General features: G+C 60.0%; 49 protein-coding genes and 2 pseudogenes. 20 read left to right on the top strand and 31 right to left on the bottom strand.

Annotation, left to right across the window (positions count from 1 at the left end; translation table 11 throughout):
• Positions 1 to 192: 192 nt before the first annotated feature.
• Genes NKH71_RS30125 through NKH71_RS30115 form a run of 3 tightly spaced genes read right to left on the bottom strand, consistent with a single transcriptional unit; the run spans position 193 to position 1,435 of the window.
• Positions 193 to 423, bottom strand: a complete 231-nt coding sequence (locus NKH71_RS30125) for a hypothetical protein (protein WP_352496463.1) — start codon at positions 421 to 423, stop codon at positions 193 to 195.
• A gap of 24 nt (positions 424 to 447) precedes the next feature.
• A complete protein-coding gene (locus NKH71_RS30120) occupies positions 448 to 1,014 on the bottom strand; it encodes a type II toxin-antitoxin system VapC family toxin (protein ID WP_352496462.1) in 567 nt (188 codons plus the stop codon).
• Between the two features lies 1 nt (position 1,015).
• Positions 1,016 to 1,435: a hypothetical protein gene (locus NKH71_RS30115; protein WP_352717629.1), complete on the bottom strand. Its 420-nt coding sequence runs from the start codon at positions 1,433 to 1,435 to the stop codon at positions 1,016 to 1,018.
• A 79-nt stretch (positions 1,436 to 1,514) separates the two neighbouring features.
• On the opposite strand from NKH71_RS30115, the gene NKH71_RS30110 reads away from it, so the two are divergent.
• The 10 genes from NKH71_RS30110 to NKH71_RS30065 all read left to right on the top strand — a co-directional run bounded on the left by NKH71_RS30110 (position 1,515) and on the right by NKH71_RS30065 (position 13,202).
• Positions 1,515 to 1,757: an N-acetyltransferase gene (locus NKH71_RS30110; protein ID WP_352717631.1), complete on the top strand. Its 243-nt coding sequence runs from the start codon at positions 1,515 to 1,517 to the stop codon at positions 1,755 to 1,757.
• 428 nt (positions 1,758 to 2,185) lie between these two features.
• Positions 2,186 to 3,232, top strand: coding sequence for an NAD(P)-dependent alcohol dehydrogenase (locus NKH71_RS30105; protein WP_352496459.1), 1,047 nt, complete (start codon positions 2,186 to 2,188; stop codon positions 3,230 to 3,232).
• A gap of 352 nt (positions 3,233 to 3,584) precedes the next feature.
• The gene (locus NKH71_RS30100) at positions 3,585 to 4,496 is read left to right on the top strand and encodes a carbohydrate ABC transporter permease (protein WP_352496458.1); all 912 of its coding nucleotides are present in this window, start codon (positions 3,585 to 3,587) and stop codon (positions 4,494 to 4,496) included.
• Positions 4,496 to 5,395: a carbohydrate ABC transporter permease gene (locus NKH71_RS30095; protein ID WP_352496457.1), complete on the top strand. Its 900-nt coding sequence runs from the start codon at positions 4,496 to 4,498 to the stop codon at positions 5,393 to 5,395. The genes NKH71_RS30100 and NKH71_RS30095 overlap by 1 nt, the downstream gene beginning before the upstream one ends.
• Before the next feature lie 47 nt (positions 5,396 to 5,442).
• Positions 5,443 to 6,972 (top strand): ABC transporter substrate-binding protein, encoded by a 1,530-nt coding sequence (locus NKH71_RS30090; RefSeq protein WP_352496456.1) that lies wholly within the window; start codon positions 5,443 to 5,445, stop codon positions 6,970 to 6,972.
• Positions 6,973 to 7,037: 65 nt separating this feature from the next.
• Positions 7,038 to 8,567 (top strand): xylulokinase, encoded by a 1,530-nt coding sequence (locus tag NKH71_RS30085; RefSeq protein ID WP_352516122.1) that lies wholly within the window; start codon positions 7,038 to 7,040, stop codon positions 8,565 to 8,567.
• Positions 8,560 to 9,885, top strand: coding sequence for an iron-containing alcohol dehydrogenase (locus NKH71_RS30080; protein ID WP_352496454.1), 1,326 nt, complete (start codon positions 8,560 to 8,562; stop codon positions 9,883 to 9,885). The genes NKH71_RS30085 and NKH71_RS30080 overlap by 8 nt, the downstream gene beginning before the upstream one ends.
• 80 nt (positions 9,886 to 9,965) lie before the next feature.
• On the top strand, positions 9,966 to 11,048 hold the full coding sequence (locus NKH71_RS30075) for an ABC transporter ATP-binding protein (RefSeq protein WP_352496453.1): 1,083 nt from the start codon (positions 9,966 to 9,968) through the stop codon (positions 11,046 to 11,048).
• Entirely contained in the window at positions 11,049 to 12,104 is a 1,056-nt protein-coding gene (locus NKH71_RS30070; protein WP_352496452.1) for an NAD(P)H-dependent glycerol-3-phosphate dehydrogenase, read from the top strand.
• 183 nt (positions 12,105 to 12,287) lie between these two features.
• Entirely contained in the window at positions 12,288 to 13,202 is a 915-nt protein-coding gene (locus NKH71_RS30065) for a sugar-binding transcriptional regulator (protein WP_352895798.1), read from the top strand.
• Between the two features lie 52 nt (positions 13,203 to 13,254).
• Here the strand turns inward: NKH71_RS30065 and NKH71_RS30060 are convergent, their stop codons facing one another.
• The 5 genes from NKH71_RS30060 to NKH71_RS30040 form a co-directional block, all read right to left on the bottom strand.
• A complete protein-coding gene (locus NKH71_RS30060; protein WP_352484286.1) occupies positions 13,255 to 13,986 on the bottom strand; it encodes an ATP-binding cassette domain-containing protein in 732 nt (243 codons plus the stop codon).
• Positions 13,987 to 13,988: 2 nt separating this feature from the next.
• Positions 13,989 to 14,969, bottom strand: coding sequence for an ABC transporter permease (locus NKH71_RS30055; protein WP_031194994.1), 981 nt, complete (start codon positions 14,967 to 14,969; stop codon positions 13,989 to 13,991).
• Positions 14,970 to 15,173: 204 nt separating this feature from the next.
• Positions 15,174 to 16,157: a sugar ABC transporter substrate-binding protein gene (locus NKH71_RS30050; protein WP_352496451.1), complete on the bottom strand. Its 984-nt coding sequence runs from the start codon at positions 16,155 to 16,157 to the stop codon at positions 15,174 to 15,176.
• Positions 16,158 to 16,196: 39 nt separating this feature from the next.
• Positions 16,197 to 17,402: a mandelate racemase/muconate lactonizing enzyme family protein gene (locus NKH71_RS30045; protein WP_352895794.1), complete on the bottom strand. Its 1,206-nt coding sequence runs from the start codon at positions 17,400 to 17,402 to the stop codon at positions 16,197 to 16,199.
• A 15-nt stretch (positions 17,403 to 17,417) separates the two neighbouring features.
• A complete protein-coding gene (locus NKH71_RS30040) occupies positions 17,418 to 18,137 on the bottom strand; it encodes a FadR/GntR family transcriptional regulator (RefSeq protein WP_352484283.1) in 720 nt (239 codons plus the stop codon).
• Between the two features lie 350 nt (positions 18,138 to 18,487).
• Here NKH71_RS30040 and NKH71_RS30035 point away from each other — a divergent pair, with 350 nt between their 5' ends.
• The gene (locus NKH71_RS30035) at positions 18,488 to 19,477 is read left to right on the top strand and encodes a Tim44 domain-containing protein (protein ID WP_352496464.1); all 990 of its coding nucleotides are present in this window, start codon (positions 18,488 to 18,490) and stop codon (positions 19,475 to 19,477) included.
• 277 nt (positions 19,478 to 19,754) lie between these two features.
• On the opposite strand, the gene NKH71_RS30030 is transcribed toward NKH71_RS30035, so the two are convergent.
• From NKH71_RS30030 to NKH71_RS30010, 5 genes and pseudogenes are all read right to left on the bottom strand, one after another.
• Positions 19,755 to 20,870, bottom strand: a complete 1,116-nt coding sequence (locus tag NKH71_RS30030) for a Fic family protein (RefSeq protein WP_352496449.1) — start codon at positions 20,868 to 20,870, stop codon at positions 19,755 to 19,757.
• A gap of 128 nt (positions 20,871 to 20,998) precedes the next feature.
• A complete protein-coding gene (locus NKH71_RS33550; protein WP_502900434.1) occupies positions 20,999 to 21,427 on the bottom strand; it encodes a MarR family winged helix-turn-helix transcriptional regulator in 429 nt (142 codons plus the stop codon).
• Between the two features lie 2 nt (positions 21,428 to 21,429).
• The gene (locus NKH71_RS30020) at positions 21,430 to 23,517 is read right to left on the bottom strand and encodes an AAA family ATPase (RefSeq protein ID WP_352895791.1); all 2,088 of its coding nucleotides are present in this window, start codon (positions 23,515 to 23,517) and stop codon (positions 21,430 to 21,432) included.
• A complete protein-coding gene (locus NKH71_RS30015) occupies positions 23,514 to 24,653 on the bottom strand; it encodes a metallophosphoesterase family protein (RefSeq protein ID WP_352496447.1) in 1,140 nt (379 codons plus the stop codon). Before NKH71_RS30015 ends, NKH71_RS30020 begins: the two co-directional genes overlap by 4 nt.
• Positions 24,654 to 24,820: 167 nt before the next feature.
• Positions 24,821 to 25,071 (bottom strand): annotated as a pseudogene (locus tag NKH71_RS30010) (BrnA antitoxin family protein).
• 100 nt (positions 25,072 to 25,171) lie between these two features.
• Between NKH71_RS30010 and NKH71_RS30005 the strand changes: the two are divergent.
• Positions 25,172 to 26,361 (top strand): annotated as a pseudogene (locus NKH71_RS30005) (IS3 family transposase).
• A 463-nt stretch (positions 26,362 to 26,824) separates the two neighbouring features.
• On the opposite strand, the gene NKH71_RS30000 reads toward NKH71_RS30005, so the two are convergent.
• Positions 26,825 to 27,037 carry a cold-shock protein gene (locus tag NKH71_RS30000; RefSeq protein WP_031194806.1) on the bottom strand — a complete coding sequence of 71 codons (213 nt, stop codon included), beginning with the start codon at positions 27,035 to 27,037 and terminating at the stop codon, positions 26,825 to 26,827.
• Positions 27,038 to 27,557: 520 nt separating this feature from the next.
• Between NKH71_RS30000 and NKH71_RS29995 the strand changes: the two genes are divergently transcribed.
• Positions 27,558 to 28,430, top strand: a complete 873-nt coding sequence (locus NKH71_RS29995; RefSeq protein ID WP_352895789.1) for a ferritin-like domain-containing protein — start codon at positions 27,558 to 27,560, stop codon at positions 28,428 to 28,430.
• Positions 28,431 to 28,772: 342 nt separating this feature from the next.
• On the opposite strand, the gene NKH71_RS29990 is transcribed toward NKH71_RS29995, so the two are convergent.
• The 6 genes from NKH71_RS29990 to NKH71_RS29965 form a co-directional block, all read right to left on the bottom strand.
• Positions 28,773 to 30,404: an ABC transporter ATP-binding protein gene (locus NKH71_RS29990; protein WP_352496498.1), complete on the bottom strand. Its 1,632-nt coding sequence runs from the start codon at positions 30,402 to 30,404 to the stop codon at positions 28,773 to 28,775.
• A complete protein-coding gene (locus tag NKH71_RS29985; protein WP_502896978.1) occupies positions 30,394 to 31,260 on the bottom strand; it encodes an ABC transporter permease in 867 nt (288 codons plus the stop codon). Before NKH71_RS29985 ends, NKH71_RS29990 begins: the two co-directional genes overlap by 11 nt.
• 14 nt (positions 31,261 to 31,274) lie before the next feature.
• Entirely contained in the window at positions 31,275 to 32,321 is a 1,047-nt protein-coding gene (locus NKH71_RS29980) for an ABC transporter permease (RefSeq protein ID WP_352496497.1), read from the bottom strand.
• Positions 32,322 to 32,421: 100 nt separating this feature from the next.
• The gene (locus tag NKH71_RS29975; protein WP_352496496.1) at positions 32,422 to 34,029 is read right to left on the bottom strand and encodes an ABC transporter substrate-binding protein; all 1,608 of its coding nucleotides are present in this window, start codon (positions 34,027 to 34,029) and stop codon (positions 32,422 to 32,424) included.
• 99 nt (positions 34,030 to 34,128) lie between these two features.
• A complete protein-coding gene (locus NKH71_RS29970; protein WP_292653661.1) occupies positions 34,129 to 34,482 on the bottom strand; it encodes a Rieske (2Fe-2S) protein in 354 nt (117 codons plus the stop codon).
• Positions 34,483 to 34,493: 11 nt separating this feature from the next.
• Complete coding sequence (locus NKH71_RS29965) at positions 34,494 to 35,576, bottom strand: amidohydrolase family protein (RefSeq protein WP_352496495.1); 1,083 nt, start codon at positions 35,574 to 35,576, stop codon at positions 34,494 to 34,496.
• 134 nt (positions 35,577 to 35,710) lie between these two features.
• Here NKH71_RS29965 and NKH71_RS29960 point away from each other — a divergent pair, with 134 nt between their 5' ends.
• Both NKH71_RS29960 and NKH71_RS29955 read left to right on the top strand, forming a co-directional pair.
• Complete coding sequence (locus tag NKH71_RS29960; RefSeq protein ID WP_352496494.1) at positions 35,711 to 36,568, top strand: LysR family transcriptional regulator; 858 nt, start codon at positions 35,711 to 35,713, stop codon at positions 36,566 to 36,568.
• Between the two features lie 88 nt (positions 36,569 to 36,656).
• Positions 36,657 to 37,736, top strand: coding sequence for an FAD-binding oxidoreductase (locus NKH71_RS29955; protein ID WP_352496493.1), 1,080 nt, complete (start codon positions 36,657 to 36,659; stop codon positions 37,734 to 37,736).
• Positions 37,737 to 37,968: 232 nt separating this feature from the next.
• Here NKH71_RS29955 and NKH71_RS29950 read toward each other — a convergent pair whose 3' ends face one another.
• Complete coding sequence (locus NKH71_RS29950) at positions 37,969 to 39,126, bottom strand: S1 family serine peptidase (protein WP_352496492.1); 1,158 nt, start codon at positions 39,124 to 39,126, stop codon at positions 37,969 to 37,971.
• A 55-nt stretch (positions 39,127 to 39,181) separates the two neighbouring features.
• Here NKH71_RS29950 and NKH71_RS29945 point away from each other — a divergent pair, with 55 nt between their 5' ends.
• On the top strand, positions 39,182 to 39,328 hold the full coding sequence (locus tag NKH71_RS29945; protein ID WP_352496491.1) for a hypothetical protein: 147 nt from the start codon (positions 39,182 to 39,184) through the stop codon (positions 39,326 to 39,328).
• A gap of 64 nt (positions 39,329 to 39,392) precedes the next feature.
• Here NKH71_RS29945 and NKH71_RS29940 read toward each other — a convergent pair whose 3' ends face one another.
• Positions 39,393 to 39,686, bottom strand: coding sequence for a hypothetical protein (locus NKH71_RS29940; RefSeq protein ID WP_352496490.1), 294 nt, complete (start codon positions 39,684 to 39,686; stop codon positions 39,393 to 39,395).
• An 81-nt stretch (positions 39,687 to 39,767) separates the two neighbouring features.
• On the opposite strand from NKH71_RS29940, the gene NKH71_RS29935 reads away from it, so the two are divergent.
• Positions 39,768 to 39,950 (top strand): hypothetical protein, encoded by a 183-nt coding sequence (locus NKH71_RS29935; protein WP_352496489.1) that lies wholly within the window; start codon positions 39,768 to 39,770, stop codon positions 39,948 to 39,950.
• 9 nt (positions 39,951 to 39,959) lie between these two features.
• The gene (locus tag NKH71_RS29930) at positions 39,960 to 40,202 is read left to right on the top strand and encodes a hypothetical protein (protein WP_352496488.1); all 243 of its coding nucleotides are present in this window, start codon (positions 39,960 to 39,962) and stop codon (positions 40,200 to 40,202) included.
• 156 nt (positions 40,203 to 40,358) lie between these two features.
• On the opposite strand, the gene NKH71_RS29925 is transcribed toward NKH71_RS29930, so the two are convergent.
• From NKH71_RS29925 to NKH71_RS29915, 3 genes are all read right to left on the bottom strand, one after another.
• Positions 40,359 to 40,997 (bottom strand): glutathione S-transferase family protein, encoded by a 639-nt coding sequence (locus NKH71_RS29925; protein ID WP_352496487.1) that lies wholly within the window; start codon positions 40,995 to 40,997, stop codon positions 40,359 to 40,361.
• Between the two features lie 539 nt (positions 40,998 to 41,536).
• Entirely contained in the window at positions 41,537 to 42,430 is an 894-nt protein-coding gene (locus NKH71_RS29920; RefSeq protein WP_352496486.1) for an ATP-dependent DNA ligase, read from the bottom strand.
• A gap of 61 nt (positions 42,431 to 42,491) precedes the next feature.
• Positions 42,492 to 42,737, bottom strand: a complete 246-nt coding sequence (locus tag NKH71_RS29915; protein ID WP_352496485.1) for a KTSC domain-containing protein — start codon at positions 42,735 to 42,737, stop codon at positions 42,492 to 42,494.
• A 147-nt stretch (positions 42,738 to 42,884) separates the two neighbouring features.
• Between NKH71_RS29915 and NKH71_RS29910 the strand changes: the two genes are divergently transcribed.
• Positions 42,885 to 43,697, top strand: coding sequence for a thermonuclease family protein (locus NKH71_RS29910; RefSeq protein WP_352590882.1), 813 nt, complete (start codon positions 42,885 to 42,887; stop codon positions 43,695 to 43,697).
• A 24-nt stretch (positions 43,698 to 43,721) separates the two neighbouring features.
• On the opposite strand, the gene NKH71_RS29905 is transcribed toward NKH71_RS29910, so the two are convergent.
• Positions 43,722 to 44,297: a PIN domain-containing protein gene (locus NKH71_RS29905; protein ID WP_502900433.1), complete on the bottom strand. Its 576-nt coding sequence runs from the start codon at positions 44,295 to 44,297 to the stop codon at positions 43,722 to 43,724.
• Complete coding sequence (locus NKH71_RS29900) at positions 44,293 to 44,739, bottom strand: helix-turn-helix domain-containing protein (RefSeq protein WP_352496483.1); 447 nt, start codon at positions 44,737 to 44,739, stop codon at positions 44,293 to 44,295. The genes NKH71_RS29905 and NKH71_RS29900 overlap by 5 nt, the downstream gene beginning before the upstream one ends.
• A 554-nt stretch (positions 44,740 to 45,293) precedes the next feature.
• Here NKH71_RS29900 and NKH71_RS29895 point away from each other — a divergent pair.
• Positions 45,294 to 45,524, top strand: a complete 231-nt coding sequence (locus NKH71_RS29895) for a helix-turn-helix domain-containing protein (protein ID WP_095521422.1) — start codon at positions 45,294 to 45,296, stop codon at positions 45,522 to 45,524.
• Positions 45,525 to 46,423: 899 nt separating this feature from the next.
• Here NKH71_RS29895 and NKH71_RS29890 read toward each other — a convergent pair.
• The 4 genes from NKH71_RS29890 to NKH71_RS29875 form a co-directional block, all read right to left on the bottom strand.
• Entirely contained in the window at positions 46,424 to 47,248 is an 825-nt protein-coding gene (locus NKH71_RS29890; protein WP_352895781.1) for a 3-methyl-2-oxobutanoate hydroxymethyltransferase, read from the bottom strand.
• A 109-nt stretch (positions 47,249 to 47,357) separates the two neighbouring features.
• Complete coding sequence (locus NKH71_RS29885) at positions 47,358 to 48,137, bottom strand: TIM barrel protein (RefSeq protein ID WP_352895778.1); 780 nt, start codon at positions 48,135 to 48,137, stop codon at positions 47,358 to 47,360.
• A 6-nt stretch (positions 48,138 to 48,143) separates the two neighbouring features.
• Positions 48,144 to 48,452 carry a MocE family 2Fe-2S type ferredoxin gene (locus tag NKH71_RS29880; protein WP_192180180.1) on the bottom strand — a complete coding sequence of 103 codons (309 nt, stop codon included), beginning with the start codon at positions 48,450 to 48,452 and terminating at the stop codon, positions 48,144 to 48,146.
• An 11-nt stretch (positions 48,453 to 48,463) separates the two neighbouring features.
• Entirely contained in the window at positions 48,464 to 49,423 is a 960-nt protein-coding gene (locus NKH71_RS29875) for a sugar phosphate isomerase/epimerase family protein (RefSeq protein WP_352895807.1), read from the bottom strand.
• Between the last annotated feature and the right edge of the window lie 56 nt (positions 49,424 to 49,479).

The following is a 49,479-nucleotide window of genomic DNA, read 5'->3' as shown; positions in this document are numbered from 1 at the left end:
GCTAAACACGGGGGCTGCGCGGCGGACACGCCGACGTCACAGCTACTGCCACGCCATTTTTGCAGAACTTGACGCACACAACTAAATCTTCCTTGCGGCGCTTCGCTTGGCATAGATGCCGACGCCCAGAAATTTTCGCCACGATACCTCAGCCCGCCGATCGCGGTCTATGAGCATCAAGCAGAGGTCCCCCTATTCCCAGCCTATTCCCAGGGAGTAAACCGTGGCGACGCGCAGATCGCCGGCGGCCTCGGCAGCATGATGGATGCGTCGATGTCGGGCCACGTCGGCAATGTCGACAATCGCGAGCGCGATGGTGAGTGTCTTTGCTTCAGCACGCCGCGAATGACCGGACGGTAGACCCCAGATCAGGAACCGATTGATAGGGTTCTTGTGCTCCGGGACGCTAAGCAGAGCTTGCAAATGATGGTGTCCCGGGCGTGACGATCAGGCTTGCCGGTAAAACAGCGCCCGTCCGGTCGGAATTAGCTGAAGAAGATAATCGAAGTCGCTGATGTTCGCTGTGAGTACCGTGAACCCTAGCTTCTGCGCCTGCAGGAACAAGACACAATCCTGAAGCGCGCGGAGGCGAGCATCTTTCTGGTAGCCCTGAAGGCGGCACATGATGCCGGACAGCAGCGCAGCTTTTCCAAGCACGTCCGTATCCGGTGCGAAGACACGATGCGGGTGCATGCCGCGAACGGTAGCGCCAATCTGTTTGATTGCAGTCTTTGTACCGGGATGCTTGGGGTCCAGCACGCCGACGGTGTGCATGAGTTTCTGGATGGCAACTGTCGAATGATTACTCAGTCTGAGATCGAGCAGATCGGCGACAACATCCGGGGCGTGGCTCTGCAAACCATCAATGTAGACACAGGTATCGAGCATCAGCTCTTGCCCCGCCTCGGCAGTATCACCGAGGAACGGAAGGTCGTCGTCCTTGCGGCGAGACAGCCTTTCCTGAGGATCGAATCGTGCCCAGCGGACAGAACTGGCAAAATCAAAGTCAGTCAACTCAGAACCCGAGCTTAAGCGTCGGATCGACGGTGCCTCTCGTCTTTCTGAACGTCTGTCCGAAATTGTCGTCGAGGGCGACATTGGCGAGGGCGAATTCGATCAAGTCGGTGTCAGTCTTGATCCCGGTCTGCTTCTTGGCTTTTTCGATCAGCGCCGGACTGATACGACCACCGATCCGCGTGCTCTTCTCACCCAGCAGACCAGAACGTTCCGCCGCCTTCATGACGGCCTCAACACGGGTTCTGCTGACCGCGACAGACTTGCCGGTCTTTGTTGCCCGACCAGTCTTCGGAAGTGGCTCGCCGGCCTTCCTCGTCATTTCGATTATACCGGCCATACCGGCGCGCTTCTGAATGGCAAATCTCCCTTGCCGTTCCGCGCCACCACCCGTGTGTTTCTTCCTCGCTGCCTTCGCCATGACGCAGCCTCCAATGTCTGACATTTCACGATTTCGTCCAACATAACATGATTGAGACAATTTTCAAGGAGCCACCGAAATGCGGCGACGGCTGGGGGTCTCGGAAGCCCGGCAGGGCGAACGCCTGGATGCGATGCTTCTCGCCGACGCCGTGCGGCGCGCCTATGCGAGCGCGGCCACAGTCGGTTCCTCGATGCTGGTGGTGGATACCATCAGCGAGCGCGCCGCTGCCTTCTATGAGGGAAACGGCTTCGTGCGGCTGCCGGACTCCCTCCGGCTGGTCCTACCGATGCACGCAATCCAGCAACTGGTGGAGCCATGATCGACGCAGCACCTACATCGCCTAACGTCAGGCGCTCTGTCGCTCGGGCGGCCAAAGCCGGGCAACAATGTCGCAAAATCGCGTCACCGCATCCCTTGTTGCGCCGCTTCGCCAAAACAGAACCGAAAAATAGGCGACTTTTGTGTGCACCGAGCGTGCACGTAGCGCTCTAAACACTGGCTTCCTGTCCTGTTGCCAACCCATCACTGGATACCTCAGAGCACGCTGGATGATCCAAACGCTAATTCCGCGGCGTCATGGTCGGCCTTCAAAGCCCTTGGCCGGGAAGTTGGTACGCATAGTCGGAATCAAGCAACACCCTTCCGAACTGGATTTTGAAGCCGCGGATAAGCGGCTATGATGAGCGTGCCGAATGCAAGTAAGGTTCGAGGAGGCTCGAACAATCGGCATTAGAGGAGATTACGTCGATGACGAACGTTCGCGCCCTTGTCCTTGAACGCCAGCACGAACTCAAGCTGCGTGACATCGATCTGCCACAGACCGTGGGCCCGTGCGAAGTTCGCATCAAGATCCATACGGTGGGCGTCTGCGGCTCTGACGTGCATTACTACACGCATGGCCGCATCGGCCCGTTCGTGGTCGAAGCGCCGATGGTCTTGGGCCACGAAGCCGCCGGCACCGTCGTCGAAACAGGGGAAGGCGTCGAGCATCTGAAGGTCGGCGACCGCGTCTGCATGGAGCCGGGTATCCCCGATCCCAATTCGCGGGCGAGCCGGCTCGGCCTCTACAACATCGATCCGGCGGTCAGGTTCTGGGCAACGCCGCCGATCCACGGCGTCCTGACGCCCTATGTCGTCCACCCCGCCAACTACACTTTCAAACTGCCCGATAATGTTAGTTTCGCCGAAGGCGCCATGGTGGAGCCTTTCGCTGTCGGAATGCAGGCGGCTGCCAAAGCGAAGATCGCGCCGGGTGACACCGCGGTGGTGATTGGCGCCGGGCCGATCGGCACGATGGTGGCGATCGCTGCCCTCGCCGGCGGCTGCGCCCGCGCCATTGTTGCAGATCTCGCCCAACCCAAGCTCGACATCGCCTGCGGCTATCAAGGTGTGATCCCGGTCAACATCCGCGACAAGAGCCTGGCGGCGGAGGTAAAGCGCCAGACCGATGGCTGGGGCGCCGACGTCGTCTTTGAATGCTCGGGCTCGTCCAAGGCATGGGAGACCCTGCTCGATCTGTCGCGGCCCGGTGGCGCGGTGGTGGTGGTCGGCCTGCCGGTGGCGCCGATCGCATTCGATGTCGCCACCGCCTCGACCAAGGAAGTCCGCATCGAGACTGTGTTCCGCTATGCCCACCAATATGAGCGGGCAATTGCCCTGATGGGGTCGGGCCGGGTCGACCTAAAGCCACTCATTTCGGCGACCTTCCCCTTCGAAGACTCCATCACCGCCTTCGACCGCGCAGTCGAAGCTCGGCCGGCGGACGTAAAGCTTCAGATCCGATTGCCGGAATAAGGCGAGTTCCAACGAAGCCCGGGCGGTCCTCCCGATCTCCTGGACGCGTTCCGTAGCTTCTTGGGCCGCCAAGTTGGCGGCGACCCTGGCGCTTTTGATGCTGGTACACGGCATTGCCAGCGGCGTTGCCTCCAAAAAGAGCTCATATCAGGCGATGACGGCGTCCCGTGGGACCGGCGTGGGACCGCGAGCCATCCCTTGAGCACTGATGGAACCGACACTTGACAAATCGGCGGCCGTCCGACACGTTCTTAACAAAAGGCACAACAAACTTACAAAAGTTCAAGTTGGCACAATCTGGCCGATAGGGAGAAGGGCCGATGCGTCTCTGTGACCGAACGGAGATTTGCGCGTGAGCACGGTGACCGTGACCCACGAAACGCCCAGATGGGCCCTGCCCCGGTTCATGACGGCCGAGCATCCTTTCCCCTGGCTCGCGCCGATCACGGTGATGCTTCTCGTTTTCGGCATCTATCCCCTCGCCTATTCGGTCTGGCTGTCGTTTCACAAACGCAATGTCGTCTCCCGGCAGCTCGACTTCGCCGGGCTCCACCAATGGACGCGCGCCTTCTCGGATGCGCGTATGTGGCATTCGCTGGAAACGACGCTGATCTATACCTTCGTCGCGCTTGCGGTTCAGCTTGCGCTCGGCATCCTCATCGCGCTTCTGCTTGACACCGACCGCAAAGGCTACGGGGTGCTGCGGGCGCTGATGACATTGCCGCTGGTCGTGCCGCCTGCCGTGACCGGAATGATGTTCCTGCTGATGCAGGACGGGTCTTTCGGCGTCCTGTCGTTCTACCTCTATGCCCTCGACCTGATCTCGCCGGCACAGCCGATCCTGACGCAGCCGGGAACCGCATTGGCGGCGATCCTGCTGGCAGACATATGGCAATGGACGCCGTTCATGGTGCTCATCATCCTGGCAGGGCTCAGGGCGCTGCCGAAGGAACCTTTCGAAGCCGCGGCGATCGACGGCGCCAGCGGCATCCAGACGTTCTTGCGGCTCACATTGCCGATGCTGCGCAAGGTGATAGCGGTCGCGGTGCTGATCCGCGGCGTCGATCTCTTTCGCATCTACGACTACGTCTACATCATAACCGCCGGCGGGCCTGGCACGGCCACCGAGACGCTTTCATTCTACGCTGGCCGTATCTATTTCACCGGAGACTTTCCCTACGCCGCGACCCTGTCGCTGATCGTGCTCGTCGTCTTGATCGTCGTGTCGAACCTGTTCGTCAGGCTGTTCAAGGTGAGGTTCTGATGGAACCGTCGCGCGCCCAAACCATCGCCCGTGACGTGCTCGCCGTCCTTGTGGTGGCGATCTTCATGTTCCCGATCGCGTGGTGGGCGCTGTCGTCCATCAAACCCTATTCGGCGATCTTCGACCGCAGCGGACCGGTCTACGTCGATTTCACGCCGACGCCGGACAATTACCGTGTGACGTTGCTTGGCGTTTCGCGCGTCGACATCGGCATGGAACAGGGCGGCGAGGCGGCCGGGGTGATCAAGGGTGGCGCCAGCTCCTACGATTCCCGCCAGTCGTTGCTCGACAGCGCCATCATAGCCGTTGGATCGACGGCGCTGACGCTGCTGCTGGCCACTCTGGCCGCCTATTGCCTGTCACGAATGCAGTTCAGTGGACAGCAGTCCTTCCTGTTCTGGATTCTCTCGCAGCGCTTCATGCCGCCAATCGCGATCGTCATTCCGATCGTTTTCATGTTCCGGGATCTCGGCTTGCGCGATACCTATACGGGGCTCATCCTTGTTCACAGTTTGATCAACCTGCCGCTGGCGGTTTTGCTTTTGAAGTCGTTCTTCGACGATGTTCCGCGCGAGGTTGATGAAGCGGCGCTGATTGACGGCGCGACGCGCTGGCAGACGTTCCGACGCGTGGTCCTTCCCATGGTCAAGGGCGGCATCGCTGCGACGGCCGTGCTGTGTTTCATCTTTTCGTGGACCGAGTTCCTGCTCTCACTGTTCCTGACAACGTCGATCCGCACTGTGCCGGTGAAGATCTCGACCTTTGTCACCTCGACCGCGACCGAGTGGGGCTACATCACAGCGCTCGGCACGTCCGCGATCATACCCAGCTTCATCTTTATCCTGCTGGTTCAACGGCATCTGGTCCGCGGCCTCACCCTCGGATCTCTGAAGGAGTGAGGCGCAGACGAGAACAACGACGACAAAACCGCAACGGAGGAACGATCATGAGCTTCAGTGAACACGACAAGAAGACATTCGTCACCGATACCTGCAATGACTTTACGGCGCGCCGAATAACCAAACGCGACTTCATGAGGAAGATGGCGCTCGCTGGTGTCGGCTTTTCTGCCTTCGGATCGGCTATGCTAGGTGGTGGCCGCACCAATCGGGGGATGCTGGGCCTCGGGGTTGAAGAAGCCCGCGCCCAGGACGCCGATATGCTGAAGTGGCTGGCCGACGTCGGCAAACCATACGCCGGCACCAAAATCCGCTACACTTCGGAAGCGACGCCGCCAACGATCGTGGCCAACCAGCTTGTCGCGGGTGAATTCACCAAGGCAACCGGCATTGAGGTGGAAGTCGAGATCGTGCCGCTGGAGCAGGTTCTCGCCAAGGCCACGCAAGACGTGCAGGGCCAGCTTGGCACCTACGACGTCTACTATCTCGACCAGTCCTGGATGGCGACATTTGCACAGGATGTCGTCGATCCGCGCGAGTATTATGACCAGAACAAAGAACTGGCGATGCCCAACTTCGACTGGGACGATTTCTCCAAGCCGCTGGTCGACGGCATCGCCATGTACAACGGCAAACAGTGCGGAATTCCATTCGATATTCCGATCTTCATCCTGATGTACCGCAAGGATCTTTTCGACAAACACAATATTGCGCTGCCGACAGATCTCGACGCCTACCTCAAGGCCGTGCAGGCGCTCACAGAGGCAGAAAAAAGCAACGGCATCTTCGGCACAGCGTGCCAGGCGAAGTCCGGCCACTATTCGCTGGAATGCGACTGGACCTTCGCATTGTGGGGCCATGGCGGTTCGATCTTCAACAAGGACAAGAAGTTTGTCGGCAATGACGAGCGCGGCGTGGCCGGACTGCAATTCTATCAGGAGCTGGTCAAAAACTCGCCGCCCTCGGCGACGACTTGGACCTGGGACGGTCAGGGACAGGCGTTGACACAGGGTCAGGCCGCCATGGCAATCACCTGGGGCGAGGATTTCCCCGGCTTCGACGCCAACGATTCCAAGGTCAAAGGCCTGTTCGAGGCCCTGCCCGCGCCCAAGGAGGTTCCTGGCCGCCGCGCCGTCGCCGATTGCGGCTTCAACGAAATCCCGGCCGTCGGCCACCAAGGTGGCTCGACGATCTCGCTGTCGCAATATTCCAAGAACAAGGAAGCAGCATGGCTGTTCATGCAGTGGGTCTGCTCGAAGGATGTGATGGCGCGGGTATCGACGCTCGGCGGCGGCGCCTCGCCGATGCGCAATTCCTCTTTTACAGATCCTCGGGTCAAGGCGAAGGCTGTTGTCGGGCCCGGAACGACACGCCATTTCGAGGCGATCAAATACACTATCGACAACCAGATGGGATCGGAGCCGGACATGCCGATCTGGGCGGATCTGTCGAACAACGACATCCCGGTTGAACTCGGCAAATTGCTTACGGGCCAAGACTATGGCGGCGACGCCAAGGCATGCCTGGATGCCATTGCCGGCATTGTCGACGGCAAAGTCAAGGATGCCGGTCTTTAGCGGGTAGTCGGTGATTTGGGCGAAGGCGGCTTCGACCGCCCTCGCCCTTTGGCAATGTGGCGGCAATGGTTCCGGATCTCGTCATCGGCATCGATTCCTCGACCTCGGCAACCAAGGCGATCGCCTGGGACCGCAATGGTCTGGCCGTGGCTGAAGGTCGTGCGCCGCTTGCAATGTCGAACCCGCGTTCGGGCTATTTCGAGCAGGATCCGGCCGAATGGTGGGCCTCGACGGTCACGGCGCTTCGTTCTGTCGCGGCAACAGTTTCGCCCGCACGCATTGCCGCCCTTGCGATTGCCAACCAACGCGAGAGCTTCGGCCTTTTCGACGAGGAGGGCCAGGCGGTCGGGCCCGCGACCCTCTGGCTCGATGAGCGCGCCCGTGGGAAAGCACGCCGCTTCGGCGAGAGCTTCGGCGCAGCACGTGTCCACGCAATATCCGGCAAGCCGCTGGACGTCATTCCTTGCCTTTACCGCATGATCTGGTTTCGCGAGGAACAACCCGAGATTTTTGCCCGCGTGGAGCGAATGGCCGAAGTCCACGGCTATCTGGTGTTTCGCTTGAGCGGCCGGTGGGTGACGTCCACCGCATCCGCCGACCCGATGGGTATACTCGATATGCAAGCTATGGACTGGTCGAACGAAATACTCGCCGCAGCGGGCATCGCCCGGCGCATGATGCCGGACCTGGCGAGGCCCGGCACCGTTCTGGGCCAACTGACTTCGGAAGCGGCCATTTCGACCGGCCTGCGCGAGGGCACGCCGATCGTCGCCGGCGGCGGCGACGGTCAATGCGCCGGAACGGGCGCTGGTGTGTTGCAGCCGCGATGCGCTTACATCAACCTCGGCACGGCGGTCGTCTCCGGCAGCTTCGGCACGGACTACGTCCACGACCAGGCCTTCCGCACCGAGACGGCGGTCGCCGATGACGGCTATATCTATGAGACGTGCCTTCGCGCCGGCACTTTTCTCGTCGACTGGATGGCGCGCGAAATGCTTGGCGTCGATCTGCATGGCGCAAGCGATGCTCTGGAGGCGCTCGAGGCCGAAGCCGCTGCGAGCCCGATCGGCGCAGGCGGCATAATGCTCCTGCCCTACTGGCAGGGCGTCATGGACCCGCACTGGGATAGCGCGGCCCGTGGTGTGATTGCCGGGCTATCCGGCTCCAGCCGCCGCGGCGACATCTATCGCGCCGTGCTGGAAGGCATAGCGCTGCATCAGGCCGCGACAAGTCAGCGGGCCGCTGCGGCTGCCGCCCAGACCATCGACCAGTTCATAGCCATCGGTGGAGGAGCGAAGTCCGACCTGTGGATGCAAATTCTGGCGGATGCACTCGATCGTCCCATAAAGCGTTCGACGACGGTGGAAGCCTCCTCGCTTGGCGCGGCGATGGCGGCGGCAAAGGGCGTGGGCTGGTTTTCCACCATCGCCGAAGCGTCCTTGGCAATGGCCAGCGAGCCGGCCAAAACCTTCGAACCGGACACGAGACGGGCCGAGCTCTACGCCGAACTTCTTGCGATCCATGCCGATCTTTGGCCAACGCTTTCAGCCTGGAACCAGCGCCTCGCGGCCTTCATGGAGGCCGATCATGGCTGAAACGACCAACTGGAACGCGTTGATCGAGGACGTTGTCGCGGAACGCTGGAAAGATCCTGAGACAGGCGAGGCTGCCGTCCTGCCGTTCCAGACGATCGAATTGCTGGAGACGACGGAGGGCCGCGAGGCGGATCTCGTTGCGCCCCTGGCGCTCGGCCGTCGCATCGCTGTTGTGTCCGATGTCAACACCGTCGATGTGATGGGCCGGCGCGTCGCGAAGGCGCTGCGCGCCATCGCCGACATCAGTGAAATCGTGCTGCCTGACGGCCTCGACTGCGATGAGGCAACGATCCAGATGGTCAGGGAGAAGACGCGTCACGCCGACGGGGTCGTGGCCGTCGGGTCTGGCGTCCTCAACGACAGCTGCAAGCATGCAACCTTCCTCGACGAGCGGCCCTATGCCGTCTTCGGCACGGCCGCCTCGATGAATGGCTATGGCGCTTCGACAGCGTCGGTGACCTTGGCTTCAGGGCTCAAGATCTCGCTGCCCTCGCACGCGCCGCGGGGCATCTTCCTGGACCTTGGCGTTTCGGCCGCAGCGCCCGCCTGGCTCAGCGCCGCTGGGCTCGGTGACAGCCTGTGTCGTCCCACCGCCCAGATCGATTGGTGGGCTTCGCATCGGCTGTTCGACACCTACTATTCTGCCGTGCCCTACCTGCTGCAGGCGGGCGATGAGGGACCGATGCTGGCCAATGCGCCTGGCCTTGCCAGGCATGACGTCACCGCTGTCGGGCATCTCCAGCGCGTCTTGACGCTGTGCTCGATGGGTGTGTGCTTTGCCGGCGTTTCCCATCCTGGATCCATGGGAGAGCACCAGATTTCCCATTGGGTCGACATGTTCGCGCAAGACCATCATCCCGGCACCACGCACGGTCAGCAGGTGGGGGTTGCCTCGATGGTCATGGCGCGTCTGCAAGCGCGGCTGCTGGACATGAAAGAGCCACCGCAGGTGAAGCCGACCGCCATCGACGAGGCGGCGATGCTGGCCCGCTATGGGGCACAACTTGGACCACTTTGCATTGCCGAGATGAAGAAGACGGCACTCGACGCCCGCCAGACGGAAATCTTCAACCGCAGGCTTGCGGAAATCTGGCCGGCACTGCGCCAGGAGGTTCGGCCGATGGCGATGCCGGTTGCCCGCATGGAGGCAGCACTCAAGGCTGCCGGGGGGCCGGTCACCGGCACAGAACTAGGCCTGCCGCGCGCGCTTTGGCACGACGCCATTCGCTATTCGCGGGAAATCCGTGGCCGATGGTCCTTTGTCAATCTGGCCGCCGATGCAGGGCTGCTGGAGGAGTTTCTGGAGAGCGAATGGTGAGACCGCATCCGACCGTCGCCAATGACTCGCATGGCGAAAGTTGAACCCAACCGGCAAGGGCAATCGAAGGATAACAATTTATGGCGTCTGTCACCATCAGCAACATAAAGAAAGACTATGGCGCCCTCTCGATTATCGATGGACTCGATCTCTCGATCGAGGATGGCCAGTTCGTCGTTCTGTTGGGGCCGTCCGGGTGCGGCAAGTCCACACTGTTGCGCATGATAGCCGGTCTCGAGCCCATCACGTCCGGTGAGATCACGATAGGAGACAGGGTCGTCAACACACTTCATCCCAAAGACCGCAATATCGCGATGGTCTTCCAGAATTACGCGCTTTACGCGCATATGACCGTCTTCGACAACATGGCGTTTTCCATGCAGTTGAAGAAACGCCCCAACGAAGAAATCAAACAGAAGGTCGGATGGGCGGCATCGATCCTCAATCTGACCCCTTATCTGGAACGGTATCCCCGCCAGCTTTCGGGCGGCCAGCGGCAACGCGTCGCCATGGGTCGCGCCATCGTGCGAGACCCAACTGTCTTCCTGTTCGACGAGCCGCTGTCCAACCTCGACGCCAAGCTGCGCGTGCAAATGCGCACCGAAATCAAGGAGCTCCACCAGCGGCTGAAGACCACCACCGTGTATGTCACGCATGACCAAATCGAAGCCATGACCATGGCCGATGTCATCGTCATCATGCGCGACGGCCGCATCGAGCAGATCGGGCGCCCGCTTGATGTCTACGATCGCCCGGCAAACCTCTTCGTCGCCTCCTTCATCGGCTCGCCCGCAATGAACATGTTCCATGGCGAGGTGGCTTCCGAGCGCGACGCCTGGGTGGTGCGGACCGACGAGCTATCCCTCCCGCTTCCGCCAGAGGCTGCGGTCCGGCCCGGCCAAAAGGTGATCTATGGCATTCGGCCCGAACATCTTCGACCTGTGGCAGACGGGCGCGGCATCCCGGCGAGAATTACGGTTGTCGAGCCGACTGGCCCCGAAATCCATATCTTTGCCGCCATGGGCAACATTGCGATCTGCTCGGTGCTGCATGACCGCATGGAGCTCTCTCCTGGAGCTGTGATCCACCTGGAGCCAGCGCCTGAGCGAATCCACCTGTTCGACCAAGGCAGCGGCGAGCGGCTGGACAAGGAAAGAAGCTGAATGGCGAAGATCATTATCCTCGGCGCTGGCGTCATGGGCTCTGCGATGACGCTTCCGGCCGCTCACGCGGGTAACCGCATCACTCTTGTCGGCACCCATCTCGACGAGGAGATCGTCAGCTCTGTGGCCGACACAGGTCATCACCCTCGCCTCAACATCACTCTGCCTGACGCGGTAGCCGCCTGTTCCTGGACCGAATTCGGGACGGCGATGAACGATGGAGCCGACCTGCTTGTACTCGGCGTCTCGTCGGCCGGCGTTCCTTGGGCGATCGACCGCATTGCTGAAAGCATCAAGTCGCCCATGCCGATACTTATGATTACGAAAGGACTCGCCGCGAGCGACGAAGGCATCGAAATCCTGCCGCATCTGCTTGCCCGCGAGATTGAGCAACGTACTGGCTTGTCGATCTCGGTGATGGCCGTCGGCGGACCTTGCATTGCCGGCGAACTGGCCGCACAGCGCGATACCTCCGTGATCGTGGCTGGGCACGATCCCGACCAGCTGGCCGCGGCGTCACGCATCCTGCGCGCGCCTTTCTATCATGCGCGACCATCATCCGATCTCATTGGCGTCGAGATCTGCGCGGCTTTCAAGAACTTCTATACACTCGCCGTTGGGGCTCCCGTCGGGCTGCTTGAGCGAGACGGCAAGGCGCCCAACGGTGCGCTCATGCACAACCTTGCCTCGTCGCTTTTCTCGCAGTCCCTCGCCGAGATGGCGATTCTGGTCGAAGCTCTGGGTGGAAAAATCGAAACAGTGCTGGGGCTGGCCGGCTCCGGCGATCTTTATGTGACCTGCCAGGCGGGCCGTAACGGTCGCATGGGACGCCTGCTCGGCCGCGGCCTGCCCTATTCCGTGGCGAAGCGCGAACATATGAGTTCGGACACGGTTGAGGGGGCGCAACTGGCGCTGGACCTTGGTCAGGCTTTGAAGAATATGATGGGCCGGGGTGTACTTCCCCATGATCGCCTGCCGCTGACGACTGCCATCATCGACGCGATTTGCCATGATGCTCCGCTGGTTTTGTCCTTCGACCGCTATCGTCGAGGCTAGCGGAGCCGGGGAAACTCGATTGATGCCTCATATCGATGAGCACATGGCTCGGCCGAGCCCGCTCTGAACCCGCTGCCGCGGAGTGGACAGGATGATCTGATGGAGAAACCAGCACGAAAGAAACGCGACGGCCGCCAAGCCGTAACGAGTTCCGTCACGGCCGATCGCGAGGAAGGGCTGCTCGTGCGCGCCGCCTGGCTTGCTTATGTCGGTGACCTCACCCAGGCGCAAATCGCCAAGTCTCTTGGCCTGACCCGCCTTCGCGTCAACCGGATGCTGGCGCATGCGCGCCAGCGGGGGATCGTTCAGATTCGCATCAATTCCAAGGTGGCGAACTGCATCGAGTTGGAGAACCGGCTGCGGGACGCCTATGGTGTCTCGGATCCAATCGTGGTCCCGACACCGCCGGATCCTGCTCTGGTGCCACAGGTCATCGCAGCCGCCGCCGGCGAAGCCCTGTCGCTTAGAATCCGTGACGGGATATCGGTGGGCGTGGGATGGGGGCGGACGCTCCAGCTCAGTCTGCGGTCGGTGACCGTGCGCCCGGTCAAAGGAATGTCGATCGTTTCCCTGCTTGGCGGGCTCACACGTGGATCGGCGATCAACATCTACGAGATCGCTTCCCGGCTCGCGGCGCTCTTCGACGCGGAATGCTTCTACATCGCAGCACCGGTGTTCACGGATACCGAGGCCACACGCGATCTGCTTATGCGCCAGTCTATTCTGGAAGACGCCTTCACTCATGCCCGCGACGTTGACGCCGCTTTCGTTTCGGTGGGCGCGGTGCACAAGGACGCCACCATCTTTCGGATCAGACTGGTAGGAGACGATGATCTCAGATCACTCCGCGAAGCCGGAGCGGTCGGCGATATTTGCGGCCACTGGATCGGCGCCGACGGACAACTCGTCGATCACCCGCTAAACAGCCGCGTCATCGGCCTCGCCCCCGAACATCTGCGCGACGTCGACACTGTGATCCTGCCCTCCGGCGGCCTCGACAAGGTTCCGGTGCTGCGCGCCGTGTTGCGTCTGGGAGTCGTCGATGTGCTGATCACCGACGAGAAAACCGCTGAGGCTATTCTTGCGGAAAAGTCGTAGCGCAGACTGATCTCCACCAGCAGAGTGGCTCGCGAGTGATTGCTTCTTCACGTCACAGCACCTCGTGGATTTCCTCGATCGAAGTCTCGCCGATCGGCTTGTCCAGAACGATCTCTCCGCGCGCCATCGCCACGACCCGGTCACAGCATTCGAAAACATGATGCATGTTGTGGCTGATGAAGACGCTAGTGATGTTCTGGGCCTTGAGGCCACGAACGAAGCCGATCACCTTTCGCGTTTCCTTCACCGAGAGATGGTTGGTTGGCTCATCGAGAATCATGACTTTCGACTTGAAGTGCATGGCCCGGGCGATCGCCACGCCTTGGCGCTGGCCGCCCGACAGTTCGCCGACCAGCGCGTCGGGCGACCGCAGATGCAGGTCGACGTCGGCGATCGCCTTGACGCTTTCGTCACGCATGCGCTTCTGGTCCAGGATGCCGATACCGAAAACCGAACCCTTCACCGGCTCGCGTCCGATGAAAACGTTGCGGGCGATGGTCATAGTCGGGACCATGGAATTGTACTGGTAGATCGTCTCGATGCCGCGTCCCATGGCGTCGCGCGGGTTAGAGAAGCGGACCGGTTCACCTTCGATCCTGATCTCGCCGCCATCGGGCTTTTGGGTGCCTGAGAGGATGTTGATCAGCGTCGATTTGCCGGCGCCATTGTCGCCGACGAGGCCCAGTGCCTCGTCGGGATAGATATCCAGCGTAACGTTTTTCAAGGCGTGGACGCCGGAATACCATTTCTGGAGTCCCTTGATCGCGATGATGGGCGCCGCCATGATCAGGTCTCCACCTTCATTGCCCTGCCCCGCTTTCGAAGCCATGCGTTCATGACGACCGCGAAGATAGTCAGAAAGCCGATCGCCATCTTGAACCAGTTGGCGTCAACCTGGCTCAGCACCAGTCCGTTGTCGATGACGCGGATAAGGGCAGCCCCGATGATGCCGCCGAAGATGGTGCCGATGCCACCAGCCAACGAGGCGCCACCGATGACGGCAGCCGACACGGCCTGCAGCTCCAGCCCCTCGCCGATCGACGGCAGCGGGGCGCCGAGCCGCATCACCTGAATGGTACCGGCAAAGCCGGCGAGCACCGAACAGATCATGAAGCAGGCGACCTTCACCCGGGCCGTCGGGATACCCATCGATTGCGCGGCGGGCAGAAAGCCGCCGGTGGCGCGCACCCAGTTGCCGAAATTCGTGTGCGACAGGAGCACGGTCACCAGGATTGCCACGGCGAGAAACCAGAAGAACGACATGCGAAAGAGGTCGCCCGGTCCCACATAGACCGTAAACAGCCATTTCGGCAGAGCGTTAGCTGGTATGACAGGAGGGAAGCCGCCGGAGATTACCACCGTCAGCGAACGCGCGATGAACAGCATACCAAGCGTGGTGATGAAGCTTGGTATCGCGAAACGAATCGTTATGAACCCGTTGAAAAAGCCGATGAGGGCAGCGATCGCGAGGCCGGCGGCAAAGGCCGGCGCGAACGGAACGCCTGCCGCGAGCATCACCGCCATGGTCATCGGGGTCAGCGCAAAGACCGAGCCCACCGAAAGATCAAACTCACCGCATATCATCAGCAGGGTCACGCCGATCGCGACCAGCCCCATTTCGGGCAGCAGCCCAAGCATTCCGCGAAGGTTCTGTGTGTTCAAAAATACGCCGTTCGAGCGAATCTGAAAGACGATGAGGAGCAGGAGCAGGAACACGACCGCCGCAAGCTCCGGCTTCTCCAGATAAATCTTCATCAAACGCTTCATCATTCGCTCCGGCTCGGGATCGTTTCCGCTGGTTATCGCATCGGCAAAGGGGATGGCGGCAGTCTGTCTTCTACCGCCCTTGACGGGGAAGATGCCGCTGGAGGATGGGGACGGAGCCAACGCCCAAGACCGTGTTGCCTGGCCCTCCCCCTTGTCCAGCCGACCTCTCCCCGTAAGAACGAGGAGAGGACGCCGGCTTCGTGCCTACCGCACGCCCTTTGCGGCCAGTTCCTTGAGCTTTGGCACGTCTTCCTTGACGATGATGCCCTTGCCGGTGTCGATGTCTGCCGGCAGCAGACCGACGTTCTTGGCGAGATAGGCTTCCATCACCGGCATGAAGCCCTGCATGTAGGGCTGCTGGTCGACCTGGACCTGGATATAACCCGCTTCCATCTGTTGCAGGACTTCCGAGACGATATCAAAGCCGCCCATCAGCACCTTGCCCGGCTCGATGCCGCGATCGATCAGTACCTGGGCGACGTAGGCATGCCAAAGGCCGGTGTCGAAATACACCGTGGTGTCCGGGTGCGCAGACAGATAGGCGCCAACACGATCGGCGACGACGGCGCCATCTGTGCCGGTGTCGAGCCGTTCAATGACCACTTCGCGTCCGCCATTCGCGGCCTTGTATTCCTCAAGGAACTTCATGACGCCGGCAGCGCGCTGTTCCGACCAGTTCTGACCGGGCGCGGAGACGCCGACGAGGGCCCTGATCTTGCCTTCCTTGGGGAAGAACTCGGACATCTTCTTGCCGAGTTCGTAGCCGGCGGGAATGAAGCCCTGGCCGATGAAAGCCTGGCGGGCATTGCCGGCTGCTCCCTCGGTGTCGTCGACATTGGATGCGATGAGCGTGACGCCGGCAGCGCGGGCGTCGGCGATGATCTGGTCGAAGGCATTGTTGTCGACGATCGAGGTGATCAGCGCGTCCGGGTTTGCCGCGAGCGCCGCCTGCATGTTGGCCGATTGTTGCTCGATCGAGCCTTCGGTCTGCGTGAAGACCATCTGGCAATTGGCCTGGATCTTGGCGCAGGCGTCGTCAAACCCCTTCTTCACAGCTTGCCAGAACGGGTTTGACGCCGACGAATGATGTGTGAAGACGATTTTCATCGGCTCCTGCGCGCGTGAGCCGATTGCAGAGCCTCCAGCCAGTACTGCTCCCAAGGCTGCCGAGATAAGTAGCTTCTTCATGGTTCTCCTCCTCCGTAGAAAGCTGCTTCAGGTTCATTTTCAGAGAGTCGATGTGTCGGTCACCCGTCGAAGCGCCGTGAAGGCGCGATCGATCTCCGGGTTCAGTTCCATGCCGAGGCCCGGTCCGGAAGGCACGGTGATCATGCCGTTCTTCACCTGCGGCAAAGCGGTCACAAGGTCGCGGTACCAGGTCTTGTAGAAGGCCCTGACACTCTCCTGGACGAGCGCGTTCGGCGCATTGAGCGCCAGGTGGGTCGATGCGCCGAGCACAACTGGACCGGTGCAGTCGTGTGGCGCGACCGGCAGGTGCCATGCTTCAGCCATGGCAGCGATCTTGCGCGCCTCCGAGAGCCCGCCGCACCAGCTGATATCGAGCATAATGACGCCGGCCGCCCCGGTCTCGAGAAGGTCACGGAAGGCCCACCGGGAACCGAGCGTCTCCGAAGCCGATATCGGCGCCAGCGAAGCCTCGGCATAGCGTTTCAGGCTGGACAGGCTGTCCATCCTGATCGGATCTTCGTGCCAGAAGGTCTTGTAGGGGGCAAGCTCGCGGGCGATCTGCATGGCCGGCAGCAGCTGCCACATTGAATGGAATTCAACCATGATGTCCATCTTGTCGCCGACCGCATTGCGGATTTTCTCGAATGGCGCCAGCGCGGAATTCAAATCAGGCTGCGAAATATACAAGCCGCGCGTTTTCTCGGCGGCCATGTCGAAGGGCCAGATCTTCATGGCCGTGATGCCTTCCTCCAACAATGAATGCGCCAGTTCGTCGGCGCGGTGAAGGAAGCCGTTCAGATCATCATAGGCGTCGCCGGGCTTATCGAGCCCGTAATTGGCCGTCGTCTGGCCGGTGGTCTTCTTGATGTATTCGGTACCGGCACAGGTGTTGTAGGTCCTGATCTCGTGCCGGGTGAAACCGCCGAGGAGTTGTGCGATCGGCTGACCCGTCGCCTTTCCGAACAGATCCCACAGTGCGATATCGAAAGCGGAGTTGCCCCTGACTTCCGCGCCCGTCGATCGGAAACCGAGATAGCCGACGAGATCGGCGGCAAGCAGGTCGATCTGCAAGGGGTTGCGCCCGATCACGCACGGCGCGACATATTCGTGCAGATAGGTCTCGACGGTTTCGGCCATGAAGAAGGTCTCGCCCAGCCCAACGAGGCCTTCGTCCGTGTGAACCAGGACCCAGAGAAGGTTCGGCCGCTCCTTGATCCGCAGCGTTTCCAGTTTCGTGATCTTCATCGCGCACCCCGCTCCTCAGGCGATGCCAGCCGCCAGCAGGGCCTTGACGCTCTCGTCAAAATGCCTCGCCATCAGGTCGCGAGCGGACTGAGGATCACCGGTCTCGATTGCTTCGGCGAGATCGATATGGATTTGGATCATCTCCAACTGCTCGGCATCCGAAGGGCGGCTCCGCCAGCCGATCGGCCAGGTCTGGCGCGATACGCGCTCGAACGCGCCGACGATGAGGCTGAAAACCGGATTCTTTGCAGCCTTGGCGATTTCGAGGTGAAAGGCGAGATCGTGCTCCATGACCTGTTCCGGCCGCTGGAAATTCTCGCGCATGGCGAGCGCATGCGTCCTGATCCTTTCCACTTCGTCGGCTGTTCTGCGCAAGGCCGCCAGCATGGCGGTGCGGGTCTCAATCGTGCGGCGCACGTCGTAGATTTGCTGCACCGTGATCTGCTCGGTGTGGACGCCATGCTCGATCACCAGCGACATGGCGCCATAATCCAGCTCGGCGACGGTAGCCCGTCTGCCTGCCCTCAGGTCGATAAGCCGCATGGCGGCGAGCGAGCTGAAGGCCTCGCGAACCACGGTGCGCGAGACGCTCAATTGTCTCGAAAGCGCGGCCTCGCTGGGCAGCCGGTCGCCGGGCCCGAGTTCATGCGCGCGAATATGGCGCGTGATCTCGCCGATCGTATTGCTGACCAGGCTCGCTGCGTCGGAATGTTTTGCGGATACCGCCGTGCTCACGCAATCTCCAGTTCAGGGGCCAACCTGTATGGCAGGTTTGCCTGAGGTGTTGATAGTATGCAAGAAAGATGTATGTCAAGATCAGGCGGGCCGGCGTCGTCGCCAAGAGACCGATGGCAAGAGGCTTGCACGAACGATGCTCTTGACGCGACCGTCGCCGGGTCGGCCGGGTGCAGGAGCCCGCGCGGTCGAGCAGGCGATTGTCTGCTTGGTGCGCTCGACATTCTCGTCGTGAACAGCGGCGTGCCGCCGACCATGTCGTTCGAATTTTCTTGGCAGATGATTCACTGATATTTCGATCGACGCACCCCATATGAGCGGAAAGAGTGTCACTTGAGGACTTGCCTATGCTGATTTCGCGTTCAGGACGGTTTGCAATTTTGTTTGCGGGATTGTTCCTGGCATTTTCCATGGTCGCTGTGGATCACGCCGATGCGCGCCGTGGCGGCAGCTTCGGCAGTCGCGGCATGCGCACTTTCCAGCCGGTCCCGCCGACCAGGACGGCGCCACAGCCTTCCGCACCGGTCGAGCGCTCGATGACGCCCAATGCGGCAACGAACAATGCGGCCCGCCAGCCGCAGGCATTCCAGCGCCCAGGCTTCTTCAACGGCCTCGGTGGATCGATGATGCGGGGGCTGCTGCTCGGCGGCTTGATCGGCGTTCTTTTGGGCCATGGGTTCGGCGGCTTGGCCGGCATGTTCGGCCTTCTCCTTCAAGTGCTGCTGATCGGCGGCGTGGTCATGCTGGCCATTCGCTTTTTCCGCTCGCAATCGGCGCAAAACCCAGAGCCCGCTATGGCCGGTGCCTCGCGAGGTGCTGGGAGCTTTGGGCGAAGCGCAGCAGCCCGGCCCGAGCCGAGCAACGTCCAAGCATTCCCCATTCCAGGCATCGGGTCGGGATTTGGCGGAACGAGCCAGGCCAGCCCTTCCGATGAGATCACGCTCACTAAAACCGACCTCGACACGTTCCAGCAACGGCTGACGGAAGTTCAAGAAGCATTCGGGCGCGAGGACCATGCTGCCTTGCGCCGGTTGGTGACGCCCGAGATGGTTTCCTATCTGTCCGAGGAACTTGCCGATAATGCCAAAAAGGGCGTCCGGAATGACGTGTCGGATGTCAGCCTGTTGGAGGCCGATATTGCGGAAAGCTGGCGGGAGGATGACCGCGACTACGCGACCGCTGCTTTGCGCTACGAGTCTCGCGACGTGACCCGCGATCGCATCAGTGACAAGATTGTCGAGGGCCAGGCCGATCAGCCGACAGAGACAACCGAACTGTGGACCTTTACGCGGCAGAACGGCGGTGACTGGAAGCTTGCCGCAATACAGCAGCCGAGCTGATGTGCCCGGCCTTGATGTCTGCCAAGAGTTTTGTTCAGGTTTCTCGCTACCACTCGAAGGCCAGCGCGCCCCTTCCGCGCGCTTCTTTCCCCCAACGCGCGTTGAGGTAACATTATACCACCGGCTTCAACCGGGACCGGACAATCAGCATCGCACCGCGCGACTTTTTGCGTTTCCGGTCTCGTGTAACCCAATCGACGAACCTCCTGCCGGGTTGCAGCCCGCCACCCCTCGATGCTCAGGCAGGCAGGCTCTTTGACAGCCTGCCTCTTCTGGTTTACGTGCGGCCATCAAGAATGTTCAACGCGTAACGTGTGTGTCGCCGTTCGCCGGTTCTTATCAGTGCACCGTTGGCAACGAGGTCCTGCAAATCTCTTGTTGCCGTCGCGCGCGATGCCTGCGTGATTGCGATATAATTCTCGGCGCTGAGCCCCCCTTTGAACCCGTCGATGCCCGCGCGGAACATCCGGGCGATGACCTTTTCCTGGCGCTCGTTGAAGTGATCCCGGTAGCCTTCGTGAAACTTGGCCTTGACGACGGAGAATTCGACACGAGCGAGCGTTACGCGCTGCGCTTCGAGGATCGTGTTGGCGAAGTAGAGCAGCCAATCTGTTACCGCGTTGCTCGTGTTGCTGGCCTCCAGATGGTCGTAGTAGGCCTTGCGGCGGCGCTCTATCGTATAGGCCAACGCGATGAGGCTGGGCTCACCCAGATTTTGCGCCAGCGCCTTTTCGCAGAGGGCACGGCCTATGCGACCGTTGCCATCCTCGAACGGGTGAATGCTCTCGAAATAAAGGTGCGCGATAGCGGCACGCGTCAACGCTGGGAGCGGTGTCTTGCCTTTGGGTGAGGTATCGTTGAACCAAGTAGTGAAGGCATCCATTTCGGGTTTCACCCGCGCGGAGGGCGGCGTTTCGAAATGAACTTTGGGCTTATCCAGCCGATTGGAAACGATCTGCATGGCATCGGCATGCTGGCGGTAGTTGCCGATGGTCTCGATACGACGCTCACCCGACATCACCATCGTATGCCAAGCGTAAAGAGTGCGATGCGTCAGCGTATCGGCAAAATGCAAGTAGACATCGGCCATCATTTCAGCGATGCCCCGCTCGGCAGGCGGAATGCGCCTGGTCTCGCCGCCCAGACCAAGTTGCTGGCGCAGGGATGATTGCAGGCTCTCGCGGTCGAGGTACTCCCCCTCAATCGCGGATGTCTTCAAGGCCTCTTCGCTGATAAGATCGATGCGGATCTGGTCGCGATCGTCGGAACCGACATGACGAAAGACGCCTAGGAACTCGCCCGATCGCAACAGGAACTCGCTTTCCAGCGGTTCCAACGCCTTCTTATCGTAGGTAAAATGCGGCCAGTCCGCTTGCTCCCAATTCCATACCATGAGTGATAGGGCACCTTGCTATAACTCACGATAGCAACAATTGTGAGCTATAGCAATCTTCTCTATGCCTCAGAAGTCGCGGCTTTGCCCCGGCGCGATCCAACGGCTAACCATCCAGATCAATTTAATCATGCTTGTAGGGCCGCCGCATTGCGGGCCGCGCTCAATCGTTGCTCGAACGTTTCGGTTTTTTCTCCCAGCTCAATGAGCGGCTTAAGTTCTTCATACCCCGCACGTGCAGCGACACGCGACGTGGTGCGACGGGATGACAACGGCCGTGTGACCAGGCCGCATGCTTCCAGCCGCTTGAGCAACGGCGTCAGCGTCGCCGAATCAAGCCCAAGCACTTCGCCAAGCTCGCCCACCGTGCTTGGCGCTCGCTCCCATAGCGCGAGCATCGCCAGATATTGCGGGTAGGTCAGCCCCAGCGGATCGAGCAGCGGCCGGTAAAGCCGGGTCATCAGCCCGCTTGCCGAATAGAGCGCAAAGCAGAGCTGCTGATCAGGCCGCCGAATCCCGCCGGAAGCCGCCGGGAGGTCCTCGGGTCTGGTTGTGATCTCTAAGGGGGCATGCTGCCTTTGCCGGAAGTAGCACCGCCGATCAACTCCTGCTGGATCTGCTCTCCCTCGTCGAGCGCGCGGCGGGCCTTCTTGCGTGCCAGCTCGACGTCCTCCCAGGCCGCGAGCGCATCAATGCGGGCAGAGGTATGATCCTCGATCGTTTCGATCAGACGCTCGGGCGAGAATTCCAGGCACTCTGCCAGTAGCTCGCTGGCCACCTCGCGAAGTTCGGAGAGTACAGCCTGATCGTCCAGGTCGATCTGTGCAAGCTGGTCGCGGATACGTGTGATGGCGGCTGTTGTTTCGGTGAGGCTGCGGAGCGTTGTCCGGATCTCCGCGAGCTCTCGCGCGTTGGCCAGCCGAACCGCTGCAACACTGTCGTCACGCGCCAATAGCGCCTCGAAATCGTCAGCAGTTTGGCCAGTAAGTTCGCCCCGATGCCTGGCCCACGCCTTGTCTCGGGCGCGGCGGATGGCGGCGGCGGCTTCATCGTCGGGCACATCGATCGAGGCACGAAGCGCATCCAGGCGAGCCGAGAGCAGGTCGTGACTCTCCTGGTATTCGGCGAGACGTTCGCAAAGGACAGCCCTGCCCTTTCCCAACCCAGCTGCCCGCACCTTCCATGCACCAACTTGCGTGACACTCGGGACGGGCACCCTGGCCAGTGCCCCGGCGTCTCCGGACCAGGGATGCAGTCGAGCGATTGCCGCCTCCCATCGAACCGTGCTCGCGTCCTCCGCCTCGCGGGCCATCCTGAGGTCTTTTAGGTGCCCGCTGGCTCGCGCTTTCGACAAGGCCGAGGCCAGCCTTGCCCTGGCAGGTTCGGGCACCCCCCTCTCTTGCCCAACCCGCTCGCGTGCCGCCTGAAGTGCATCGAGCGCCGCCGCGCATTCGTTGCGGGCAACGCGTACGCCGGTGGTGATTCCCGATCGCTCTTCGAGCATGGCGCGAACAGCGCCGACTGTGGCAGCAGGCAAAAGCAGCGCAGCCGGATCTGCCTCGGACGATCTTCCAAGGGCGGCAAGGCAATTCGCCACGGCGCTGTCGAGTATCTGCAGCTCGGTCCTGCGGCTTGGCAGGTCCAGGCCTGCGGAGACATGGCGCACTTTGCGATCCGCGAGCGCCCGAACCCGCTCGGACATTGCCAGGATCGCCTCGTCCACATCGACCGAGCCGATTTTCATTGTCACGCGCTCGGCGTCGTCGATGTTCCCTGACAGCCGCGTTCTCAGGCTGGCGTCGTCATCGATCAATCCGGTGATGGTGCCTGTCCAGGTTCGCAATGGTGAAGCGATGTCAGGCAGCTCGGCAAGCTGGGCCGCCTTGCGTCGAATGTCGGCGAGGATCGGCATAGCGCGAAGGTACCTGGCAATGGTGTCAAGCCGAGCCGACAGAAATGATCGTTCAGCAATACTGCGGTCGTATTTTTCCGCCGCGTCAAGACGTTCGGCCTCAAGGCTCTCAAAAGTCGAGGCCAAGGTGTCGATCGCGTCCCTGCGCGACTTGAGTTCCGCAAGGCGCTTCTTGAGCAGCGCAAGTTCGGTTCCGTGAGCCTGCTTGCGATAGAGCCCGTCCGCTTCGGTCTCTAGCGCGCTCAACATGTCGCTCGCATGCCCAAGACCGGCGCTGGCCGTGAACAGGAGCTTGCCCAGGTCGCCACGCGACTCCAGGATTGATTTTCCGCCTGCTTCCAGCGTCTCGTCGTCCAGCGAGAACATGGTCTCGTATGCGTCCCGCGACAGACCTGCGAGATGGGCTGCTATCGCCACCTCGCTCACCGGTTGCTCCATTGCGTTCAGCAGCGAGTTGGTGCGCTGCTTCGTGCGCGTGAATGTGTGCTCAGTGCCGGCGAGTTCGAGCACCCCGCCTATACGCATCGCGCTGTACTCGTGCAGGAAATTGTAGCGGCTGCGTTCCTCGATACCGAACAGCAGGTCCAGATAACCGGAAAGTGCGGTCGACTTGCCGGCCTCGTTCAGCCCGAACACAATGTGGAAGTCGGGACCGGACTCCGGCCTTGGGCCGAATTCGATCGTCCCGTCGGTGAACTTTCCATAACGAATAAGATCAAGGCGCCGGAGCCTCATTGCGCTCCACCTGCTTTGAGGCGGGCCGTGACCAGGTCGGCACCGCTGGCAAGCACCTTGTCGATGAACAGTTCCAGCCCAGCTTCGTCCCGTCCGGCGAAGTCGCGCCCGTCCGGCGGCAGATCGGCAATCATCTTTTGGACAAGCGCCCTCGCCTCGGCGCGGAAGGCCTCAGACTTGACATTGGCATGCATGGATTGCGCGAGTTCGAAAATCGGATCGGCGACGTCATCGGCTGTTTCCGCGCTCTGTGGAGCGAGATCAAGCTCAAGTTTTTCGACCCATGTGTCGCCCGTCTGCTCCGCCGCCTGCTCGGCTTCGGCCAGCAGCAGGTCCCTGTCGCGGATCAGCGCCCATGACAACGGCGACGCCCCGGCCAGTCCGAGACGGACCACAACGTGGCGGGATCTGACGGAACCCCGGATACCTTCGAGCGCGGAACGGACACGGCCGACGACCTCAGACCATTCGACCGTCCCGGTCAGATCGACGCTCGCCCGCTCGAACTGCGCGATACTGGTCAGTTTTTCCTCGATCTCGACGGACCGGTCTTCTCGTATTGTGACCAGAGTGGCGGATTTCTCTCCGGCCTCGTTGATGTCCCTGCCCTGCGGCATTCCCGTCATCACAACGGTGCTTGCTCCAGGATGGACTTGGCGCACGTGGATGTGCCCAAGCGCCCAATAGTCAAAACCATGGCCGTGCAGGTCAGCGATGCTGCAAGGGGCATAGACATCGTGACCGGGCGATCCAGCGAGGCTGGTGTGCATGATGCCCACATTGACCGCCCCTTCCCGGGCCGCCGGATACTTGGGCAGCAGGCTTTCCGGCGCCTTTGGGTTCGCGAAGCTCAATCCATGGAATGCGACGTCAAGCCCGCCGGCCGTTTGCAGCACCGACTGGGGGCGGCCGCCGAAGATCGTGACCGTGTCAGGAAAAACGAGCTGTTTCGATATGCGCGATAAGGCAATGACGAGCGCATCGACACGTTCCGCAAGGCAGAGGTCTATTATCGAGACAAATGCCTGGCGACTGGCGTCCCCCACGAGTTCGGCAAGATCAGGGTTTCGCAGCGCCAGCGAACGTAGCGGCGAGTCGAGGTGAATGTCGGCCGTGTGTACGAATCGAAATGCCATTCGGGTCTCCGCCCGGAGCATAGAGGGGTTCGGCCGCGGCTCGATGAAAAAATTCCAGGATGCGCGTTGTCGGTTGTCCAAATGGTGCGCAATCGCTTACGCTATACTTCCGTTCAACTCCATCTGCGTCGCCGCTATCAGCGCCGTGCCGATCAGTAGTCGTCTGATCATTTGTCATCGGCATTGGTCGGTTCTTTGGAGATAGCGCGCCACAAGGTGTCGTTGATCCGATCCTGCCAGCCTGGTCCATCTTCCTGGAAGTGGTCCAGCACCGCCCTATCGATCCTGATCGAAACAAGCTCTCTGATATTTGGAGCAGCCGACGGTTCGCGAACCGGCGCCGCCGGCTTTTTGATCGGCTTGAAGGCGGCTTCAGCGGCTACATCGGATTTGTGGGTCGGCGTGGAGGATTTGCCATTTGGATGATCCTGACTGGTCATAATGCTTGTCGAGCTGACCTTGCCCCTCTGATCTAATCCGGTTTGAAGTTCGTTCTGGCCCATCGAGAGGACCAGGACATGAAACGTAGCCGCTTCTCTGAAGAGCAGATCATCGGAATTTTGAAGGAACATGAGGCCGGGGTATCGGTTGCCGATCTGTGCCGCAAGCACGGGGTCAGCGACGCCTCGATTTACAACTGGAAGGCTCGCTTCGGCGGGATGGATGTCTCCGAGGCTCGGCGGCTGAAGGCTCTGGAGGACGAGAACACGCGGCTGAAGCGGCTTCTGGCCGACGCCATGCTCGACAATGCCGCGTTGAAGGATCTTGTGGGAAAGAAATGGTGACGCCCGCGGCCAAGCGGAAAGCTGTCGCTCGCCTGAAGGAAGGCTTCGGGATGAGCGAACGGCGGGCGTGTAAAGCCATCGGCTGTTGCCGCATGACGGTTCGCTACGAGACCAGCAGACCGGACGACCGCGAGCTTCGCGAGCGGATGAAGGCGATCGCGCAGGAGCGTCGCCGGTTCGGCTACCGGCGTCTTCTCGTGATGCTGAGGCGGGAGGGCCTGGTCGTGAACCACAAGAAGCTGTTCCGGCTCTATCGGGAGGAGAAGCTCGCCGTTCGCCGCCGTGGCGGCCGCAAACGGGCGATCGGGACCAGGGCGCCGATGGTGGTGCCGCTGAGGCCCGACGAGCGCTGGTCGCTCGACTTCGTATCGGACCAGCTCACAGACGGGCGCCGCTTCCGCATCCTGGCCGTCGTCGACGACTGCACGAGAGAGTGCCTGGCACTCATCGTTGATACGTCTCTCTCGGGCATGCGGGTTGCCCGAGAATTGGACCGGCTCATCACCGAGCGCGGCCGGCCGAGAATGATCGTCAGCGACAATGGCAGCGAGTTCACCTCGAACGCCATCCTGTCCTGGGCGGATCAGAACCGCGTCGAATGGCATTACATTGCGCCCGGCAAGCCGATGCAGAATGGCTTCATCGAGAGCTTCAACGGCCGACTGCGCGATGAACTGCTCAACGAGACGCTGTTTACTTCGCTGGCTTAGGCACGCGTCGCCATCGCCCTGTGGCGCGCCGACTACAATATCGCGCGGCCGCATTCCCAAATCGCCTGGCAGACACCGGCCGAGTTCGCCACCACCTTCAATCTGCGACGGTCGCTCGCGCTGCGCTATGCCAAAGGCTCCGCGCCAGCGCCCGTCGCTTCACCCGCCCAGCAGGGCACAACCCACGCCGGAAACGAACTCAAAACTGGATAGAAACTGGGGGCAACGTCAGAGCGCCTCATAGCGAATGCGCATCATAACCAATGTACCGCAGCCCACACAAAAAGAAAAAGGCCGGACTGTTGAGCCTGGCCAAGTATGAAGGCAGCTTAAACCTACAAAGGGGGAGGAAAAATCCGACGCGATGTCCATGTGGGGCCAAACTCAGGCTATCTTCAATGACATTGCTGTAGGATACAACAAGCCAAAGTGCTCCACGGCAACACCACGTCGCCAACCATCCTACGCTGGAGGACGCAAACGCGAAAAACGCGGGGGACTTCCCGCCTTCCGTTACCTGACAACCTGGTTCACACGATCGTTTCTGAAGCGTCGCAGCAATCTGCTGCCCAGGTCTGTCCATCACACCAAGCTTCGCGCGCTTTTTTTACACGGCGGTCAGTACATTCGCGACTTGCCGCGCTCCTGCGGCTTTCGCCACGGCGCGCCAGAGAAATCAACCCGCTTTGCGGAGATTGCCAGCAGAAGACTTGCCGGTACGTCGGTCCTGCTCGATGTCGTAGTTGATCTTTTGGCCCTCAACGAGGTTCGACAAACCAGCGCGCTCGACGGCGGAGATGTGAACAAAAACGTCCTGACCGCCATCGTCGGGTTGGATAAACCCAAACCCTTTAGTGCTGTTGAACCACTTCACGGTTCCAGTTGCCATGTGCATATACTCCTTGTGACTTCCCAGCGTGTTTGATCCGACGAAGAGGCCAGACCGGTTCATAGATAGACGCAGCAAAAGCGAGAAATCGCAAGGCCGGATGGATCGACCAGAATACCAACTTCTCTCGGATGGCCCACTCGTCTCACAAGTCGACAGGAATTTTCCTTTCCGGCGTGAAGCCCCTCCAGCCATCCTTGCTGTCCTGGGTTATCACGGCCCGCTCGTTTCCCTCCGGCCCTTAGCTTGCCGACTTGCGTTTCGAGTTCTTGGTCGACCGTGCTGACGCGGGCGTAGCCTATCCGGCTCATAATGTGTCACCTCAATGTCTGGACTCGAGGCTTGGTCACAAATAGTCGATGCCAACTCCGACGTTACGCTGCCCAAAAAGCCATTGATCCGGGAGCAACCCCTGCAAAGTCCGACCTTTACAGGAACATTTCGCCTATGGCGGAGTTGGGCGCGTTGCCCGCGATAAGGTGCCAAACAGGTGACGCCGGCGGGCTTTTGGGAGGAAGCCATGATACGTGCCATCCCTTCACTCCACCTTTCCCGTCGCCGCGCATTGCAGTTTGGGCTGGGAGCCAGCCTCGCCGCCACGACGGGCCTGGCGCCGGTTTCTCGCGCCTATGCCAAGGAGGAACTGCAGGACGAGGACATTTTCCGCTTTGCGCTCAACTTGGAATACATGGAGGCCGAATACTACCTTCGCGGCACCACCGGAAAGGGCATCGACGCCGCCGATGCCGGTTCCAAACCCGGCGATGTGGTCGGCGGAAAGAAAGTGTCCTTCGAGACACCCGCCATCGGCGAATTCATGCAGGAGGTTGCTGAAAACGAACTCGCGCATGTCCGGTTCTACCGCAAGACGCTTGCAAAGAACGCAGTCGACAGGCCGGCCATCGATTTCGATGCTGGGTTCAAAGCGGTTGCGGAGGCAGCGGGCCTCGGGCGGGACTTCGACCCCTTTGGCAACGAAACGAACTTTGTTCTCGGCGGCATGCTGTTCGAGGATGTCGGCGTCACCGCCTATGCCGGTGCTGCGACGCTTCTGAAGAACAAGGGCTTCCTCGCCGCCGCGGCGGGCATATTGGCGGTCGAGGCCTACCACATGGGAATGGCGCGCTCCACTCTATACCGGAAGGGAGAGAAAGCCTGGAAGGCCGCCAACGCCGTCTCCGATGCACGAGACAAGATCGACGGGCCGGAAGACAAGGACCAGGGCATCCAGGTGAATGGCAAGGCCAATTTCGTTCCCTCGACGCCCGACGCGATCGCGTTCACCAGGACGCCGAAAGAAGTGCTGCGGATCGTCTATCTCACCGACAAGGACGGCGTCAGCAAGGGTGGCTTCTATCCGGAAGGGATGAACGGGACCCTGAAGAGCACCTGACCCGCTCGCGACAGGCGATCGGATCGCCGGAAGAGACGCAGCGGACCTGCGGTCGGCACTGCTGGTACGGCTGCGCGACGATCACGATTCAAATCCGCTGCAGGAGTCCCCACCCAAGATTGATTGAATTCCGAACCGCGATCATTGCGGCGTTCACAAGAACGTCAGGAAAGTGCGCTCGGTTCGTTCCGATGGACGGAACGAACCGACCGCTTTGCCGAGAAGCAGGCTCTGCAGTTGGTGCGGCGAGAACCGCCAATTTTCCCGCATTGTTCCGTACGGCCGACCGCCAAGCTGTAAAATGGTGGCGATATGGAAGACACGCGACGCTCTGCCCGACGATCACATCCTCCGGCTGGCGAGCAGCCTTGTGAGCCAATCCGGATCCATTTCCGGCACGGAGGACAAAAGCCGTTCGGTATAGGGGGCATGCGGCGGCGTGAGAACTTCGCTCTTTAATCCCTGCTCAACGACTTTCCCCTGGTGCATGACCACAATCTCGTCGGCGATCGCTCGCACGGTGGCAATGTCATGGGTGATGAAAATGTAGCTCATGCCGAGCTCGCGCTGAAGCCGCATTAAGAGCTTCAGGATTTCCTCCTGCACAATCTGGTCGAGCGCGGACGTGATTTCGTCGCAGATGATGAGTTCCGGATCGGCAGCCAACGCTCGGGCGATGCAAACGCGCTGCTTCTGACCCCCCGACAGTTCGGCCGGCAGACGATCCAGGTAAGTTTCGCTCATCTCGACCATGTGCATGAGTTCGCCGATCCGCCTATCCCGCTGTGCACCCTTGAGGCCGAGGTAGAATTCAAGCGGACGAGCTATGACTTCTTCGACCGTCTGCCGCGGATTTAGGGCGTTGTCGGGCATTTGATAAATCATCTGTATGCGGCGCAAGATCTCTTTTGGGCGCGCCTTCAGGGTCTTGGAAAGGGCCTGGCCAGCAAAGGAAATCGATCCCGAAAGCGGCGGCAGCAGGCCGGTAACAACGCGAGCGAGCGTCGATTTCCCGGAACCGGATTCGCCGACCACAGCCACTGTTCTTCCACGTGGAACGTTGATGGAGACATCCTGGAGCACCTTAACCGCCCGGCCGTAGGCCGCCGTGACGTTGTCTATCGTAAGCAGATAGTCATCGGCCGGAACTTCGGGCTTGGCGAGCTTGCGCACGGCCCAGAGCGTCTTGGTATATTCCTGGCTGGGCGAGGCGAGCATCTGGCGCGTTTCTGCCTCCTCCACGGTAAGTCCATGGCGCAAAACCATGATCCGGTCCGCCATTTGCGCCACCACCGCCAGATCATGCGTCACATAGATTGCAGCGGTGTTGAATTCCTCCACGATGTTGCGAATGGAGGCGAGAACTTCGACCTGCGTCGTCACATCGAGCGCCGTCGTTGGCTCGTCAAAGATGATGAGGTCCGGACGGCAAGCCATCGCCATCGCGGTCATTGCCCGTTGCAACTGTCCGCCGGAAACCTGATGAGGATAGCGAAAGCCGATCGTCTCCGGATCTGGAAGCTGAAGACGGCGATAGAGATCGACGGCACTCCGGTTCGCTTTCTCGCGGCTGGCAATCCCATGGGCCACGACTGTTTCGACAGTCTGGTCAAGGAGTCGGTGGGCCGGATTGAAAGAGGCCGCTGCGCTTTGCGCGACATAGGCAATGCGGGAGCCTCTGAGGCGACGCCGCCCTGTTTCGCTGAGTGCCAGAAGATTGATTCCGTCGAACAGGATCGAGCCCTGTGTAATACGGCAGCCTGGCTTGGCGTAACCCATCGCGGCGAGGCCAATGGTGGATTTGCCGGCGCCTGACTCGCCGATCAGGCCAAGAACCTCCCCCCGCTTCAGCGCCAGATCGACCCCGCGGACAATGGGATGCCACCGCTCGTCCGAGAAACCCTCGACATGTAGGTTGCGGATCTGCAGCAGATCCTTGCCTTTTTCGCGCGAGCCCGGACCGCTACCTTTCATCGCGCAACCCGCTGGTTGCGTGCAGGAACCAGTCGACGACGAAATTCACGGAGACTGTAAGGAGGGCAATCGCGCCGGCCGGCAGCAGCGGCGTGACATCACCGTAGGTGATCAGGGTCGCATTCTCGCGCACCATCGACCCCCAATCAGCGGTCGGCGGCTGAATACCGACGCCCAGGAAGGACAGTGCCGCGATCGTGAGGAATACGAAGCAAAATCGCAAACCGAACTCCGCGACCAGCGGCGGCATGACATTGGGAAGGATTTCCTTGGCGATGATCCATTTCGGGCCTTCGCCGCGCAATCGCGCCACCTCGACATATTCCATCACTGCCACGTTAAGCCCGACGGCGCGTGCGAGCCGAAAGACGCGGGTGGAATCGAGCAGCGCAATGATGATTATCAGGCTGGTGATCGACGAGCCGAAGATCGAGAGCAGCACCAGGGCGAAGATCAGGCTTGGGATCGACATCAACACGTCCACCGCACGCGACAGTATCTGGTCGAGCCATCCCCTATACAATGCGGCAAGAAGGCCGAGCGAGACGCCGACCGCGAAGGACAGCAATGTGGTCGCGACGGCGATACCGATGGTGTTGCGCGCACCGTAAATCAGGCGCGTGAGCATGTCCCGGCCGAGCTGGTCGGTTCCCAATTTGAACTGCTGGCTCCACGGTGCAAAGGCTTCGCTGAAGACCTGCGTTTCGCCGTATGGGGCTATCCAATGCGCGAACACCGCAACGATGACATAACCGAGGATCACGAGGATGCCGAACCATGCACTGAAGGGTGCCTTCTTCAGCGCCGTTTTCGCACGGGTGGCGCGCGAGCGCCTCAGCCTGTGAACCTGAGCCATGGGTTCGTAGCTGGTCATCGTGGATGCAAGAGTCTTGGATTGGTGGCGATGGAAATAATATCGGCGGTCAGATTGAGCAGGATGTAGGTCGCGGCGAAAATCAGGGCGCAGGCCTGGACAACCGGAACATCCCTTGATTTGACCGCGTCAACCATCAGCTGACCGATGCCGGGATAGACGAATACCACTTCGACCACGACCACTCCGACGACGAGATAAGCAAGATTGAACGCCACCACCGTGACGATCGGAGCCCATGCGTTGGGCAAGGCATGCCTGAGTACGATGGCCATGGGCGACATTCCCTTGAGACGCGCCATGTCGATATATGGGCTTGCCAGCATGTTGATGATCGCCGCTCGTGTCATTCGCATCATGTGCGCCACGATGACGAGCGTAAGAGTGATCGCCGGCAAGGCTACTCTCCAGACATGTTCCCAAAACGGCGTCTGATCGTTCACATTCGACAATGTCGGGAACTTAGGAACTGCATTGAGTATCCAGTTCAGCGAGACCGCGAGCCAGTGCGGCAGGGATTGTGCGAACTCGGATCCGATGAACGTGTCGCGCGAGATGACGAGGTAGGCAAGCATATAGGCGACGAAAAACTCGGGGAACGAAATGGTCGTCAGCGTCACTGCGTTCACCAGCCGGTCGAACCAGCCATTGCGGTAGAGCGCAGCGAGGATGCCCAGTCCCAGGGCCAGCGGAACTGCTATCAGCGCGGTCATCGCTGCTAGGAACATCGTGTTGTAGAGGCGTGGCGCGATGATCTCGGCCACGGTGCGCCGGTACCCGGTGCGGCTCGCGAATGAAGAGCCGAAATCACCGTGGAGCATCTGCCCGACCCAGACGAAGTAGCGCTCGACAGGCGGACGGTCGATGCCGATTTCTCGCTGGAAGGCGACGACCGTTTCGGGTGTCGCCGATTGCCCGAGCATCGCCTTGGCGAAGTCGCCCGGCAGCATTGCAATCGCAGAGAAGATGATGATGGACACGATGAACAGCGTGACCAGGCCGAGGCCAAGGCGCTGCAAAACCGTTCTTGCGACGGGGTTCATGGGTACGCGTTTCTCGTTGCTGCCGCCGCCCTGCCACACCAGTCAGGGCACGCGGTTGCAAGCCGGAGCCTAATAGCCATCGCGGGTCCGGCCCGCACTCTCACGCAGTGGCGATCCACCAGCGTTCGGCCATCTTCAATCCATCATTCTCCCAGTTCGGCGCCACCTCGCCATGTGCGAGCTTATTGGATTTGGCGCTGACGAAATTGTTGAACACCAGCACGATGCTGCCGCCATCATCATGGGTCAGTTGCTGCATCTCGGCATACATTGCCGCCCGCTTGGCCTCGTCCGTCTCGGCGCGCGCCTGGACAAGCAACTCGTTGAAGCGGGGATTTTTCCAGAACGACTCGTTCCAGCTGGAGTCTGCGGCGAAGGCTTGCGTGAACATCCAGTCGGCCGTCGCGCGACCGCTCCAATAGGAAGCGCACCAAGGTTTCTTGAGCCAGACATTGTCCCAATAGGCGTCCTCGGCCTCACGCACGACGTTTACGTCGATGCCGCACTGGGCTGCCGTCTCGCGGATGAGGGCAGCCGCGTCCACAGCGCCGGCAAAGGCGGCATCGGCGACCGAGAGGTCCACCTTCAGCTTTTCCATTCCGGCCTTTTTCAGATAGTGCTTGGCTTTTTCGGGATCAAAACTGTGTTGCGGCTGCGGATTCGTAGCGAATTTGATCGCCGGCGCGATCGGGTTGTCGTTGGCCACAGTGGCGTGGCCGAGAAAGATCTTGTCGACGATCTCCTGACGGTTAATCGCCCATTTCAAAGCCATTCGGACGTCTGGATTGTCGAACGGCGCAACCGTGACATTCATCGGCAAGGTATAGTGGCCATAGCCGGTGACCTCGACGATCTCCACCTTGGGATTGCGTTTCAACATGCCGAGGGTCTTGAGGTCGGCGCGGCCAATATAGTCCACCTCCCCTGTCGATAGCGCGGCCATGCGAGCGGCGAGATCGGTGATGGCGATGAACTCCACCTCGTCGAGATAGGGTTTGCCGTTCTTGAAGTAGTTCGGATTGCGCTTGAGTTTTGCCGAAACTCCGGGCTGGAAATTCTCAAGCACGAAAGCACCGGTGCGAACGCCCGATCCCCAATCCGCCTTGCCGTCCTTGGCCGGCATGATGACCAAATGGTAGTCACTCATGATGTAGGGGAAATCGGCGTTGCCGCTTTTCAGCGTGAAGACAACCGTTTCCGGGCCATCCGCCTTGATGCTCGCGACGGGCTCAAGCAGCGGCTTCGCCGCCGATTTGGTTTCGTCGCCCATATGATAGCGCAGCGAAGTCACGACATCGTCCGCCGTCACATTCTTGCCATTGTGGAAGGTTGCGCCCTTGCGCAGCTTGAAGACCCAGGTTTTGGCGCCATCGGATGATTCAAAGCTCTCGGCAAGATCCGGTTGGACGTTGCCTTTCGCGTCGACCTCGGTGAGGCTGTTGGACATCGAGCCGGAGAATGCCGTTTGTGTGAATGTGTCCGGGTAGCCGGCCGGATCGATCGAATCCGTCGTTGCGCCATGAGCCATGCCGAGCTTGGCGAAGCCGCCCTGCAGCGGTTCGGCCCGGGCCGTGCTGACAAAGAGCTTGTTCGCAGCGGTGACCGTCAGCCCAGCGGCCAGCCCAAGATGAATGAAGTCACGGCGGGAAATCTTGCCGTGACCAATCAGGCTTTGAGCGATACCAAGCTTGTATTCAGATTCTGACATTTGACTCTCCCATTACGGATTTTCCGCGTTATTGTTCGTCAAGCACCTGTGAAGTTAGTTTCGATCACCTTTCTTCTACTCTTCGAATCCGTACCTCAATCAGGCCGTCACATAGATGCTGCCCGCCTCGACGGTTACTGGAAATGTGCGCGCGCGAACGGACGGATCGACCAGGGCCGCGCCTGATTTGATGTCGAATTCCCAGCCATGCCAGGCGCAGCGCACGATCTCGTTTTCGCGGTGATAGATGAATTGCGCCTCTTCGACCGGTGCAGTTGTTCCGCATTGCGGCCCCTCGCAAAGCGGAGCGCCGCGGTGCGGACAAACATTCAGCAGCGCGTGGAATGAGTCTCCGATGCGAAAAACGCCGACCGAAAGGCTGCGGATCTTGGCGATGAAGGGAGATCCGGTTTCGATCTCGTCGACGCGGCAGATGTATGTCTTCTCGGGCATCGTCTGCTTCCTCAGGCGGCATTCGCCGCTTGCGCGCGGGGGATGCGTTTGTAAACCTCCAGCGCATTCAGCCCCATGATCTTGCTCTTCCAGGCAGGAGGGATTTGCAGCGTGTTGGCATCGTCGTAATCCCAATGCGGATAGTCTGAGGCAAACATCAGCGTATTTTCTCCGTCCATTGCCTCGAGAGTGGACCAGAGATGCTGAATATTTGCGGGCTGCTCCAGTGGCTGCGTGGAAAAGCGGATGTTGCGCCGGCAGTATTCGGAAGGCAGCATTTTCAGCCATGGCGTCTCTTTGCGTAGGGCTTTGTAATCGGCGTCCAGGCGCCACAGCACCGACGGCACCCAGGCGACGCCGCATTCGATGACCACGAAGTAGAGGTCCGGCCATTTTTCGAAGACGCCATGCGCAATCATGCTTGCGACATGCGAAATCGCCGACATGTGCAGGATGGCATGGGTCTCCCAGAAGAATGTCGTCGGGGCCGGAGCAATCGCGGTCGAATTCACGCCGCCATGGCCGCCCAGATGTATGGCAAAGGGCAGCCCCACCTCGGCGCAAGCCTCGTAGATTGGATGGTAAAACGGATCGCCATAAGGCTTGACGGAGCCTTGCGAAGCGAGAACCTGAACCATGCGCGGATGATTGCCCAGACGGCGTATCTCGGCGGCCGCGAGCTTCGGATCCTGTGGCGCGATGATGATCGAGCCCATGAAGCGATCGTCCTTCGGCAGCCATTGGTCGATCTGGTAGTCATTGTAGGCGCTGACGAGGGCGCTGGCATAATAAGGATTGGCGAGGGTGGAAGCCTCGATCGGCTCATCGCCGGTCAGGATCGCCACATCGACCTTGTACTTGTCGAGGTGTTTTTCCTTCATGATGAGATAGTTGTCGGCTTCTGTTTTCGGACGGACGTCCTTGCGGGAGAAGTCCTGCGGATGAAACCAGGGACGATGGCCATGCGGGAAGGCGCCAACGGGGCCTGTCTTCTCGCCTTCAACGAACATGTCCTTCCATAGGCCGGAAAGGTAGGACTCCAGTACGGTCGCGCTTGACCAGTAATTGTGACAATCGCAGTCGACTATGAACACGTTGCTCAGCTCCGTAGCTTCAGCCTGGTCGATCTGCCGGCCGATTTCACCGAGGGCAGCTTCCGCCTTGAGTATTGTTTGATCAAGCTTATGATCCTGCGCAATATGATCGACTTTTTCGATCGGGAGGTCCCGTGCAGCTAGATCACATCGAAACCTTTCTCGACATCATCGAGTCGCGAAATTTCAATCGTACCGCCGATCGCTTGGGGTTGACCCAGTCGACGATCAGCACCCGCATCAAGAACCTCGAGAGCGCGATCGGGTCCGAGCTCTTTCAGCGCGGGCGCGCCGGCGCTGAGCCGACAGCCGCGGGACGGCGGTTCGAAGCGTACGCCAGATCCCTGCTGTCAACCTGGTCGCAAGCTCGCCACGACGTGCGGGCGTTCAACCGTTTCGAGGGCACCTTGCGCATCGCCGCACAGGTGGGCATGACCCGCTCGGTCCTGCCCGGATGGGTCGAGACACTATGCCAGGCCCTTCCAAAGTCCTCGATCCATGTCGAGTCGGATTATTCAAACCAGATGGTCAGCGATCTTAGCATGGGAAATCTGGATATCGCCGTGCTTTATGCGCCTCGCTACCTGCCTGAGATCGCCTACGAACATCTGATGGTCGAGGAATATGTGATGGTTTCGACGGCTGCCAGAACGCTGTCCGACGTGGACCCTGAAACGTACATTCGCCCGGGCTATACCGCCGTGCTGGAAAAGACGCACGCAGAGCTGCTGGCCGAGCTGGCGATCTGTCGGCTTTCGACGGGATCGGAAACTCTGGCGGAGATCATGCTCCGACGAACGGGTGGCACCTGCTATATGCGTAGCGACGATGCGCGCAGGTTCACTGCTGAACTCCGATCGTTCCTGGTCGAGGGAGCGCCGACGCTGCACCAGCCAGTCCACACCGCGATACTCGCGCGCCGCAAACACGAACCCATCATTCGCAAAGGCATCCGAGCCCTCCAGGTCGCTGTGATGTCACTGGAAGTTTAATCGAAATTACCGATCATAAAGGCAGGATTGCGCGGCTGTTCAGCGGGGTTTGAAATGGCATCTTGGCTCGACTCCAAACCTGAGTTGAATGATGAATGCATACGCGGCCTTTGCAGCCTCCGGCTTCGTCCCAACAAAGCGTCACCGGCAGTGGGCACAGACCACACCGCAGCTTGTGCACTGCCGGCGCGTGATCGACGAAACGCACGATGTGAAAACATTCGTTCTCACACCCGCTTCAGATCGAATGTTCTGCTTCAGCGCTGGCCAGTATGTTCTGGTGCACCTGAGGATCGACGGTGCCGCGGTGACGCGCTCCTACTCTGTTTCGTCACCACCGACGCGACCGCTCGACCTTCAGATTACCGTGAAACGGACGCCGGGCGGGCTCGTTTCGAATTGGCTCCATGACAATTTGATGCCGGGCGATGCGATCGAGATCGAAGGGCCGCTCGGCTCGTTCAATCTCGACGATCTGCCGCATGGAAAGTCCCTCTTCCTTTCAGGTGGCAGCGGGATAACTCCCGTCATGTCTATGTTGCGGGCACTTACCGACCGCGCAGCCGCCCAGGATATCCACTTCATTCACAGTGCGAAAACGCCGGACGACATCATCTTTCGGCTCGAACTGGACGCACTTGCCGCTCGCTTTCCCAATGTTCAAGTGACTTGCATTTGCCGTCAGGAAGACCCAGCCTGGACGGGTCCAACTGGACGCATTAGCAGTCAAATGCTCCTGAATCTGGTTCCCGATCTTCACAGCCGGACCGTTTTCGCCTGTGGGCCGGAATCCTACATGAAGGCGGCACGCGCCTGCCTGGAGGCAATCGGCCTCGCCCCTTCACAGTTTCATGAGGAGAGCTTCGGAGGCGGCAACGGTTCGCGTTCGGAACTGGCTTCAAAGATTTCGTCTTCGGTCCGCTTCGCCCGCTCCGGCATTGCGCATCACTGTGCGCCCGGAGAGACCCTGCTGGAAGCGGCGCGCCAATGTGGCGTCCACATCCCCACCGCCTGCCAGCAGGGAATTTGCGGTACGTGCCGGATCGCCAAGCTGTCCGGCGAAGTCGTCATGGATGACCTAGGCGGGCTGACCTTGGAGGATCAATCGGCAGGCTACATCCTAGCGTGCTGCAGCCGCCCACATGGCGACGTTTTGCTTGATCTCTAACTGTACCGCATCGCGGGACGAAATCGGGTCAGCCTTTGCGTTCCACGACCAAGCCATACTAATGCGACCGCAAGTGGTTAGCGTTTCGGAACCTGTTTTTCCGCCTATCACTTTCACCAGCGAGATCGTCTCGTGCACAATCGCTAGGGAACGAGTGCCCAATTGGCTGTCTTTGCAACCAAGAGCATGAAATTCTCAATCCCATAGCACACTCTAATTCGCTTCGAACACATTACTTGCTGTTCGACGTTCCGGGCGTGGAGTTATTGGAAACGCAATTCTGTTTGTTTGCACATTCGCCGGTCCTGATAGTCACGGTCTTGACCTTTTTCGGCGTAACCTTGCTTGGCTCGGCCGGCTGAGCCTCGGTTTGCTCCGCATGCACACCCTTGCTTTGCTCGGCGGGTGGAGTAGTGCCCACTGCCTCGCACCGAAACTGATCGTACTCCTCCATCTCCGAGTTCACGCCGTAGAACTTGCGCGTGTTGGTTTCCCCGACCGCCAGGGTAAAACTGTCATCAAATCGATCGAACAGCCTCCGAGCCAGTCTGTAGCTGCCTGACAGTGTGCATTGGATGGACGTTGCGCAATCGCTGTGAAAATGCAACGACAGAAAGCTGCCCGTCGCGGTATGCGTGATCAACTTGCTGCGGGTCACACATTGGGCCCCCGCCGATGGAGGCCGGTTTGCTGGAGAGTGGCTCCAGACCACTCCCTTTTTCTTCGGAGTGGCCTTGCGCAAATCCATGATGTCGGAAAGGAACGTGTTATCCAGGCCGGTCATGGACCCGTAACTTCCAGTCCGAAGATTGTAGTCAAGTCCGTTCAATTTCTCCAATCCGCTTTCGATCATCAAAGCCACGGCGTTCAAGCCACTTTCGGACTTGACGATAACTGCTCCTCCCGACATGCCTGGGTGCAAGTCGCAATCGGAATGGTAAACCGTCGGCCTATTCCAATCACCTTGCGAAAATTCAACGTCGCGGACGGCACAGGCTTGGACCACGGCGTCTCGGTTGTCTATCTCCTTCCTCGCAATATCCTGATAGCCGGAAATCGTAATGATCGGTTGGTCTTTTGGCATCGGCGCCATAGCTAAGGCAATGGGCACACCACCTTTGACTGGCTTCTTAAGAAGAACCGTCGCGTGGTCGTCAGCGCGGTCGACGTCGACCCCAGCGATCCGCACATGCGTTGCGGGCACTATCGACTCGCTGGGTGTCACTGCCGACAGCACGATTTTTGGCCAGATGTGCCAACTGGCGTTCTGGCGAAATGCTGCCGGGCGTGGCTTACGCGTCAAGTCGGCGCTTGGTTCCAAGATAGCCACTGGCGCGGTTGGAATTGCAAACACTGGAGACTTCTCGGCAAAGAGGCCCCAGTTCGGCATCACTCCCGGCGCGCTACTTGCCTTTGTGCCTGCGCAGGTAACAGCAGCAAACCAAATGAAGCTCTATCGTGGCTGGGTGGAGAACCTGGAAGTTTCAGGTCGTGATCCGCAGACAGTCCTTGATGCGGATTGGGCGCGTATTCAGGCGCGCATCGCGGCCAGCGCGTCCGCTAATGGCGGGACGTCGCTTATCTTTGTCTAGCCGGTCGCCTGTCAGGCCCCAATCCCAGCGGCGCCGGCCAACCCATTCAGGTCAGCATCGCTAGTCATGCCCTAAACCGTTCCGTATGCCAGACGATCTTGCCGTCAATCTTCATCGGCTTGTGGATCATCAGGCGCTTCGGCAGATGCTCGGGGTGAATCTCGAGCAAGGTGATCTTCACTGTTGGCTTGCAGCGGCTGCAGTCGAATTTGAGCTTCAGCGGATCGGCGCCGCCGCCATAGACCATCATGAGATCGGCCGAGCGGCAGTAGCGGACATTGCCGCAGCTGCATTCGGCCTTGACGAGCATATTGTGTCGGGTCGCCTTGCCCAGCGTGTCGATCGGATCGTGCGCCATGAGAACAGAAAAGGAACATTTCCTTGATCGTCAAGACCGGCTATGGAATCTTTCGAACCAACCTAAGCCGAGAAACTACCGATGAGCGACGACCTGATCCGCCTTCCCGGCGCAATAGAGCCCGTCACGCGGCCTGGCATTCAGCACCATAGGTGCGAGCGTCCCGACTGTGGCAAGGATGCAGGATGGTGCTTCGCCAAGCCCAAACAGCCGTCGCACTGGTTCTGTTTTGAACATGGTGCGGACGGCGAAGCGTATCTCTAGGGAGCGAGCATGATCACGCCGCCGAGACGACAGGGCGAATATGCCGACCGCGAGATCGATTGCCAGGAGGCGATGGAGCCAGGCTTTCAGGCGATCATTGATTGCATGCTCGAAGCAGGTTTGACGCGCGGCGAAATCATGCGGTCGCTTCGGCGGCTGATCGCGGCCGACAACATGACGCAGAAGGAAAACGCCAAAGTCGAGGCGCAGCTCGCCATCGCGCGCGCGATGATGCGTGCTGGCCGGCCTTGACGATCGCCACCGCAGCGCCAGTATCCTGACGATGGACGAGAACTACATTTATGAGGCCGTAGCGTTGGTTTCCCGCTAAACAACGCTACCAGACATTTAAGCACGACCGCGTAGGATCGATGGTCTTGTGAATTTTTGGATTCGGCAACGCGACAGCTACTCCCAGAGGGATATTCCCTCTTGCGTTAAGGCTCGTTGCACAGCCGCTCGCTCCTCCAACCGACGTGCATGAGAGGTCCAAGCTGGGTAGGTATTTCGCATGTCAACGGCCATACGATTTCCCCACCTGTAGAATACGAGCAAATACGGATCAACAATTGAATAGGACTCTCCTACGGCCCAATCTCGGTCCGTCAACTTGGATTCTATAAGGGCAAACGCAGAAGCCAAGTGCTCCTTTCCTTTATGAATCAAGGGCTCGTACATCGATTGATCCGGTAAGAAAAAGTCGGCGCGCCAGATCATTCGGACGGCGACCGCGTGAACCGCACTCGATAGCCAGTTAAACCATTCGATGGAACGGATGATATTTTCTGCATCCGCTCCCAGGAGCCGCGCGTCTGGATTCGTCAGGGCCAGGTGAAATAAGATTGCCGGCGCTTCAGTGAGAGTGAAATTGTCGGCAATGAGAACAGGGATTCGCCCTTTCGGGTTTAAGCGGTGAAATTCGTCGGTCTTGGCTTCGGGATGGCCTGGCGACATCAACGCCAGCGAATAGGGCCTTCCAATCTCCTCCATGACGATGTGAGGTGCAAAAGAGCAAGAGCCTGGCGCAGCATGGAGTGTGTAATGCATCAATTCCTCCGAAAACCGCATCTTACCCCCCATCACGTCGGGTGCGAACCCGTTTTCCAAGAAGCGGGATGAGATCGGAGTAACTAGCAGGTGGTTCGATTGGAACAAGCCGACGATCAGGACAGTCCCGCATTCGCGGGCAAAAGCCAAGCACGCGAAAGAACCGGCCTGCAGCTCGTTCGCATAGCGATCGAGCTAACCTGCCCCGCCGGCGTGCTGCCGAGCGAGCAGGCGGTCAACGCTCTATGGACCGCTGCCGGTGCATGAGGGCGAGGCGCTGGCAAAGGCGATTATTGAGACGGTCGAGCGACTGACCCGCTGCCCCAATTGAGGTGCGCCCCAGCACCGTCGCTCCGATCATCGGGACCCAAGTCTGACCTGACTGCTCAATGGTCCGGTGCACGGGCGGCGTCGGGAACTGCCGCATCCCATTCATAGTTGGTAGCGTCATCTCCGAAAGGAGAAATCGGAGCAAGAAAAGTCCCTTCATTGCGCTGATGGGGGCCCGCCGGCCATTGCTGGATTTGGCAGGCGGGCCCTTATCTCCCCGGACGCTCCGGATCGTCGCCGAAGCCAAGCAGCGAAGCGTGGCGTATATACCTGTGCTCGCCACGAAGATGCTTGATCCGTAGCTTCACGCCTGGCTCAACCCACAGCGTCGCCGGTCGCTTCTTGATGCCGCCCGGAGGTGGGCCGGCATGTTCCTTGACCCGCTTCCACAGCCGCTCCTTCATGTCGCGCCCCAACGAGATGAAGGCTGAACCGACATACTTTCCGGTGTCGGGATGCGCGAGCAAGGCGAACGCCGCCTTGCCCGGCTCGCGCTCGACGCCGAGCAGTTCGAATTCCTCGACCGTCCAGCTCTTGGTCTTCAGCCAATTCAACGTCGGGCCACTCCGATACGGGCTGTCGGCGCGCTTGGAGACGATCCCTTCAAGGCCAGCCTGGTCAGCGAGGTAGAAAATCGACTTGGCATCACCGGGTAGAGCCTCGCTGAACTGGATGCGGCTGTTCGGCTTGATGATGCCAAATAAAATTTCCCGGCGCGCCTTGCAGCCAACGTCGCGCAGATCGTGGCCGTCAAGATGCATGATGTCGAAGGCGCCGAGGATCGTGGCGTAGCGATCGCTGTGTACGGCTTTCTGTAGTGCGTCGAAATCGGGCAGGCCATTCACGCCCGTGACGACCGCCTCGCCCTCAAAGATCGCGCTCTTGACGTCGAGATCCCGCGCCGCCTCGATGATGCCGGTGTATTTCCTCGTCCAATCCGCTCCGCTGCTGCTGAAGGCGCGAATATCGTCAGGGCTGTTTAAGATGATCTGGGTTCGGTAGCCATCGAGCTTGATCTCGTGAATCCGGTGTTCACCCTCGGGTGGCTTTGCGACCAGCTTGGGCTCCATCGGACGGATAAACGCCAGCCTCGCCCCGTTCATACAAACTCCACGCCACACCAACCCGATTCAATAAACTTTGAACGTTTCGGTTCCGCGAACCTCAAAGCCCGCGTCTCTGGAGGGAGGAGACGCGGGCAGATCGGATGCCATACCGATCTCGGTAACGGAAGTGATTGCGGATATGGTCGTTGAAGTAGCGGCCCTTGGCGAATGCAGCTCGGAACGCGGCGTAAGTTTCCGGTGGGACGTCCTCGAATACGTACCCTTTTCCGCTGGCCACGAACCACACCGAGAGGGTTTTGCTGCCGGGATCATATTCCGTTTTGCGGATCGAGGTAGATGGCATGACCGCGGCTCAATAAAAGCAGTCAACGATCAGAGAAGCGGTGGCGTTCCTGGGTCAGTGCGGTGCGCCGGCCAAGAACCCGACCGCCGTCGGCTCTAGACTTGGCCGTCAATTAGAAGCACTCTGCCCCTCAAGAGGAGACAGGGGTTGGGCAAGTCTCGCTATAATGGTCGAACCGACCAGTGGCGTAAGCCGGGGCGCGTGCGCCAACTGGCTGGCGTTCCGAAGCGGCTCGTGTTCGTGGCCTTGGCGGCGATGGCAGCCTACGTGACGCAGTTCGTCATGCAGCATAGCGATCCTGTGCCCGAGCTCAACGTATCAAACTGGATCGGATCAAAGCCGGCGCCGATCGCCGGTGTCGCGTCTGTCATCGATGGCGATACGATCGAGATCCACGGCCAGCGCATCCGCTTCAACGGCATCGATGCGCCCGAGAGCCGGCAGTACTGCAACGACGCGAACGGTTCTGAGTATTCCTGCGGGCGACGGGCCGCTAACGCGCTGGACACGTTCCTGGCCGCCTCGAGGCCGGTGCAATGCAGTTTCGTCACTTGGGACCGCTACGGCCGCTTTGTCGGCGATTGCTGGCGGGCGGACGGCTCCAGTGTCGCCTCATGGATGGTCGAGAACGGCCAGGCGCTGGATTGGCCGCGCTACAGCCACGGCGCGTACGCGGAGCAGCAAGCAAAGGCAAAGGCGGCGAAGGTCGGTCTGTGGGTCGGAACGTTTCAGGCGCCCTGGGAGTGGCGGGCGGCGCACGCCGATAGGGCGACGCCCAGCCAGCCGCTTGGCCTCGTCAGCCGCAAGTTGGTCGCGCAGAACGGTTACTCATGCGAGCCGCGGCGAACGTGCAAGCAGATCAGTTCGTGCGACGAGGCCCAATGGTATCTTAGCAACTGCTCCTGGGGTGGAAAGTTGGACCGCGATAGCGACGGCGTGGCATGCGAGACGCTGTGTTAATGTGCCGAGTGCGAACGGCTGCGACTAAATGACGGCGGCGTAGTGTCGGAGTTCGGCCACGGTTTTGGTGAGCCCTTGCCGTTCGAGGGTGTCGAGGTATTCCTCTGCCGTCCTAGGAGGGTTTTTCAAGCGCGCGCGACAGCGTTGCGCCGCCACAACGACCGCAGCTGTATTCAGCCCGAACTGATGGAACAGAAATTCGTCCGGATGCAGGAGCTCTAGCTGGAACTTCGCTAGGTAGTCTCGCGGAAAGTCTTTTAGATTGAAAGTGATGATGGCGTCGCAAGCCGTGTGGATGGCGGCTGCAAGAACATGTCTGTCATCACCGTCTGGGAGCTTCAGGCCTTCGATCAGATCCTCGTAGCCTTCGACCGAGCAGTCAGGTACAGCCTGATTCATCAGCTGCTTCGTCCGCAACAACTGCTCTGGCTTAAGGTCCTTGCGGTCATTAAGGACGTTACGAATCCATTCGTCATGAATGCGCTCGGTCCATTTCGCACGGAACAGCCCTCCCGCTGCGAGCTCCATGAGGAAGTCTCGCAGCGGGGCTGGGTACAGTGCGCAGGCGTCAAGAATGACGGTGTAACTGGACTTCCTAATAGCCCATCCCCAAGTCTTGCGCTTGGGCAGCTAGTTCGTCCATTACACGCTGACGCTCTTCCTCAGTTGACTTGCGGAACGCATCTAAATCACGGAACTTAACTCGACGATGAGTTCCTACCATGTGGAACTTCACCTTGCCCTCCTCGAGAAGTCGAACAAGATAAGGACGTGACACGTTCAGATAGTCAGCGGCTTCCTGTGTCGTCAGTTCGGCATGGATTGGGAACAGGGTAACGGCGTTACCCTGCGCCATTTCGGTCAGCAAATGATAGAGAAGATCATTCACTGCCTTAGGAAGGCGCAGCATCTCTCCTCCATCCACTTGAACGCGCAATTCAGCGCCCTCGTGTTTGGCTCTAGAAAGGTGGCGGCTGGCCTGCGCAGCCAATTCGGCGTCGTCGGCCGAAGGCAATATCGGTCGTTCGAGCAGCGTTGTCATGGTCGTCTTCCCTGTGTTCAACGGATATAGCACCGCGAATCAACAATCGCAATATCCGAAATAACCGAAACAAGTGAACGAACCGTCACCTCTTTGGTTCCCGTTCCCCGCAGGTGCCGATCTTCGCTCGCCGGAGCCACGCCCCTGACGTTTCCAACTTGCCAAAAGCCGTTTATGTGGGAAGGCAGTGTGGGACGGCCCAGAGGTCAGCCCGTGAAAAGGACGTAAGTGATTGAAAACCTTGGCGCACCCGACAGGATTCGAACCTGTGACCTCTGCCTTCGGAGGGCCCTGCTGGTTGATCCTGCCCGGAGCATCAGACTAATGATCGCGCTTCCTTCCGGCCTTTTTCTAGCCGGCAGCCCGAGATGGTCCTACCGTGGTCAGAACCCCCTTTTAGTCTTGCGCGAAGTCGCCGTAGAGATGCGTGACGCCCCGGTATCGACTGATGTTCTCAATGAAGATTGCCTTGTCGACCCCGAGCGTAGGAGGTCGTCTCCGTTCATCATTCGCGGACCCGATCATCCCAACCGAGACTTGGTTTGAGGTAGAAGATGACGGAACCACTTTATCTGACACCGGAGGAAGTGAGCGAACGTTTTCGCGGCGCTATCTCGACCGGGACATTGGCCAACTGGCGAGCAATGCGCGTCGGGCCAGCGTTCGTGAAGATTGGAAAGTCCATCGTCTATCCCGTGGCCGACCTAAACCAATGGGCAAATCAGCAAACTGTTAAGTGCCGCGCGACAAATCGACTCAACGGGAAGGAACATGAGCAATCGTGAACCTCGTCGAATAGAGCTCCCTACGCACCCCAGAAACCGCCCTCACTAACTTCGCTATCCCAATTTTCACGTTAACTATCAGATAGATATGGAGTGGCGCGGGTGGCTCATAACAATCCCGCTCGACACCCCACGGCATGCTGGATCACAATGTTCTACGCCTCGATCCAAATTCTCTCCAAAGTCAGTGGCTTACGAGTTTCCCCTGCCACCGACTCTATCGCGGTGTGACGGGTGGTAGTGAGCAGAATGCCAATTATCGCGCAACGGCATTGATTGGGGCAAGACATGCGCCTTCCCTGCCCCACAATGCAGCGTCGATTTCGCGCCACTGCACCCTTTGACGAACCTGCTGAGCGACGGAGATATCGGCAATCGCCGCTCGCCGAAACGATATATTGCTCTCAAGAACGGCCCCACTGGCCTCTAATCGGGATCACTGAAATTGGGCCTAAGCGGAAAGTCAGCTTCTGGGTACGCCGGGCTAGAAAGCTGAACTTTGGGCCGCGGGCTTGCTCAAGGCGCGGGTCTGACTTCTGAGTGATCGATGTAGCCGAGTTATCAGCTCGGCTTGCGCTGGGCCTTTCGATCAAGGATGTGATTTCGGAAGCAGTTCTGCATTTCTTTAAAAGACCTGAAGCCAAGGCGCGGAGCGAGGCGAGATAAGGTTGTCGTTGACACGTTGCACCGGCGAGCGATCGAGGCGGAATTTTCGAAGGCAACGCAGTCTGGCTCTGCAAACATCACGCGAGCGAGAGTTTCCAACTTCGCCGGAAGGATCAGCTCCCTCTTGGCAATCAGCATTTTGAGTTCAGCAAGCGTTGGCGCCTTCGTGTTGCGGACTTCGACTTGCCTGACACCCGCTCCTGAGCAATCGGATAGCCCCGCACGCATGGTTGTCACCCTTTGGCTGCTCGCATGAAGCTATCGAAGTCAGCGTCCCCAATCGGAACTGTGTGCTCGTAACCGGGGTACCGCCCGGAATCGACGTCGGCTTTGTATTCCCTGAACGCCGCCACGCGCTCGTCTTGGATCTTCTGCAGCTCAGGGCCGAGGTTCCGGTAAACCTTTCCGTGCCGAGGCTTATGGTTCTTGCCATAGCCGCAGACATCCTCTGTGAAGAGGTATTGCGCATCTGCATGCTCGCCGGCGCCCATGCCAAGCATGACCAGTGACGAGTTTTCGGTCAGGAATTTCGCCACCCGGTCGGGCACGACTTCCAGTTCCGCCCCGAAGACACCGATCTCCTCGAGTTTCTGGGTGTGCCGCCAGAGGCGTATCGCTTCTTCCGCGCTCTTTCCGACTGCGCGCCAACCCGTCCAGGTGATGTACGAAGGGATCAGGCCGATATGCCCGACGACAGGGAGGTGGTTGTCGCAGAGCGCCTTCTGGATGTCGTAGGACGCGGAGCAGTAGAAGGCGTCGCCGCCAATGCCAGCAAAGTGGAAAGCCGCACGCAGATAGTCCTCTGCCGTAGCGAGCGGACGGCCAGCAAAGCTGCCCCAGCCGCCGTAAGGCAGACCGACCTGAACGAAACAGTCGCCGGCTGCCTGTCGCATTTCCTGGTCAAAGTATCGGCCCTCGATGGAGAGCATGTGAATGCCCGCCGCGGCAGCGGCGGCTGCCTCGTCGGGCGTGCTGACGAAGAGCATGGACATCTTCTGTCCACTCCTCTTCATCTTTCGGATATCCTCGACATGAGGACGGTTGTGATACATGCCCATAATCAGCCTCCACTGCAGGTCAGGTGAACTCGAAAGAAATCTGCGAGCGGCGCTCGGATCGGAGAGCATGGTCGGACAGCTTGCCGCTCTTGATGATGCTCCGCATGGCTCACACCGTAAAAGCCCGCCGGAAAGCAACCAGCGCTGCCTCCGGATCGGTTTGGGCGAAGGCTTCCAGACCCACCGGCCCGCGATACCCCATGTCGAACAGAGCTCTCGCGATGTAGGGCCAGTTCATCTCGCCTGTCCCCGGCTCGCAACGACCCGGATTATCGGCCACCTGCACCTCGCCGATGAAGGGCAGGCATTTCTGACACCAGCGCACGATATCGCCCTCGCCGATCTGAGTGTGATAAAGGTCGAGGTTGATCCGCAATTGCGGTCTATTGATCGATGACACCAATGCCAGCACCGCCGCCGTCGAACCGAATGGGCAGCCGGGGTGGTCAAGCAGGTTCAGGTTCTCGAGCGTGAAGACCACATCTTCGGCCTCGGCCATGTCGCAGATGCGGTTCAGCGTATCGCGCGCCTTGAGCCACATCGGGCCGGGCACGACCTCAGTCTTTACAATAGGGATGCCGCCTTCGCCGAGACCGGTGCCATGCAGGTTCAAGCGAGCAACGCCGAGGCGCTTTCCGACCTTTGCGGTCTCCAGCGCCGACTTCAAGAGCATGTCGGCGCCCTCGTCGTCGGCGAGCCCTCCTTCGAGGTAGCCGTTCATGATCGTGAAGGTCGCCCCCGACTTCTCTAGCGCTGCGAGGTCATGGTCCGGCCAATTCCACAATCCGACGCCGAAACCCATCTCATGCATACGTGCGACGCGCCAAGCCATCGGACGATCAAGCCAAAGCATCTCGGCGCAGGCGGCCAACTGGAATGGTTGGCTCATGACGGCTCAAACCTCGACCATGACGCGGCCGTTCTCGACCTTCGTCTTGTAAGTCTTGAGGTTCTCGCAGGCCGGGGGCGTCTCTACTTCGCCAGTCGTGAAGTCGAAAACGGAAGCGTGCTTGGGGCACTCCACCGTGTTCCCCATGACGAGACCGTCCGCGAGGTGGATCTTCTCATGCGTGCAAAGCCCGTCCGTACAATAGTATTCATCCGCGTCGTTGCGGAAGATGGCGAAGGTACGGCCGCCATTCTCGAAGCGCTTGGCTTCCTCGGCTTCGATTTCGTCAGCGGCACAAGCGTCAACCCAGGGCATTGAGTCTCTCCTCAGATATCTTGCGGTTTGAAGTCTGCGGGAGCTGACGGCATCACGCTCTGGAGCAGCGCGACGGACTTTTCGAGCCCCTCCAGCGAGTTGAGAAGTACGTCCTCATGCTCGATGGAAAGCCAGCCGTCGTAGCCAGCCATCTTGAGCCGATAACAGAATTGCCGCCACCACTCCTCACCATGGCCGAACCCGAGCGTGATGTAGCTCCACGAGCGGGCCGGAATGTCCATCAGGTTGCCGTTCTCAAGCAGCGAGGTCGTTGCCTGGACTGGCGGGTTCAGCATCGTGTCCTTGGCATGGACGTGATAGATGGCCGCGCCCAGCGCTTCGGCAGCAGCGAGGGGATCAGCACCCATCCAGAACAGGTGCGAGGGGTCCAGATTGGCGCCCACGACAGGTCCTACCGCTGCTCGAAGCTTCAGGAGCGAGGGCACGTTGTACACGCACTGATTGCCATGCAGCTCGAGCGCAATGCGCTCGACGCCGTTTTCCTTCGCCAGGGCCGCGATCTCGGTCCAGAACGGGATCAGCTTTTCTTCCCATTGATATTTAAGGATGCTCTGCGTTTCCGGCGGCCAGGACGAGACGACCCAGTTCGGCATGCTGTCCCTAGCGCTGCCGGCCGGCAGACCGCTCATGGTGCAGACGGTGCGAATGCCCATCTCGCCGGCGACGCGGATCGTGTCTTTCAATCCTTGGCCTTGGGCAGGATCGGTTGGGTGCAGCGGATTGCCGTTGGCGTTTAGACTTATGATCTCCAGGCCGCGTTGCTCGAAGGCTGCAGCAATCCGCTTCTGCGCATCCCTGTTACCGAGCATGGACGAAAGCGGGAAATGCGGGGCGGTCGACCAGCCGCAAGTGTTCACCTCGATGCCGGACACCCCCATGCGCTGGGCATGATTGAGCACCGCCTCGAACGGCAGATTGCCGAGACTGTCTGAAACGAAACCCAGCTTCACGCGTAGAACTCCGGCTTTGCAATCATCTGCACAGGCGTACGACGGGCTTCCTTCAA

The organism is Mesorhizobium sp. M0983, assembly GCF_040318975.1.
Lineage (GTDB): Bacteria > Pseudomonadota > Alphaproteobacteria > Rhizobiales > Rhizobiaceae > Mesorhizobium.
This window is presented reverse-complemented; position numbering and strand designations above follow the sequence as displayed.

Bases quoted from the DNA above. Each gene is read 5' to 3' on its own strand.
- NKH71_RS30105 (WP_352496459.1), top strand. From the start codon at position 2,186: ATGACGAACGTTCGCGCCCTTGTCCTTGAACGCCAGCACGAACTCAAG.
- NKH71_RS29955 (WP_352496493.1), top strand. From the start codon at position 36,657: ATGATGAATGCATACGCGGCCTTTGCAGCCTCCGGCTTCGTCCCAACA.
- NKH71_RS30090 (WP_352496456.1), top strand. From the start codon at position 5,443: ATGAGCTTCAGTGAACACGACAAGAAGACATTCGTCACCGATACCTGC.
- NKH71_RS29925 (WP_352496487.1), bottom strand. From the start codon at position 40,997: ATGCATTACACACTCCATGCTGCGCCAGGCTCTTGCTCTTTTGCACCT.
- NKH71_RS29990 (WP_352496498.1), bottom strand. From the start codon at position 30,404: ATGAAAGGTAGCGGTCCGGGCTCGCGCGAAAAAGGCAAGGATCTGCTG.
- NKH71_RS30085 (WP_352516122.1), top strand. From the start codon at position 7,038: ATGGTTCCGGATCTCGTCATCGGCATCGATTCCTCGACCTCGGCAACC.
- NKH71_RS30115 (WP_352717629.1), bottom strand. From the start codon at position 1,435: ATGGCGAAGGCAGCGAGGAAGAAACACACGGGTGGTGGCGCGGAACGG.
- NKH71_RS30030 (WP_352496449.1), bottom strand. From the start codon at position 20,870: ATGGTATGGAATTGGGAGCAAGCGGACTGGCCGCATTTTACCTACGAT.
- NKH71_RS29920 (WP_352496486.1), bottom strand. From the start codon at position 42,430: ATGAACGGGGCGAGGCTGGCGTTTATCCGTCCGATGGAGCCCAAGCTG.
- NKH71_RS30070 (WP_352496452.1), top strand. From the start codon at position 11,049: ATGGCGAAGATCATTATCCTCGGCGCTGGCGTCATGGGCTCTGCGATG.
- NKH71_RS30020 (WP_352895791.1), bottom strand. From the start codon at position 23,517: ATGAGGCTCCGGCGCCTTGATCTTATTCGTTATGGAAAGTTCACCGAC.
- NKH71_RS30095 (WP_352496457.1), top strand. From the start codon at position 4,496: ATGGAACCGTCGCGCGCCCAAACCATCGCCCGTGACGTGCTCGCCGTC.
- NKH71_RS30060 (WP_352484286.1), bottom strand. From the start codon at position 13,986: ATGGCGGCGCCCATCATCGCGATCAAGGGACTCCAGAAATGGTATTCC.
- NKH71_RS29880 (WP_192180180.1), bottom strand. From the start codon at position 48,452: ATGCCCTGGGTTGACGCTTGTGCCGCTGACGAAATCGAAGCCGAGGAA.
- NKH71_RS29945 (WP_352496491.1), top strand. From the start codon at position 39,182: ATGAAGCTCTATCGTGGCTGGGTGGAGAACCTGGAAGTTTCAGGTCGT.
- NKH71_RS29885 (WP_352895778.1), bottom strand. From the start codon at position 48,137: ATGAGCCAACCATTCCAGTTGGCCGCCTGCGCCGAGATGCTTTGGCTT.
- NKH71_RS29950 (WP_352496492.1), bottom strand. From the start codon at position 39,126: ATGCCGAACTGGGGCCTCTTTGCCGAGAAGTCTCCAGTGTTTGCAATT.
- NKH71_RS29900 (WP_352496483.1), bottom strand. From the start codon at position 44,739: ATGACAACGCTGCTCGAACGACCGATATTGCCTTCGGCCGACGACGCC.
- NKH71_RS30000 (WP_031194806.1), bottom strand. From the start codon at position 27,037: ATGGCAACTGGAACCGTGAAGTGGTTCAACAGCACTAAAGGGTTTGGG.
- NKH71_RS29980 (WP_352496497.1), bottom strand. From the start codon at position 32,321: ATGAACCCCGTCGCAAGAACGGTTTTGCAGCGCCTTGGCCTCGGCCTG.
- NKH71_RS30110 (WP_352717631.1), top strand. From the start codon at position 1,515: ATGCGGCGACGGCTGGGGGTCTCGGAAGCCCGGCAGGGCGAACGCCTG.
- NKH71_RS29975 (WP_352496496.1), bottom strand. From the start codon at position 34,029: ATGTCAGAATCTGAATACAAGCTTGGTATCGCTCAAAGCCTGATTGGT.
- NKH71_RS30015 (WP_352496447.1), bottom strand. From the start codon at position 24,653: ATGGCATTTCGATTCGTACACACGGCCGACATTCACCTCGACTCGCCG.
- NKH71_RS30050 (WP_352496451.1), bottom strand. From the start codon at position 16,157: ATGAAGAAGCTACTTATCTCGGCAGCCTTGGGAGCAGTACTGGCTGGA.
- NKH71_RS30055 (WP_031194994.1), bottom strand. From the start codon at position 14,969: ATGAAGCGTTTGATGAAGATTTATCTGGAGAAGCCGGAGCTTGCGGCG.
- NKH71_RS29940 (WP_352496490.1), bottom strand. From the start codon at position 39,686: ATGGCGCACGATCCGATCGACACGCTGGGCAAGGCGACCCGACACAAT.
- NKH71_RS29935 (WP_352496489.1), top strand. From the start codon at position 39,768: ATGAGCGACGACCTGATCCGCCTTCCCGGCGCAATAGAGCCCGTCACG.
- NKH71_RS29895 (WP_095521422.1), top strand. From the start codon at position 45,294: ATGACGGAACCACTTTATCTGACACCGGAGGAAGTGAGCGAACGTTTT.
- NKH71_RS29995 (WP_352895789.1), top strand. From the start codon at position 27,558: ATGATACGTGCCATCCCTTCACTCCACCTTTCCCGTCGCCGCGCATTG.
- NKH71_RS30080 (WP_352496454.1), top strand. From the start codon at position 8,560: ATGGCTGAAACGACCAACTGGAACGCGTTGATCGAGGACGTTGTCGCG.
- NKH71_RS30075 (WP_352496453.1), top strand. From the start codon at position 9,966: ATGGCGTCTGTCACCATCAGCAACATAAAGAAAGACTATGGCGCCCTC.
- NKH71_RS29915 (WP_352496485.1), bottom strand. From the start codon at position 42,737: ATGCCATCTACCTCGATCCGCAAAACGGAATATGATCCCGGCAGCAAA.
- NKH71_RS29985 (WP_502896978.1), bottom strand. From the start codon at position 31,260: ATGGCTCAGGTTCACAGGCTGAGGCGCTCGCGCGCCACCCGTGCGAAA.
- NKH71_RS29930 (WP_352496488.1), top strand. From the start codon at position 39,960: ATGATCACGCCGCCGAGACGACAGGGCGAATATGCCGACCGCGAGATC.
- NKH71_RS29970 (WP_292653661.1), bottom strand. From the start codon at position 34,482: ATGCCCGAGAAGACATACATCTGCCGCGTCGACGAGATCGAAACCGGA.
- NKH71_RS29890 (WP_352895781.1), bottom strand. From the start codon at position 47,248: ATGGGCATGTATCACAACCGTCCTCATGTCGAGGATATCCGAAAGATG.
- NKH71_RS30045 (WP_352895794.1), bottom strand. From the start codon at position 17,402: ATGAAGATCACGAAACTGGAAACGCTGCGGATCAAGGAGCGGCCGAAC.